The 54,845-nt window shown below is 72.4% G+C and carries 52 protein-coding genes (1 of these 52 cut by a window edge); 23 read left to right on the top strand and 29 right to left on the bottom strand.

The genetic code is table 11. The features are described from left to right. The 3 genes from ACIBCJ_RS15770 to ACIBCJ_RS15760 form a co-directional block, all read right to left on the bottom strand. A protein-coding gene (locus ACIBCJ_RS15770) for a sugar ABC transporter permease (protein ID WP_133888304.1) crosses the window boundary here: on the bottom strand, positions 1–498 show its 5' portion. The gene continues 414 nt to the left of window position 1, outside the view; only the first 498 of its 912 coding nucleotides appear in the window; it begins with the start codon at positions 496–498; its stop codon lies beyond the left edge, outside the window. Between the two features lie 13 nt (positions 499–511). Then, complete coding sequence (locus ACIBCJ_RS15765; RefSeq protein ID WP_362103064.1) at positions 512–1,516, bottom strand: sugar ABC transporter permease; 1,005 nt, start codon at positions 1,514–1,516, stop codon at positions 512–514. Between the two features lie 97 nt (positions 1,517–1,613). Beyond that, a complete protein-coding gene (locus ACIBCJ_RS15760; RefSeq protein ID WP_362103066.1) occupies positions 1,614–2,885 on the bottom strand; it encodes an extracellular solute-binding protein in 1,272 nt (423 codons plus the stop codon). A gap of 391 nt (positions 2,886–3,276) precedes the next feature. On the opposite strand from ACIBCJ_RS15760, the gene ACIBCJ_RS15755 reads away from it, so the two are divergent. Together ACIBCJ_RS15755 and ACIBCJ_RS15750 are read left to right on the top strand one after the other, a co-directional pair. After that, positions 3,277–4,311 (top strand): LacI family DNA-binding transcriptional regulator, encoded by a 1,035-nt coding sequence (locus ACIBCJ_RS15755; RefSeq protein ID WP_365980111.1) that lies wholly within the window; start codon positions 3,277–3,279, stop codon positions 4,309–4,311. Positions 4,312–4,405: 94 nt separating this feature from the next. Further along, on the top strand, positions 4,406–5,266 hold the full coding sequence (locus tag ACIBCJ_RS15750) for a phosphatase PAP2 family protein (protein ID WP_362103070.1): 861 nt from the start codon (positions 4,406–4,408) through the stop codon (positions 5,264–5,266). Positions 5,267–5,297: 31 nt separating this feature from the next. Here ACIBCJ_RS15750 and ACIBCJ_RS15745 read toward each other — a convergent pair whose 3' ends face one another. Further along, the gene (locus ACIBCJ_RS15745) at positions 5,298–8,300 is read right to left on the bottom strand and encodes a bifunctional [glutamine synthetase] adenylyltransferase/[glutamine synthetase]-adenylyl-L-tyrosine phosphorylase (protein WP_365980110.1); all 3,003 of its coding nucleotides are present in this window, start codon (positions 8,298–8,300) and stop codon (positions 5,298–5,300) included. Between the two features lie 214 nt (positions 8,301–8,514). On the opposite strand from ACIBCJ_RS15745, the gene ACIBCJ_RS15740 reads away from it, so the two are divergent. Further along, positions 8,515–8,961, top strand: a complete 447-nt coding sequence (locus tag ACIBCJ_RS15740; protein WP_133888298.1) for a VOC family protein — start codon at positions 8,515–8,517, stop codon at positions 8,959–8,961. 25 nt (positions 8,962–8,986) lie between these two features. Here ACIBCJ_RS15740 and ACIBCJ_RS15735 read toward each other — a convergent pair whose 3' ends face one another. The 3 genes from ACIBCJ_RS15735 to ACIBCJ_RS15725 form a co-directional block, all read right to left on the bottom strand. After that, complete coding sequence (locus tag ACIBCJ_RS15735; RefSeq protein ID WP_365980109.1) at positions 8,987–10,756, bottom strand: NAD+ synthase; 1,770 nt, start codon at positions 10,754–10,756, stop codon at positions 8,987–8,989. Between the two features lie 110 nt (positions 10,757–10,866). Then, a complete protein-coding gene (locus ACIBCJ_RS15730) occupies positions 10,867–11,493 on the bottom strand; it encodes a DUF305 domain-containing protein (RefSeq protein ID WP_362103077.1) in 627 nt (208 codons plus the stop codon). Beyond that, positions 11,490–12,158 carry a DUF3105 domain-containing protein gene (locus ACIBCJ_RS15725; protein WP_362103079.1) on the bottom strand — a complete coding sequence of 223 codons (669 nt, stop codon included), beginning with the start codon at positions 12,156–12,158 and terminating at the stop codon, positions 11,490–11,492. Before ACIBCJ_RS15725 ends, ACIBCJ_RS15730 begins: the two co-directional genes overlap by 4 nt. Positions 12,159–12,449: 291 nt before the next feature. Between ACIBCJ_RS15725 and glnA the strand changes: the two genes are divergently transcribed. Next, on the top strand, positions 12,450–13,811 hold the full coding sequence (gene glnA / locus ACIBCJ_RS15720) for a type I glutamate--ammonia ligase (protein ID WP_362103081.1): 1,362 nt from the start codon (positions 12,450–12,452) through the stop codon (positions 13,809–13,811). Positions 13,812–13,966: 155 nt separating this feature from the next. Here the strand turns inward: glnA and ACIBCJ_RS15715 are convergent, their stop codons facing one another. Beyond that, complete coding sequence (locus ACIBCJ_RS15715; protein ID WP_362103083.1) at positions 13,967–14,227, bottom strand: hypothetical protein; 261 nt, start codon at positions 14,225–14,227, stop codon at positions 13,967–13,969. A gap of 1,116 nt (positions 14,228–15,343) precedes the next feature. On the opposite strand from ACIBCJ_RS15715, the gene ACIBCJ_RS15710 reads away from it, so the two are divergent. Beyond that, the gene (locus tag ACIBCJ_RS15710) at positions 15,344–15,568 is read left to right on the top strand and encodes a hypothetical protein (RefSeq protein ID WP_362103085.1); all 225 of its coding nucleotides are present in this window, start codon (positions 15,344–15,346) and stop codon (positions 15,566–15,568) included. A gap of 6 nt (positions 15,569–15,574) precedes the next feature. Here ACIBCJ_RS15710 and ACIBCJ_RS15705 read toward each other — a convergent pair whose 3' ends face one another. The 4 genes from ACIBCJ_RS15705 to ACIBCJ_RS15690 all read right to left on the bottom strand — a co-directional run bounded on the left by ACIBCJ_RS15705 (position 15,575) and on the right by ACIBCJ_RS15690 (position 19,127). Continuing rightward, positions 15,575–15,790 (bottom strand): DUF397 domain-containing protein, encoded by a 216-nt coding sequence (locus ACIBCJ_RS15705; protein ID WP_365980108.1) that lies wholly within the window; start codon positions 15,788–15,790, stop codon positions 15,575–15,577. Beyond that, a complete protein-coding gene (locus tag ACIBCJ_RS15700; RefSeq protein ID WP_365980107.1) occupies positions 15,787–16,638 on the bottom strand; it encodes a helix-turn-helix transcriptional regulator in 852 nt (283 codons plus the stop codon). Before ACIBCJ_RS15700 ends, ACIBCJ_RS15705 begins: the two co-directional genes overlap by 4 nt. 79 nt (positions 16,639–16,717) lie before the next feature. Next, a complete protein-coding gene (locus tag ACIBCJ_RS15695) occupies positions 16,718–17,959 on the bottom strand; it encodes an MFS transporter (RefSeq protein WP_365980106.1) in 1,242 nt (413 codons plus the stop codon). A gap of 115 nt (positions 17,960–18,074) precedes the next feature. Continuing rightward, positions 18,075–19,127 (bottom strand): endonuclease/exonuclease/phosphatase family protein, encoded by a 1,053-nt coding sequence (locus tag ACIBCJ_RS15690; RefSeq protein ID WP_362103093.1) that lies wholly within the window; start codon positions 19,125–19,127, stop codon positions 18,075–18,077. Between the two features lie 308 nt (positions 19,128–19,435). On the opposite strand from ACIBCJ_RS15690, the gene panB reads away from it, so the two are divergent. The 3 genes from panB (at position 19,436) to ACIBCJ_RS15675 (ending at position 22,363) form a co-directional block, all read left to right on the top strand. Then, entirely contained in the window at positions 19,436–20,311 is an 876-nt protein-coding gene (panB, locus tag ACIBCJ_RS15685) for a 3-methyl-2-oxobutanoate hydroxymethyltransferase (RefSeq protein ID WP_362103095.1), read from the top strand. Between the two features lie 196 nt (positions 20,312–20,507). Beyond that, positions 20,508–21,539, top strand: coding sequence for an ATP-binding cassette domain-containing protein (locus tag ACIBCJ_RS15680; RefSeq protein WP_365980105.1), 1,032 nt, complete (start codon positions 20,508–20,510; stop codon positions 21,537–21,539). Then, on the top strand, positions 21,536–22,363 hold the full coding sequence (locus ACIBCJ_RS15675) for an ABC transporter permease (protein ID WP_365980104.1): 828 nt from the start codon (positions 21,536–21,538) through the stop codon (positions 22,361–22,363). Before ACIBCJ_RS15680 ends, ACIBCJ_RS15675 begins: the two co-directional genes overlap by 4 nt. A 22-nt stretch (positions 22,364–22,385) precedes the next feature. Here ACIBCJ_RS15675 and ACIBCJ_RS15670 read toward each other — a convergent pair whose 3' ends face one another. Next, entirely contained in the window at positions 22,386–26,063 is a 3,678-nt protein-coding gene (locus tag ACIBCJ_RS15670) for a BTAD domain-containing putative transcriptional regulator (RefSeq protein WP_365980103.1), read from the bottom strand. Positions 26,064–26,263: 200 nt separating this feature from the next. Between ACIBCJ_RS15670 and ACIBCJ_RS15665 the strand changes: the two genes are divergently transcribed. Continuing rightward, on the top strand, positions 26,264–27,061 hold the full coding sequence (locus ACIBCJ_RS15665; RefSeq protein ID WP_362103103.1) for a site-2 protease family protein: 798 nt from the start codon (positions 26,264–26,266) through the stop codon (positions 27,059–27,061). A gap of 7 nt (positions 27,062–27,068) precedes the next feature. On the opposite strand, the gene ACIBCJ_RS15660 is transcribed toward ACIBCJ_RS15665, so the two are convergent. Continuing rightward, a complete protein-coding gene (locus tag ACIBCJ_RS15660; RefSeq protein WP_362103105.1) occupies positions 27,069–27,269 on the bottom strand; it encodes a hypothetical protein in 201 nt (66 codons plus the stop codon). 53 nt (positions 27,270–27,322) lie between these two features. Next, a complete protein-coding gene (npdG, locus tag ACIBCJ_RS15655; protein ID WP_362103107.1) occupies positions 27,323–28,042 on the bottom strand; it encodes an NADPH-dependent F420 reductase in 720 nt (239 codons plus the stop codon). A gap of 131 nt (positions 28,043–28,173) precedes the next feature. Between npdG and ACIBCJ_RS15650 the strand changes: the two genes are divergently transcribed. Both ACIBCJ_RS15650 and ACIBCJ_RS15645 read left to right on the top strand, forming a co-directional pair. Further along, a complete protein-coding gene (locus ACIBCJ_RS15650) occupies positions 28,174–28,788 on the top strand; it encodes a vWA domain-containing protein (protein WP_362103110.1) in 615 nt (204 codons plus the stop codon). Between the two features lie 80 nt (positions 28,789–28,868). Continuing rightward, positions 28,869–30,206 carry an MFS transporter gene (locus ACIBCJ_RS15645; protein WP_399282567.1) on the top strand — a complete coding sequence of 446 codons (1,338 nt, stop codon included), beginning with the start codon at positions 28,869–28,871 and terminating at the stop codon, positions 30,204–30,206. Between the two features lie 15 nt (positions 30,207–30,221). Here ACIBCJ_RS15645 and ACIBCJ_RS15640 read toward each other — a convergent pair whose 3' ends face one another. Continuing rightward, positions 30,222–30,464 carry a hypothetical protein gene (locus ACIBCJ_RS15640; RefSeq protein WP_362103112.1) on the bottom strand — a complete coding sequence of 81 codons (243 nt, stop codon included), beginning with the start codon at positions 30,462–30,464 and terminating at the stop codon, positions 30,222–30,224. Between the two features lie 57 nt (positions 30,465–30,521). Here ACIBCJ_RS15640 and map point away from each other — a divergent pair, with 57 nt between their 5' ends. After that, complete coding sequence (gene map, locus ACIBCJ_RS15635) at positions 30,522–31,379, top strand: type I methionyl aminopeptidase (protein WP_133888280.1); 858 nt, start codon at positions 30,522–30,524, stop codon at positions 31,377–31,379. A 131-nt stretch (positions 31,380–31,510) separates the two neighbouring features. Continuing rightward, positions 31,511–32,158 carry a biliverdin-producing heme oxygenase gene (locus tag ACIBCJ_RS15630; protein WP_365980102.1) on the top strand — a complete coding sequence of 216 codons (648 nt, stop codon included), beginning with the start codon at positions 31,511–31,513 and terminating at the stop codon, positions 32,156–32,158. A gap of 104 nt (positions 32,159–32,262) precedes the next feature. Here the strand turns inward: ACIBCJ_RS15630 and ACIBCJ_RS15625 are convergent, their stop codons facing one another. Both ACIBCJ_RS15625 and ACIBCJ_RS15620 read right to left on the bottom strand, forming a co-directional pair. Next, positions 32,263–32,475, bottom strand: a complete 213-nt coding sequence (locus ACIBCJ_RS15625) for a hypothetical protein (RefSeq protein WP_362103118.1) — start codon at positions 32,473–32,475, stop codon at positions 32,263–32,265. A 103-nt stretch (positions 32,476–32,578) separates the two neighbouring features. Then, on the bottom strand, positions 32,579–33,223 hold the full coding sequence (locus tag ACIBCJ_RS15620; RefSeq protein WP_362103120.1) for a PhzF family phenazine biosynthesis protein: 645 nt from the start codon (positions 33,221–33,223) through the stop codon (positions 32,579–32,581). Between the two features lie 250 nt (positions 33,224–33,473). Here ACIBCJ_RS15620 and efeO point away from each other — a divergent pair, with 250 nt between their 5' ends. The 4 genes from efeO to ACIBCJ_RS15600 are packed head-to-tail and all read left to right on the top strand — an operon-like array spanning position 33,474 to position 37,719. Further along, entirely contained in the window at positions 33,474–34,628 is a 1,155-nt protein-coding gene (gene efeO, locus ACIBCJ_RS15615; RefSeq protein WP_365980101.1) for an iron uptake system protein EfeO, read from the top strand. 16 nt (positions 34,629–34,644) lie between these two features. Next, a complete protein-coding gene (gene efeB / locus ACIBCJ_RS15610; protein WP_362103127.1) occupies positions 34,645–35,895 on the top strand; it encodes an iron uptake transporter deferrochelatase/peroxidase subunit in 1,251 nt (416 codons plus the stop codon). Between the two features lie 2 nt (positions 35,896–35,897). Beyond that, entirely contained in the window at positions 35,898–36,770 is an 873-nt protein-coding gene (gene efeU / locus ACIBCJ_RS15605) for an iron uptake transporter permease EfeU (protein ID WP_365980100.1), read from the top strand. Then, entirely contained in the window at positions 36,730–37,719 is a 990-nt protein-coding gene (locus tag ACIBCJ_RS15600) for a hypothetical protein (RefSeq protein ID WP_362103131.1), read from the top strand. The genes efeU and ACIBCJ_RS15600 overlap by 41 nt, the downstream gene beginning before the upstream one ends. 4 nt (positions 37,720–37,723) lie before the next feature. Here ACIBCJ_RS15600 and ACIBCJ_RS15595 read toward each other — a convergent pair whose 3' ends face one another. After that, positions 37,724–38,455 (bottom strand): bifunctional DNA primase/polymerase, encoded by a 732-nt coding sequence (locus tag ACIBCJ_RS15595; RefSeq protein ID WP_362103133.1) that lies wholly within the window; start codon positions 38,453–38,455, stop codon positions 37,724–37,726. Positions 38,456–38,561: 106 nt separating this feature from the next. Continuing rightward, positions 38,562–39,209, bottom strand: a complete 648-nt coding sequence (locus ACIBCJ_RS15590; RefSeq protein WP_362103135.1) for a TetR/AcrR family transcriptional regulator — start codon at positions 39,207–39,209, stop codon at positions 38,562–38,564. Between the two features lie 121 nt (positions 39,210–39,330). Between ACIBCJ_RS15590 and ACIBCJ_RS15585 the strand changes: the two genes are divergently transcribed. Continuing rightward, positions 39,331–39,510 carry a DUF6243 family protein gene (locus ACIBCJ_RS15585; protein ID WP_362103137.1) on the top strand — a complete coding sequence of 60 codons (180 nt, stop codon included), beginning with the start codon at positions 39,331–39,333 and terminating at the stop codon, positions 39,508–39,510. Between the two features lie 19 nt (positions 39,511–39,529). Here the strand turns inward: ACIBCJ_RS15585 and ACIBCJ_RS15580 are convergent, their stop codons facing one another. From ACIBCJ_RS15580 to ACIBCJ_RS15565, 4 genes are all read right to left on the bottom strand, one after another. After that, on the bottom strand, positions 39,530–40,192 hold the full coding sequence (locus ACIBCJ_RS15580) for a response regulator transcription factor (protein ID WP_362103183.1): 663 nt from the start codon (positions 40,190–40,192) through the stop codon (positions 39,530–39,532). An 89-nt stretch (positions 40,193–40,281) separates the two neighbouring features. Continuing rightward, positions 40,282–41,262, bottom strand: coding sequence for a small ribosomal subunit Rsm22 family protein (locus ACIBCJ_RS15575; protein WP_365980099.1), 981 nt, complete (start codon positions 41,260–41,262; stop codon positions 40,282–40,284). Positions 41,263–41,858: 596 nt separating this feature from the next. Continuing rightward, complete coding sequence (locus ACIBCJ_RS15570) at positions 41,859–42,905, bottom strand: serine hydrolase domain-containing protein (RefSeq protein ID WP_362103141.1); 1,047 nt, start codon at positions 42,903–42,905, stop codon at positions 41,859–41,861. A gap of 77 nt (positions 42,906–42,982) precedes the next feature. Then, positions 42,983–44,281 (bottom strand): multidrug effflux MFS transporter, encoded by a 1,299-nt coding sequence (locus ACIBCJ_RS15565; RefSeq protein ID WP_365981511.1) that lies wholly within the window; start codon positions 44,279–44,281, stop codon positions 42,983–42,985. Positions 44,282–44,549: 268 nt separating this feature from the next. Between ACIBCJ_RS15565 and ACIBCJ_RS15560 the strand changes: the two genes are divergently transcribed. Continuing rightward, positions 44,550–45,581, top strand: coding sequence for a Gfo/Idh/MocA family oxidoreductase (locus ACIBCJ_RS15560; RefSeq protein WP_362514058.1), 1,032 nt, complete (start codon positions 44,550–44,552; stop codon positions 45,579–45,581). Here ACIBCJ_RS15560 and ACIBCJ_RS15555 read toward each other — a convergent pair. Then, positions 45,568–47,226, bottom strand: coding sequence for an alkaline phosphatase D family protein (locus ACIBCJ_RS15555; RefSeq protein ID WP_362103147.1), 1,659 nt, complete (start codon positions 47,224–47,226; stop codon positions 45,568–45,570). The genes ACIBCJ_RS15560 and ACIBCJ_RS15555 overlap by 14 nt on opposite strands. Positions 47,227–47,358: 132 nt before the next feature. Here ACIBCJ_RS15555 and ACIBCJ_RS15550 point away from each other — a divergent pair, with 132 nt between their 5' ends. Then, positions 47,359–48,150 carry an SDR family oxidoreductase gene (locus ACIBCJ_RS15550; protein WP_362103149.1) on the top strand — a complete coding sequence of 264 codons (792 nt, stop codon included), beginning with the start codon at positions 47,359–47,361 and terminating at the stop codon, positions 48,148–48,150. 302 nt (positions 48,151–48,452) lie between these two features. Here the strand turns inward: ACIBCJ_RS15550 and ACIBCJ_RS15545 are convergent, their stop codons facing one another. Next, a complete protein-coding gene (locus ACIBCJ_RS15545) occupies positions 48,453–48,779 on the bottom strand; it encodes a nuclear transport factor 2 family protein (protein WP_362103151.1) in 327 nt (108 codons plus the stop codon). 167 nt (positions 48,780–48,946) lie between these two features. On the opposite strand from ACIBCJ_RS15545, the gene ACIBCJ_RS15540 reads away from it, so the two are divergent. Then, on the top strand, positions 48,947–49,489 hold the full coding sequence (locus tag ACIBCJ_RS15540) for a DoxX family protein (protein WP_133888262.1): 543 nt from the start codon (positions 48,947–48,949) through the stop codon (positions 49,487–49,489). A 37-nt stretch (positions 49,490–49,526) separates the two neighbouring features. After that, positions 49,527–49,865, top strand: coding sequence for a MazG-like family protein (locus tag ACIBCJ_RS15535; protein ID WP_362103153.1), 339 nt, complete (start codon positions 49,527–49,529; stop codon positions 49,863–49,865). A 58-nt stretch (positions 49,866–49,923) separates the two neighbouring features. Here ACIBCJ_RS15535 and ACIBCJ_RS15530 read toward each other — a convergent pair whose 3' ends face one another. From ACIBCJ_RS15530 to ACIBCJ_RS15520, 3 genes are all read right to left on the bottom strand, one after another. Continuing rightward, complete coding sequence (locus ACIBCJ_RS15530) at positions 49,924–50,931, bottom strand: polysaccharide deacetylase family protein (RefSeq protein ID WP_362514064.1); 1,008 nt, start codon at positions 50,929–50,931, stop codon at positions 49,924–49,926. Between the two features lie 31 nt (positions 50,932–50,962). Beyond that, a complete protein-coding gene (locus ACIBCJ_RS15525; protein ID WP_365981513.1) occupies positions 50,963–51,970 on the bottom strand; it encodes a glycoside hydrolase family 11 protein in 1,008 nt (335 codons plus the stop codon). Between the two features lie 238 nt (positions 51,971–52,208). Further along, positions 52,209–53,669 (bottom strand): PHB depolymerase family esterase, encoded by a 1,461-nt coding sequence (locus ACIBCJ_RS15520; RefSeq protein WP_365981514.1) that lies wholly within the window; start codon positions 53,667–53,669, stop codon positions 52,209–52,211. A gap of 291 nt (positions 53,670–53,960) precedes the next feature. Between ACIBCJ_RS15520 and ACIBCJ_RS15515 the strand changes: the two genes are divergently transcribed. Further along, positions 53,961–54,734 carry a 3-hydroxybutyrate dehydrogenase gene (locus ACIBCJ_RS15515; RefSeq protein WP_362103157.1) on the top strand — a complete coding sequence of 258 codons (774 nt, stop codon included), beginning with the start codon at positions 53,961–53,963 and terminating at the stop codon, positions 54,732–54,734. Positions 54,735–54,845: the final 111 nt, after the last annotated feature.

Here is a 54,845-nt window from a genome sequence, read left to right as displayed (position 1 = left end):
GAAGTAGTTGTCGATGAGCTGGAGCTTCGACAGGATCTGGTACATCGGCACGATCAGGACCGCGATCGGGAACATCTGGGTGACCAGCAGGACCCACATGAGCTTCCGGTAGCCCGGGAAGCGCATCCGGGAGACCGCGTAGCCGGTCGTCGCGGCGACCAGCACACCGATGACGGTGGTGCCCAGCGACACGATCAGCGAGCTCTTCAGCCAGTCGAAGAAGTTGGTGTCCTGGAGGACGAACGAGTAGTTGTCGAACGTCATCTTCGACCAGATGCGCCCCGGGTGCAGGTAGTCGTTCTTGTCCGGGCCGAGGGAGAGGAAGACCAGCCAGGCGACCGGGAAGAGCGCGACGAGGCTCGCGAGGGTCAGCACGCCGTGCGAGGCGAGGGACGCGGCGCGGCTGCGTTCGCCGCGGCCGCGGACCTTGCGCGGCGGCGCGGTGGACGCGGTGACCTGCTCGGCGGGGGCCTTGGTGGGCGCGGTGCTTGTACTCATGGCGGCTCCTGCCTCAGTTCGCGAGCTGCTGCTCATTGCGGTTCAGCCAGCGGCGGTAGAAGGAGGTGAAGACGATCAGGATGGCCAGCAGCAGGATGCCGTAGGCCGCGGACTGCGCGAAGTCGCGCGGCTGCTGCCCGAAGCCGAGCTGGTACGCCCAGGTGACGAGGATCTGCGCGTCGGGGGCGGTGTTGCCGAACAGCAGGAAGATCACGGCGAACTGGTTGAAGGTCCAGATGATGCCGAGCAGCACGACGGTGGAGCTGACCGACCGCAGGCCGGGGAGCGTGACGTAGCGGAAGCGCTGCCAGGCGTTGGCGCCGTCCATCTCGGAGGCCTCGTAGAGGCTGTTGTCGATCGACTGGAGGCCGCCGAGGAGCGAGACCATCATGAACGGCACGCCGCACCAGGTGTTGACCATGATGGCGGAGAACCGCTGCCAGAAGGTGTCCTCCAGCCAGGCGGGGGTCGGCAGGTGCAGCCAGTCGAGGACGGCGTTGATGATGCCCTCGTCGGCGAGCATGAAGCGCCAGCCGAAGACGGTGACGAAGGTGGGCACGGCCCAGGGCAGCACCAGGATCAGCCGGTAGAGGGTGCGGCCGCGCAGCTTCTGGTTGAGCAGCAGGGCGAGCCCGAGGCCGATGAAGAAGTGCAGGCCGACGCAGACGGCCGTCCACACGATGGTCCAGATGAAGTGCGACCAGAAGCGGTCGTAGGCCGTGGGGCCCCACAGGATGTCGGCGTAGTTGTCCAGGCCGACGAACTTGTAGGTGGCCTCGATCTCGTTGACGCCGATGGTGCGCGCGCTGTTGAGGCTGTTGGCGTCGGTGAGGGTCAGGTAGAGGCCGTAGCCCAGCGGGTACAGCACGAGGACGCCGATCACGACGGCCACCGGCGCGATCATGGCGTAGGCGTACCAGTGCTTCTGGTAGCCGTCTTTCAGACGCCGGCCGAGGCCGGGCCGCGGGGTGCGGTCACCGCGGCGCTTGCCGGTCGCGCGGTCGATGGTGACTGTCATGGTTCGACACCTTCGGGAGCATCAGGAAGATCGGGGGTGCGGCGCACGGCCGGTGACCGCCGGGTCCCTCCCTCGGGGGCCCGGCGGTCGGGTGGATCTACTTGCTGAAGTCCGGCACCAGCTTGGCGATGGCGGTCTCGACGTCGCTCAGGCCCTCGTCCAGGGACTTCTTGCCGCCGGCGATCTGGGGCAGCTCGTCGTCCAGCGGCGTCCACAGGGAGCTGTACTCCGGCAGCGCCGGGCGCGGCTGGGCGGCGGGCAGGACCGTCTGGAAGCCGGCGATGCCCGGGTCGGCCTTGACCTTGTCGGTGTAGGCGTCGTCGCGGGTGGGCAGCGTGGAGTTCTTCAGGGCGACGGTCTCCTGGGACTTCGCCGAGGTCATGAAGTTCACGAACTTCAGCGCGGCCTCCTGGTGCGCCTTGTCCGAACCGGCGTAGACCGACAGGTTGTGGCCGCCGGTCGGGGCGCCCGCCTTGCCGGTGGTGCCGGCCGGGACGGTGGCGATGCCGAGGTTGTTCTTGTCCTTGAACGCCGTGCCCTTGTAGAAGTTGGTGATCTCCCACGGGCCCTGGACGATCGAGGCGACCTTGCCGCTGACGAACGCCTCCTGGATGTGGGCGTAGGCGTCGGCGGTGGTGTCGGCCTTGTGCAGGCCCTTGCCGTCGAACAGGCTCAGCCAGGTGCCGTAGCCCTTCTTGGCCGCGGCCGAGTTGACGGTGACCTTCTTGGCGTCGGCGTCGACCGTGTCGGTGCCCTCGCCGTACAGGAACGGCTGCGCGTAGTAGCCGGCCGTGGAGGCCCAGTAGCCGTCGGCGCCGGTCTTGTCCTTGATGGTGGCGGCGGCCTTCTTGAGGTCGTCCCAGGTCTTGGGGGCCTCGACGCCGGCCTTCTCGAACAGTTCCTTGTTGTAGACGAAGGCGAGGGTGTCGGTGACCAGCGGCACGCCGTAGGTCTTGCCCTCGTACTTGGCCTGCTCGATCAGGTTGGGCTGGAACTTGTCCTGCTCGGCGAGGGCCTCGGTGCCGTCCAGCGGCAGGAAGAAGCCCTTCTTGGCGAAGGCGGGCGTCCAGCCGACCTCGGAGCGCAGCACGTCGGGGGCGCCCTTGGAGCCTGCGGCGGTGTCGAACTTGTTCTGCGCCTGGTCGAAGGGGACGTTGACGAAGTTGACCTTGACGCCCTTGTTGGCGGCCTCGAACTCCTTGACCAGGGCCTTGTAGGTCGGCGCCTCGTTGGTCGCGTTGGAGGTGTCCCAGTAAGTGATGGTGACCGGTCCGCCCGACTCGCTGTCGCTGTCGCCGTCCCCGCCGCACGCCGTCGCCGCCAGGGCGAGGGACGCCACCAGCGCGGTGGCCGCTATGCCACGCCGCATGAGTTCTCCTTGAGGGTGAAAAGCCCGTGTCGTGCAGGGTGCGGGCCCGTCCGCCGCTCCTGCCGATGTCGGCCGCGTCGTTGCCGCCGCCGAGCGACGTGAACGTAACAGCGTTGAAAGCCCGGCGAAAGGTCTTGCAGCAAAAATGTGCAAGAGATCTCCGAAGTTATCCGGGCGTGACCTCCCGGCGACCGCCATGAGACGCTTGTTTACGGGGCCCGAGCGGTATCGGGCGGGTTGTGCAAGACTCTGCAAGCTCTTGCCGCCACTTTCTCGAGGGAGCGCGATGACGCAGCAGCCCGCGCCGGGCCGTCCGACGGGCCGCCCAACAGGCCGTCCACGGCGCCCGATCGGTGTGCAAGGAGGCGGGCGACAGGTACAGTCCACCCCTGTGACCCCACGGCTTGCCGACATCGCCGCCCAGGCGGGAGTGAGCGAAGCGACGGTCAGCCGCGTCCTCAACGGGAAGCCGGGCGTCGCCGCCACCACCCGCCAGTCCGTGCTCGCCGCCCTCGACGTGCTGGGCTACGAGCGTCCGGTGCGGCTGCGGCAGCGCAGCGAGGGCCTGGTCGGCCTGATCACCCCGGAGCTGGAGAACCCGATATTCCCGGCGCTCGCCCAGGTCATCGGCCAGGCGCTGACCCGCCAGGGCTACACGCCGGTCCTCGCCACCCAGACGCCGGGCGGCTCCACGGAGGACGAGCTGACCGAGATGCTGGTCGACCGCGGGGTCGCCGGCATCATCTACGTCTCGGGGCTGCACGCCGACACCACCGCCGACATGCAGCGCTACGAGCGGCTGCGCGCGCAGGGCGTGCCGTTCGTCCTCGTCGACGGTTTCTCCTCGCAGGTGCAGGCGCCGTTCATCTCCCCCGACGACCGGGCCGCGATGAGCCTCGCGGTCACCCACCTCGTCTCGCTCGGCCACACCCGGATCGGACTGGCCCTCGGGCCGAAGCGGTTCGTGCCGGTGCAGCGCAAGATCGAGGGGTTCGTGCGCACCGTGCAGGAGCAGTTGGGCCTGAGCGCCGAGACGGTGGAGAAGGAGCTGGTCCAGCACTCGCTCTACACCCTGGAGGGCGGCCAGGCCGCGGCCACCGCGCTCATCGGCCGGGACTGCACCGCGGTGGTCTGCGCCAGCGACATGATGGCGCTGGGCGCGATACGCGCGGCCCGGCAGCTGGGCCTGGACGTGCCCAAGGACGTCTCGGTCGTCGGGTTCGACGACTCGCCGCTGATCGCCTTCACCGACCCGCCGCTGACCACGGTCCGCAAACCGGTCCCGGCGATGGGACAGGCGGCGGTGCGGACCCTGCTGGAGGAGACCGGCGGGACCCCGGCACCGCACAGCGAGTTCGTGTTCATGCCGGAGCTGGTGGTACGCGGCTCGACGGCGTCGGCACCGGGCGAGCGCGTGCGCCCCTGACGTTCGTCGGGGTGCCGGGCCGGGGGCGGATGCGGGTCGGACCGGCCTGGGGGATGATCGGTGGAAGAAGGCTTTTCTGGCAGACTTCGTGCCTATGGGTGACGCGATCGTGAGGACTCGGGAACGCCAGGAGGACGGCGTCCCGCACCCCGTCCCCGGGACGACGGGGAGGGGCTTGCTGCGCCGTCCGCGCGCCCCGCGCCGTCCCCGTCTCTGGTTCGAGATCCTGCTGATCGCACTGAGTTACTGGACGTACTCCCTCGTCCGCAACGCGGTACCGGAACAGCGGACGGCGGCGCTGCGCAACGCCGACTGGATCTGGCACGCCGAGCAGCAACTCGGCATCGCCGTCGAGGAGTCCGTCAATCACGCCGTGAACTCGGTGACTTGGCTGGTCGTCGGCATGAACTACTACTACGCCACGCTGCACTTCGTGGTGACCCTGGGTGTCCTGGTGTGGCTCTACCGCAGCCATCCCGGCCGTTACGCGGCGACCCGGCTGGTCCTCTTCGCGACCACGGGTGTCGCCCTGGTCGGCTACTACCTGTATCCGCTCGCCCCGCCCCGGCTGATGAACGGCGGCCACTTCGTCGACACGGTGATGGTGCACCAGACATGGGGGTCGATGGCGTCCGGCGACCTGAAGAACATGTCCAACCAGTACGCCGCGATGCCGTCGATGCACATCGGGTGGTCGGTGTGGTGCGGGCTGACCGTGTTCGCGCTGGCGTCCGTGCCGTGGGTGCGGGTGCTGGGGCTGCTGTATCCGGCGCTGACGCTCGTGGTGATCGTGGCTACCGCGAACCACTTCTGGCTGGACGCGGTGGGGGGCGTGGCGTGTCTGGCGTTCGGGTACGGCGTAGCTCTCGTCTGGTACGGGAAGCTGCCGTACGCGTTGCCCCGGGTGGTGCCGGGCGCCGCACGGCGGCGGAGGGTGCTGCCGGGGCGGGCTTAGCCGCGGGTACTCATGTCCCCCGGTGCAGCCCTCACGCGTAGAACAGTTCCTCCACCACCGTCCGCGCCCGGCGGGCCGTGCGGCGGTACTCGTCCAGCATGTCGCCCGCGTGGCCCGAGCCGTGGCCCAGGTAGCGGCCGACGGCGGCCAGCTCGCGCGGGTCGGTCGGGAAGGTGTCGCCGGCCCGCCCGCGGACCAGCATCACCGCGTTGCGCACCCGCGTCGCCAGCACCCATGCCTCGTCGAGGATCTCGGCGTGTTCCGGCGACACGAACCCGGCGTCGCGTGCGGCGGCCAGCGCCGGGCGCGTCCGGGTGGTCCGCAGCCCGGCGACCTCGTGCCCGTGCCGCAGCTGGAGCAGCTGCACGGTCCACTCCACGTCGGACAGGCCGCCCGGCCCGAGTTTGGCGTGCAGCTTGGGGTCCGCCCCGCGCGGCAGCCGCTCGGACTCCATCCGGGCCTTGAGCCGCCGGATCTCCCGTACGGCGTCCTCCTCCAGGCCGCCCGCCGGGTACCGCAGCGGGTCGATCAGCTCGACGAAGCGCCGTCCCAGGTCCTCGTCCCCGGCGACGAACTCGGCCCGCAGCAGGGCGTGCGACTCCCACCCCAGTGACCAGCGCCGGTAGTAGGCCTCGTACGACTTCAGGGTGCGCACCAGCGGCCCGGACCTGCCCTCGGGCCGCAGGTCGGCGTCGATCAGCAGGGGCGGGTCGGCGCTCGGCACCTGGAGCAGGCGGCGCATCTCGGCGACGACCTTGTTGGCCGCGTCCCCCGCCTCCCGCTCGCCCACCCCGTCGCGGGGCTCGTGCACGAACAGCACGTCCGCGTCGGAGCCGTAGCCCAGCTCGTGCCCGCCGAAGCGGCCCATGCCGATGATCGCGAACCGGGTCGGCAGCACGTCGCCCCACGTGGCGCGCACGACGGCCCGCAGCGTCCCCGCCAGGGTCGCCGCCGTCAGGTCGGACACCGCGCCGCCGACCAGGTCCACCAGGGCGCCCTGGTCGGCCTCGACGGGCTGGGCCTCGGTGCCGTAGGAGCCGACGATGTCCACTGCTGCCGTGCGGAACAGCTCCCTGCGCCGTACGCCGCGCACCGCGGTGACGGCCTGGGCGGCGTCGTCGGCGCGGCGGACGGCGGCGAGCGCCTCCTGCTCCAGCTGGGCCCGGCCGCGTGGCCGCAGTCCCCCGGCGGCGCCGTCGCCGAGCAGTGCGACCGCCTCCGGGGCGCGCATCAGCAGGTCGGGGGCGAGCCGCCCGGCGGACAGGACGCGGGCGAGGTTCTCGGCGGCGGCGCCCTCGTCCCGCAGCAGCCTGAGGTACCAGGGCGTGTTGCCGAGCGCGTCGGAGACCTTGCGGAAGTTGAGCAGCCCGGTGTCCGGGTCGGCGGAGTCGGCGAACCAGCCCAGCAGCACGGGCAGCAGGGTCCGCTGGATGGCCGCCTTGCGGGTGACGCCGGACGCGAGCGCCTCCAGGTGCCGGAGCGCGGCGGCCGGGTCGGCGTACCCGAGGGCGACCATGCGTTCGCGGGCCGCCTCGGGGCTCAGCCGGGCCTCGCCGGGGGCCAGCTGGGCGACGGCGTCGAGCAGCGGCCGGTAGAACAGCTTCTCGTGCAGCCGGCGCACGACGGAGGCGTGCCGCTTCCACGCGCGCAGCAGCCCGGCCACCGGGTCGGTGCGCAGGCCGAGCGAGCGGCCGAGGCGGCGCAGGTCGGCCTCGTCCTCGGGCACCAGGTGGGTGCGGCGCAGCCGGTGCAGCTGGATGCGGTGCTCCATGGAGCGCAGGAAGCGGTACGCCTCGTCGAGCTGGGCGGCGTCGGTGCGGCCGACGTAGCCGCCCGCGGCGAGGGCCTCCAGCGCGGCCAGCGTCGTGCCGCTGTGCAGCGAGGTGTCGGCCCGCCCGTGCACCAGCTGGAGCAGCTGCACGGCGAACTCGACGTCCCGCAGGCCGCCGGGCCCGAGCTTGAGCTGCCGGTCGACCTCGGCGACGGGGATGTTCTCGACCACCCGGCGGCGCATCTTCTGCACGTCGGGCACGAAGTTCTCGCGGTCGGCGGCCTGCCACACCAGGGGCTGGAGGGCGGCGACGTACTCGGCGCCGAGGCCGGGGTCGCCGGCCACCGGGCGGGCCTTGAGCAGCGCCTGGAACTCCCAGGTCTTGGCCCAGCGCTGGTAGTAGGCGACGTGGCTGCTGAGGGTGCGCACCAGCGGGCCGTTGCGGCCCTCGGGGCGGAGGTTGGCGTCGACGGGCCAGATGGAGCCCTCGACGGTGGTCTCGGAGCAGATCCGCATCATGTGCGAGGCGAGCGAGGTCGCGGCCCGCAGCGCCTTGCTCTCGTCGGCTTCGCCGACGCCCTCGGCGGGCTCCCCCACGAAGATCACGTCGACGTCGGAGACGTAGTTCAGCTCGTGGCCGCCGCACTTGCCCATCGCGATCACCGCGAGCCGGCAGCGCGCGGCGTCCTCGGGCGCGGCCGCCTCGGCGAGGGCCAGGGCGGCCCGCAGGGTGGCGGTGGCGAGGTCGGCCAGCTCGGCGGCCGTCTCGGCGACGTCGATGGTGCCGCAGACGTCGCGGGCGGCGATGGACAGCAGACAGCGCCGGTAGGCGACGCGCAGGGACACCGGGTCGGTGGCCTCGGCGAGCCCCCGTTCGAACTCCTCGACCCCGCGGTGCAGGTCCCGCGGCTCGTACGTCACCAGGGCCTGCCAGTCCCCGGCGTGCCGGGCGAGGTGGTCGCCGAGCGCCTCGGAGGCGCCGAGCACCCCGAGGAGACGGTCGCGCAGCGGCTTGGCCGCTATCAGGGTGTCCAGCAGTTCCTGGCGTGCGGTGGGGTCGGGCTGCGCCTCCAGGAGCCGCACCAGTCCGTGCAGCGCGAGGTCCGGGTCGGCGGTGGCGCCCAGCGCCTCGAGCAGCACGGGGTCGGCGCGCAGCTCGGCCAGCTCGGCGCCCTCCAGCAGCCGTTCGGCGGCCGAGGGATCGGTGAAGCCGTGCCGCAGCAGCCGCGTGAAGGTACTGCTCCTGCGCCCCGGCGCCGTCATCTCGGCCTCCTGTCGGACTGTGCGGGCGGTGGACCCCGCGGGATCAAGGTCGTACGGGCTGAGCGTAACCGGGGATCGGCGCGCGGGCGCCGGGGCGTACCGCTTCCGGATCCCGCTGGACCGGCCCGGGCCCGTGCGCCATCTTGGACACGAACGGTTCGACGAAGCAGACAGAAGCGCCGCACAGTCCGGAAAATGCCGAAGGAGTCACGTCATGGACTTCACGCTCGAAGTCATTCCGCTGCCCGTGTCCGACATCGACCGTGCCCGTGACTTCTACCGGGACAAGGTCGGCTTCCACGTCGACATCGACCAGGAGGTCATGCCGGGCATGCGGATCGTCCAGCTGACGCCGCCGGGCTCCGGCTGTTCGGTGGCCCTCGGTGACGCCATCTGGGACATGGCGCAGGGGCAGACCCGGCCGGAACCGGGCTCCTACCAGGGTCTCCAGCTCTGCGTCGCCGACATCAAGGCGGCCCACGCGGAGCTGACCGCGCGGGGCCTCGACGTCTCGGAGCCGGTGCAGTACGCCCCGGACGACGGCGCCACCTTCATGTACTTCAAGGACCCGGACGGCAACGGCTGGGCGATCCAGGAGTACCGGCGCCGGGTGGCGGAGCCGCTGCACAAGGTGCTGGCGGACCTCAAGAGCGAGGGCTGACCGGCCGCGCCGCCCGGCCGGTCGCTCAGCCGCTCTCCCGCCAGCGGTTGGTGACCGGCAGGCGGCGGTCCTTGCCGAAGCCCTTGGACGAGATCTTGGTTCCCGGCGGGTACTGCCGCCGCTTGTACTCCGCGGTGTCCACCATGCGCAGCGTCCGCGTCACCAGCTCGCGGTCGTACCCGGCGGCCACGATCTCGTCCGCGCTCCGGTCCCGGTCGACGTAGAGGTCGAGGATCGCGTCGAGCACCGGGTAGTCGGGCAGCGAGTCCGTGTCGACCTGGCCGGGGCGCAGCTCCGCGCTCGGCGGCTTGGTGATCGAGTTCTCCGGGATCGGCGGCGTCCGGCCGCGGTCCCGGGCCGCGCGGTTGCGCCACTCGGCGAGGCGGAAGACCGAGGTCTTGTACACGTCCTTGATGGGTCCGTACGCGCCCACCGAGTCGCCGTACAGCGTCGAGTAGCCGACCGCCAGCTCCGACTTGTTGCCCGGCGCCAGGACCAGGTGGCCCTCCTGGTTGGAGAGCGCCATCAGCAGCGTCCCGCGCAACCGGGACTGGAGGTTCTCCTCCGCCAGGCCGGTCAGCTCCAGTGCGCCCGTGTACGCGTCGAACATCGGCTCGATGGACACGGTGCGGTGGTGGAGGCCGGTGCGCCGGGCCAGCTCGGCCGCGTCGTCCCTGGAGTGCCCGGACGAGTACGCGGACGGCATCGAGACGCCGTACACGTGCGGCGCGCCGAGCGCGTCGCAGGCGATCGACGCGACCAGCGCGGAGTCGATCCCGCCGGACAGCCCGATCAGCACCGAGCGGAAGCCGTTCTTCGTGACGTACGCGCGCAGGCCGGTGACGAGCGCCGAGTAGACCTCCTCGTCGTCGTCCAGCGGCTCGGCGCGCCCGCCGGACAGCCACTGCGCGCCGGCGGGGAGCGGCGCCTGCCGCCCGGCTTCCCCGGCGAGGAGCACCCGGTCGATGCGCAGCCCGTCGTCCACGACGCCCGTGGGCGGCTCCGGCTCGGCGGCCGGCAGGTCGAGGTCCAGGACCAGGCAGCCCTCGGTGAACTGCGGCGCCCGCGCCAGCACCTCGCCGTCCCGGTCGACGACGATCGAGTCGCCGTCGAAGACCAGCTCGTCCTGCCCGCCGGTCATGGCGAGGTAGGCGGTGGTGCAGCCGGCCTCCTGGGCGCGCTTGGTCACCAGCTCCAGCCGGGTGTCGTCCTTGTCGCGCTCGTACGGGGAGGCGTTGACGGAGAGCAGCAGCCCGGCGCGCGCCGAGCGGGCGGCCGGCACCCGGCCGCCGTCCTGCCACAGGTCCTCGCAGATGGCCAGCGCCACGTCCACACCGCGCACCCGCACCACGGGCAGGGTGTCGCCGGGCACGAAGTAGCGGAACTCGTCGAAGACGCCGTAGTTCGGCAGGTGGTGCTTGGCGAAGGCCAGCGCCACCTCACCGCCGTGCAGCACGGCCGCCGCGTTCTGCGGGGCGCCGGCGGGCTGGCCGTACTTCGGCCGGGCCGCCGCCGAGCGGTCGAGGTAGCCGACGACCACGGGCACCTCACCGAGCCCCTCCGCCACCAGCCGGGCCGCGAGGGAGCGCAGGGCGGCGCGGGAGGCCTCGACGAAGGAGGACCTGAGCGCCAGGTCCTCCACCGGGTACCCGGTCAGCGTCATCTCCGGGAACGCCACCAGGTGCGCTCCCTGCCCGGCCGCGTGCCGGGTCCAGCGCAGGACCGACTCGGCGTTGCCGTCGAGGTCGCCGACGGTGGAGTCGATCTGGTTCAGGGCAAGTCGTAGGCGGGGCACGCGCCCACCTTAATCGTCAGAACGACGCAATGGGGTGACGCACGGATTTCCGCCGGATGTCCGGGACCTCACGGACCGCTGGGACCTGACGTGATCCCGCGGATCGCGGCTCACGTCCGGGGCTTCGCGCCGCGCTCGGCCAGCAGGTCCGCCATCAGCCGGATCTCCGACTCCTGCGACTCCACCATCCCCTGGGCCAGCCGCTTCTCCACGCCGACCGCGCACTTCTCGACGCAGCCCTTCGCCATGTGGACGCCGCCCTTGTGGTGCTCGGTCATCAGCTGGAGGTAGAAGACCTCGGCCTGCTTCCCGTCCAGCGTCCCGAGCTTCTCCATCTCGGCGTCGGTGGCCATGCCCGGCATCAGCGAGCCCTCACCGGCGGAGGGGGCGTCGCCCATGCCCATCCAGGTCATGGGCGGGTCGGACGACACCTTGGGCAGCGCCCACAGGTCGAGCCAGCCGATCAGCATGCCGCGCTGGTTGGCCTGGGTCTGCGCGATGTCGTAGGCCAGCCGCCGCACCTCCTCGTCGTCGGTGCGGTCCCGCACGATGTACGACATCTCCACGGCCTGCTGGTGGTGGACCGACATGTCCCGCGCGAACCCGGCGTCGGCGGAGTCGGCGGCCGGGACCCGGCTGCCCCCGTCGTCACCGGCGACCGCGAAGGTGATCCCGCCGGCCGCCACGAGCGCCGCGGCCGCGCTCCCCGCGATCCAGCCGGCCCGTTTCCGGGTCACTGGGACAGGCCCTGGGTGCACGCGGCCCCGGGCTCGGGGGTCTGCTCGCCCTGGACGTACTTCTCGAAGAACTTGTCCACGTTCGGGTCGTCGGCGCCGGTCACGGTGCGCTGGTGGCCCCAGGCGGACAGCACGATCGGGTCCTTCTGCTTGTCGTCGGGGCTCATCAGCGAGTACGGCGTCTTCTTGACCTTGTCGGCCAGCTTCTCGACGTCGGCCTTCGGGGCCTTGTCGGTGTACGTCACCCAGACGGCGCCGTGCTCCAGCGAGTGCACGGCGTTCTCGTTGTTCAGCGGCTTCGTGTACACGTCGCCGTTGCAGTTCATCCAGACCTGGTTGTGGTCGCCGCCGACGGGGGGCTCCACCGGGTAGCTCACCTTCTTGGTGACGTGGTTGCGGCCGAGGTCGCCCTTCCAGGTCCGCACCCCGTCCGCGCCGGTGACGAACGTGCCGGAGGTCTTGCCGTCGGAGGCCGTGTCGCCGGAGGAGTCGTCGGACTGGGACCGGACGAGGAAGACACCGCCGACGACGAGACCGGCGACCACCACGGTGCTGACCGTGATCGCGAGGATCCGGTTGCGGCGGTCGCGGGCCTCCTCGGCACGCCGCATCTCGGCTATGCGGGCCTGGCGCGCCGTGTTGCTGTTCTTCTTGGCGGAACCCATGGGGTGTTGCCCTTCTGGGAAGAATTCTCGGGACACAGGAGCGATGAGGTCCGCTGATCGTAATCGCGCGGGGCCGGTCATTCGTAGGGAGATCACAGGATCCGTGCCGGCCGGATCCCCGGAATGGCCCGATCGAACAGATGGCCTCTACGCTGCGGTCACGGGGCGGACCCGGCTGCCGAGGTCCGCAACGCGTACGTAACGGCGCTGTGGTGTGATGCTCAGGTGCCCGACCGCCTCCCGCCCTACCGGAGCCAGGCGGCCTGACCAGCAAGGATGGGGAAGCGGAAGATGGACAAGCAGCAGGAGTTCGTGATCCGGACGCTGGAGGAGCGCGACATCCGGTTCGTACGCCTGTGGTTCACGGACGTGCTGGGCTTCCTCAAGTCCGTCGCCGTGGCCCCGGCCGAGCTGGAGCAGGCCTTCGACGAGGGCATCGGCTTCGACGGCTCCGCCATCGAGGGCTTCGCCCGGGTCTACGAGTCCGACATGATCGCCAAGCCGGACCCGTCGACCTTCCAGGTCCTGCCGTGGCGCGCGGAGGCCCCCGGCACGGCCCGCATGTTCTGCGACATCCTCATGCCGGACGGTTCGCCGTCCTTCGCGGACCCGCGCTACGTCCTCAAGCGGGCCCTGGCCCGCACCTCCGACCTGGGCTTCACGTTCTACACCCACCCGGAGATCGAGTTCTTCCTGCTCAAGGACAAGCCGGTCGACGGCTCGGTGCCGACCCCGGCCGACAACTCGGGCTACTTCGACCACACCCCGCAGAACATCGGCATGGACTTCCGCCGCCAGGCGATCACCATGCTGGAGTCGATGGGCATCTCGGTGGAGTTCTCCCACCACGAGGGCGCCCCCGGCCAGCAGGAGATCGACCTGCGCTACGCCGACGCGCTCTCCACGGCCGACAACGTCATGACGTTCCGCCTGGTCATGAAGCAGGTCGCGCTGGAGCAGGGCCTCCAGGCGACCTTCATGCCGAAGCCGTTCTCGGAGTACCCGGGCTCGGGCATGCACACCCACCTCTCCCTCTTCGAGGGCGACCGCAACGCGTTCTACGAGTCCGGCGCGGAGTACCAGCTCTCCAAGGTCGGCCGCTCCTTCATCGCGGGCCTGCTCCGCCACGCCGCCGAGATCTCCGCGGTCACCAACCAGTGGGTGAACTCCTACAAGCGCATCTGGGGCGGCACCGAGCGCACCGCCGGCGCCGGGGGCGAGGCCCCGTCCTACATCTGCTGGGGTCACAACAACCGCTCGGCCCTGGTCCGCGTCCCCATGTACAAGCCCGGCAAGACCGGCTCGGCCCGCGTCGAGGTCCGCTCCATCGACTCCGGCGCCAACCCGTACCTCACCTACGCCGTCCTGCTCGCCGCCGGCCTCAAGGGCATCGAGGAGGGCTACGAGCTCCCGCCGGGCGCCGAGGACGACGTCTGGGCCCTCTCCGACGCGGAGCGCCGCGCCCTGGGCATCGAGCCCCTCCCCCAGAACCTGGGCGAGGCCCTCGCCCTGATGGAACGCAGCGACCTGGTCGCCGAGACGCTCGGCGAGCACGTCTTCGACTTCTTCCTCCGCAACAAGCGGCAGGAGTGGGAGGAGTACCGCTCCCAGGTGACGGCGTTCGAGCTGAAGAAGTCGCTGCCGGTGCTGTAAGTGCAGCTCAAGCCGGACGTCATACTCACCTGGAACTGGGATCTAAGCGAGATCGAACCCCTCACATAACGAAGAACTGCCCCTCCCGGCAGCAGCCGGGAGGAGCATTTCTTTATCTCTCACTCGAGGTGGACCCCTCTACCTCAGAGATGTACTCACTCGCACATGACCTTGGCGGCGTCACGAATCGTCATGTCCAACGTGAATTCGTCCCCAACAAGGGTGCTAACGGCGGCTTCTGTCCCGTTGAGCTCATAGGCCATTGCCGACAGGAAGGGTTCGTCCAGGTTGCCGTGGTCGAGAACGTTGAACTTCAGGGTCTCGTTGAGCGGAGCGCTGGAGTCGACGATTTGCTCCTTCTTCAAGAAGTCCCAGATCGCATTCATAGCCTTCTGCATCTGCTCGTCCTCGGCCATTTTGGGGTTCCACCTTTCACGCTGTGCGGTTGAGTCGTACCCGCGTGTAACGACGTTCTCGTCTTGCGCGTTACGGTAGGGATTCGCTTCAGCCAGTCGGAGGCAAAGGCTTCCCATGGACGCCCGGCCACCGAGCGACCAGGAGCGGGGACCAAGGGCCGCGACGAGCGCGGCCGGCGTGACGGTCGGCCTCGGTCCAAGGAGGACCAGGGCCAAGGGTGTAGAAGCGCCCGTAGCCCTTCCTGACGTGCTGAGCGCGAGATTGGGGCGCTAGTCCATGCCGGAGCATTCCTGACCGAGAACCCTCGACGACTGCAATTGCTCCGCATGAAGCTGCTAGCGGCGTCTGCGCTCGGATGCTTCTCGGCGGCCCGGACAGCCCGGAGACCACCCGGCGCGGCAAGGAAGAGGAAATCGGTCAAGGGGTTACCTACACATCACGCGAAGCCATGAAGTCCTATCGCGGCTTGTACGGCATGGAAGGTGCATCCGGGCCCCGTGCGCGTGACCGGGTTGCCCGCTGCCCTCCGGGAGGGCGTTGCGGTCTATGACGCCGCCTTCCAGCTCGACGGCGGCCTGGCATACGCGCGGGAGGACACCCCCGAACCACTCAAGGACACCTTCGCCGCGCTGCTGGAGAGCCTCGGCGAGGTCGCCGGGGACGGCATTCAACCCGGCCTGTTCACCTGCTCGTCGACCGACTCACCGTGGTCTGATCCGAACCGCTGGGCCCCGATGCGTCACACCCCTCGGATCGCAACGCGACCCTGGATCGGTCCCGGAAAACCCGGGAATCTCCACGGTGTTCACCTCGCGGGCGCACGGGCAGGGCGTGGGGCAGCCCTTTGCGCCGGGCTGTCGGACCAGTGGCGTCGAACCGCCGCCCGGGCCGGGGGATGACGTGAAGATGCGGTCGCTTTCCCCGACCGCATCCACACACCGGTGAACCCGGCGGCTCCGGGCGACCGCGGTCAACGGCTCGGCGATGGTGGGCCGTTCGCCCCCGTGCTTTGATCGGTGCGCGGCGCGCCGGTGGCCCGCTCCGGACTTCCCACTCCAGACGCCGGGCGTGTGTGCCGCACCGCTCCCCCGCCCCACGAAAGGAACAGACCTGCCATGAACACGGTCCCCCAGGTCGACACGGCCGAGATCTCCGACGCGGCCCTGGACCAGGTGTCCGGCGGCCTCGCCCTCAGCACGGTCCTCATAGGCGGCGACGGCGCGCTCGGCGCCGGCCTGCACGCGGAGGCCGGCGCGCTCTCCCTCACCACCGGCCTCGGCGTCTCGACGCCCTTCGGCGGCGCGGCGGCCGAGGGTCAGGCGCACACGATGAAGGCCTGAGCCGGGTCAGGGCCTCAGCGCCACCGCCGCCCCCACGAACCCCGCCCACGCCGTCCTGGTGACGACGAGGCGGGCGCCGTGGGGGCGCTTCGAGTCGCGGATGTGGATGGTGGCGGGGGTTATCGCCACCTCTACGCAGTCGCTCGGATTACTGGTGTCGCTGTAGCTGCTCTTGAACCAGGCCAGGTCGGTGAGGTGTCCGGATGTGTCCTTACGGCTCATGTCTCCCCCAGCAGTTGTTGGATGAAGGCCACCGACTCTCTGGCGGGCAGCGCCTCGGCCCGGATACTGCCATAACGCAGTTCGAGGATGCGTAGTTGCCGGGGGTCCGTGACAGGCCGACCGCCGAACTCGTCGTCGGCCCGGCCGACCGCCGTGCCGTCGTCGAACTTGAGCACCTGCATCCGCCCGCCTCCCGGGTGATCACCACGAGACGTCGGCATCACCTGGATCTGCACGTGCCGCAGTCGCCCCACTTCCAGCACGTGTTCGAGCTGTCGCCGGAGCACCTCCGCACCTCCGACGGGACGCCTGAGGGTCGCCTCTTCCTGGACGAAGCTGAGTTGCGGGGCCGGTACCCGTTCGAGCATCGCCTTGCGGCCCATCCGTGCGGCGACGGCACTCTCCAGCTCTTCCTCGGTGAGGGCCGGCCGTCGCCTGCCGAGGAGTTCGCGCGCGTACTCCTCGGTCTGAAGGAGCCCGTGCAGGCTGTAGCTGCCGTACGAAAGCGACTCGACGGCACGCGCCTCCAGCTTCGCCAGGTCCCGTACCTGCTTGGGATACCGGACCCTCTTCACGTCCTCCCAGGCCGCCGCGAGGAGGCCGCCCGCGTCGAGGACCTGGTCCGCCCGCTCCAGGTACTCCCGGCGAGGGATCCGCTTCCCGCCCTCCACCTTGTAGACGAGGTCCTCGCCGTACCCGACCGCCAGCCCGAAGTCACCCGCCCGCATGCCCACCGCCTCGCGGCGCAGCCTCAGCTGCCTGCCCACGGTGGTGAGGACGGCCACGCCCCACTCGTCGTCCGGGTCGACCTCCCAACCCGGCTCGTCCGCCTCGCCGTTCACCGGCATCCGCACCCCTCCCTCGTACGCGTCGTATCGCGACGCGCGACACGATAGAGGCAGAGCTACGGTGCGTGACGGGAAACGGTCAGTCCGTCACTCCGGCGTGGGACGCGGCCCGGTCGGACTCCGGCACGTGCCCCGCGACCACGCGCTTGCGGCCGGGAGCCGGGGCCGCGGCCGCGCGGCGCCGGTCCACCGCCCACGCCGTGCCCGCGACCGCGAGGCCGAGGACCGCGAGGGCCGAGCCCGCCGTGGCCGGGGAGGTGACTCCGAATCCGGCGGCCAGGGCGAGGCCGCCGATCCAGGCGCCGCCGGCGTTGGCGAGGTTGAAGGCTGCCTGGTTGGCGGAGGAGGCGAGGGAGGGGGCCGCGGCGGCCTTCTCCATGACCATCAGCTGGAGCGGCGAGCCGGTGACGAAGGCGGCCATGCCGAGCAGGGCCACCGACACCGCCGCGGTGACCGGCGTGCGCATCAGGAGGGGGAACAGGGCCAGGACGACGACGAGGGAGGCGAGGCCGCCGAAGAGGGTGCCGCGCAGGGAGTGGTCGGCCAGGCGGCCGCCCAGCAGGTTGCCCGCGGTGGCGCCGACGCCGAACAGGGCGAGCAGCAGCGTCACGCTGGTCTCGGCGAATCCGGCGGCGTCGGTGAGCATCGGCGTGATGTAGCTGTACGCGGCGAAGAGCGCGCCGAACCCGGCGACCGTCGTGCCGAGGGCCAGCCAGACGGGCAGGGAGCGCAGGGCGGCCAGTTCACCGCGCAGGCCGGTGGTGGGGGCGGGGGCGCTGTCGCGCGGGATCAGGAGGGCCAGCGCCGCTATCGCCGCCACGCCGATCGCGCTCACGCCGAGGAAGGTGGCCCGCCAGCCGAGCTGCTGGCCCATGGCGGTGGCGGCGGGGACGCCGACGATGTTGGCGACGGTGAGGCCCAGGAACATCAGGGAGACGGAGCGGGCCTTGCGTTCCGGGGCGACCATGCCGGTGGCGACGACCGCGCCGACGCCGAAGAAGGCGCCGTGCGGCAGGCCGCTGACGAAGCGGGCGGCCAGCAGGGAGATCTCGCCGGGCGCGACGGCGGACAGGGCGTTGCCGACCACGAAGAGCGCCATCAGGGCGATCAGGACGGCACGGCGGGACATCCGGGTCGTGGCCGCGGCGAGCAGCGGGGCGCCGATGACGACGCCGAGCGCGTAGGCGGAGACGAGGTGACCGGCGGTGGGGATGGAGATGCCGAGGTCGTCCGCGACGTCGGGCAGCAGCCCCATCATCACGAACTCGGTGGTACCGATGCCGAAGGCGCCCACGGCAAGGGCGAGCAGGGCCAGGGGCATGAAGGGTCTCGCCTTTCGAGAGCGGGGTCCGTACGGGAGGGACGGGCACAGGGGGACGACTGTATGTTCCCGTACGGAACAAAGACTCTCAGGGCGGGTATTCCGCAGACGAATTCTAGGAAGCCGTTGTGTCGACCTTCACACGCGCGGCGATCGGCAGGTGGTCACTGCCGGTCTCCGGAAGCGTCCAGCTGGTCGTCGGTTCGACCCCGGTGACCAGGATCTGGTCGATGCGGGCCATCGGGAAGGACGCCGGCCAGCTGAAGCCGAAGCCGTCGCCCACGGCGCCCTGCGGGGAGCGCAGCTGAGAGGTGATCGCGGTGAGCGAGCGGTCGTTCATCGTGCCGTTGAGGTCGCCCAGCAGGATCTTGCGGGGCAGCTTCTCGTCGGCGATGGCCTCACCGAGGGCGTCGGCGCTCTTGTCCCGCTGCCGGGCGGTGAAACCGGCCTCCAGCTTCACCCGTACGGAGGGAAGGTGGGCGACGAACACGGCGATCGGCCCGGACGGGGTGGCGACGGTGGCGCGCATCGCGCGCTTCCAGCCCAGCTCGATGTCGACCGGCTTCACGTCGCTGACCGGGTACTTGCTCCACAGTCCGACGGTGCCGACCACGGCGTGGTGCGGGTACTTCGCGGCCAGCGCCTTCTCGTACGTCGGTACGGCGGACGCCTTCAGCTCCTCCAGCGCCATCACGTCCGCTCCGGCGGCGGCGACGGCGCGGGCGGTGCCCGCCGGGTCGGCGTTGTCGGCGTTGACGTTGTGCGTGGCCACGGTGAGGTCGCCGCCGGAGCCGGTCTTGGCGAAGAGCAGGCCGCCGAAGAGGTTGAACCACACGCTCACCGGCAGCACCAGGGCGATCAGCGCCGTCGCCGACTTGCGCACCAGGGCGATCACCAGCAGGACCGGGATCAGCAGGCCGAACCACGGCAGGAAGGTCTCGGTGAGGCTGCCGAGGTTGCCGATGGTGTTCGGGATGTGCGAGTGGGCCGCCATGACCGCGGCGAGCAGCAGGGCGACCGCGGCCGTGACCAGGCCCCGGCGCCAGATCCGCCGGTCGCCGCGCCAGCCGCCGACCGCCCGGCCGAGCAGGCGCCGAATCCGGGTTCCCCGGCGCTCGGGATCCGAGCCGCCGCCGTCCGTCTCCGTCATGTACGCCTGCTGCGCCATACCGTCGCCTCACTGCCTGCTGTGCATACCGTCGCCCCCTGTGACTCAGCACCATAGGGGATGATCGGTTCCGATCCCGCCGTCCCTGGACGGCCGTACTGGCACGAGGACGTACGGGCCGCCCCGCGGAGTTCCGCGCCGCCCCGGGGCGGGCGGCTCTGTGACAGAACGGGCACATTTGACCCCATGAGCCCTCACACGACACGGAACGAGGGTCCCCTAGCCGTCGGCCCGCCCCAGGTGCCACCATGGAAGGGATCCGGGGACGCCGTCAGGGCGCCTCGAGATGACATGAAGGAGCCGTTGCCATGACGCAGCTCTCGGCTGCCCAGACGCCGCAGCGCACCCCCTCCGACGGGAGCAGGGCGCTGTACGGGGGCAAGATCAACCGCCGTATCACCGTCCGGGACATCACCGCCGCCAAGGAGCGCGGCGAGAAGTGGCCCATGCTCACCGCGTACGACGCGATGACCGCGTCCGTCTTCGACGAGTCCGGCATCCCCGTGATGCTCGTGGGCGACTCCGCGGGCAACTGCCACCTCGGCTACGAGACCACCGTGCCCGTCACGCTGGACGAGATGACGATGCTCTCGGCCGCCGTCGTACGGGGCACCAGCCGCGCCCTGATCGTGGGCGACCTGCCCTTCGGCTCCTACCAGGAGGGCCCGGTGCAGGCACTGCGCTCGGCGACCCGGCTGGTCAAGGAGGCCGGGGTCGGGGCGGTCAAGCTGGAGGGCGGTGAGCGGTCGCACGAGCAGATCCGGCTGCTGGTCGAGTCCGGCATCCCCGTGATGGCCCACATCGGCCTCACCCCGCAGTCCGTCAACGCCATGGGCTACCGGGTGCAGGGCCGCGGCGAGGAGGCGGCCCAGCAGCTGCTGCGCGACGCCAAGGCGGTGCAGGACGCGGGCGCCTTCGCGGTCGTCCTGGAGCTGGTGCCGGCCGAGCTGGCCGCCGAGGTGACCCGGACGCTGCACATCCCGACGGTCGGGATCGGCGCGGGTCCGGACACGGACGCCCAGGTGCTGGTGTGGACCGACATGCTCGGGCTGACCGGCGGCCGGATGCCGAAGTTCGTCAAGCAGTACGCCGACCTGCGCAAGGTCATGGGCGACGCGGCCAAGGCGTACGCCGAGGACGTCGTCGGCGGCACGTTCCCCGAGGACGCGCACTCCGTGCACTAGCGTCCGCCGGACAGCCATCGCGGTACGACCCGGCCCCGCCGATCTTCCCCCGTCGGCGGGGCCGGTGGCTTTCCCGCCCGGGAGGCCCGGTCCGGTGGCGCCCCCGGCAGGGGCTGTCGGCGGGATGTCGGCGGTCCCGGAGGGCTGTCGGCGGGATGTCGGTGCTTTGTCGGTGGCCCCTGCCATCGTCTGGGCCATGAAGCGAATCGACGACACTCCCCGGGCCGCGGACAGCGCGGTCACCGTGCGGGGGCTGGTCAAGCACTACGGCGAGACCAAGGCGCTGGACGGCGTCGACCTGGACGTGCGCGAGGGCACCGTGATGGGCGTGCTCGGTCCGAACGGCGCGGGCAAGACCACCCTCGTACGCATCCTGTCCACCCTCATCACCCCCGACTCCGGCCGGGCGCACGTCGCCGGGTACGACGTCGTGCGGCAGCCGCGGCAGCTGCGCCGGGTCATCGGACTGACCGGGCAGTACGCCTCCGTGGACGAGAAGCTCCCGGGCTGGGAGAACCTCTACATGATCGGCCGGCTGCTCGACCTGTCCCGCCGGGACGCGCGCGCCCGCGCCGACGAGCTGCTGGAGCGGTTCTCGCTCACCGAGGCCGGCAAGCGGCCCGCCTCCACCTACTCCGGTGGCATGCGGCGCCGCCTCGACCTGGCCGCCTCCATGATCGGGCACCCGGCGGTGCTGTACCTGGACGAGCCCACCACCGGTCTGGACCCGCGCACCCGCAACGAGGTGTGGGAGGAGGTCAAGCGCATGGTCGGCGACGGCGTCACCGTGCTGCTCACCACCCAGTACATGGAGGAGGCCGAGCAGCTCGCCTCCGAGCTGACCGTCGTGGACCGCGGCAAGGTCATCGCGAACGGCGGCATCGAGGAGCTGAAGGCCAAGGTCGGCGGCCGCACGCTGCGGGTCCGCCCGGCCGACCCGCTCCAGCTGCGCCCGCTCGCCGCCTACCTGGACGAGCTGGGCATCACCGGGCTCGCCGACACCACGGTGGACACCGAGCGCGGGTCCGTCCTGGTACCGATCCTCAGCGACGAGCAGCTGACGGCCGTGGTCGGCGCGGTCACCGCGCGCGGCATCACCGTCTCCGCCGTCACCACCGAACTGCCCAGTCTGGACGAGGTCTTCCTGTCCCTCACCGGCCACCGCGCCAGTGCCCCGCAGGATCCCGCGCCCGCCACCGACGACGCCCGCGAGGAGGTCGCCGTATGAGCGCCGCCACCACCACCGCACCCGCTCCCGCCCTCACCCCCGACGCGCGGATCACGCTGCGCGCGCACGTCCGGCACACCGGCGCCCTGGTCCGGCGCAACCTGCTGTGGATCCGGCAGGACCCGGAGTCGATGTTCGACGCGCTGCTGATGCCGATCGTCTTCACCCTGCTGTTCGTCTACGTCTTCGGCGGGTCGATCGGCCAGGCCCTGGGCGGCGGGCAGGACGACTACGTGCAGTACGTGATCCCGGGCATGATCGCGATGATGAGCATGACGCTGTCCCAGGGCGTCGGCACCGGCTTCAGCCAGGACTTCAACTCCGGTGTCATGGACCGCTTCCGGTCGCTGCCGATCGGGCGCGGCTCGGTCCTCTTCGCGAAGATCGCGGTCGAGATGGGGCGGATGCTGTTCGCCACCACGGTCCTGATGGTCGTCGCCGTCCTGGTCGGCTTCGACATCGACCACTGGGCCGGGCTGTTCGCGACCGTGGGCCTGTCCGCGGTGTTCGCCTCGTCGATCATGTGGGTGTTCCTCACCCTGGGCGTGGTCCTGAAGAACGCGCAGTCCGTGCAGGCGATGGGCTTCATGGTGCTGTTCCCGCTGCAGTTCGGCTCGTCGATCTTCACGCCGACGCAGTCGATGCCGGGCTGGCTTCAGTCCTTCACCGACTACAACCCGCTGTCCACGCTCGCCGACGCGGCGCGCGGGCTGATGGTGGGCGGCCCGGTCGCGCACGACCTGTGGATCACGCTGGGCTGGTCGGTGGCGATCACGGCGGTGATGGCGCCGGTCGCCATCCACAAGTTCCGTACCAAGTCCTGAGCACCCGCGCGCGCGGGTCGCGTCAGACGAGGGCGACGGCCTCCTCCACGGAGAGCCGGCCGCCCTCGGCGTACGCGCTCTCGTAGGCCGCGGTGCCGAGCGCCTCGCGGACCCGGTCGGCGGCCCGCTCGCGTGCGTCCCGCTCCATGCCCGACGACACGTGGCCGGCCGGCAGCATGGCGTCGGCGGCGCCGAGGCACCGCGCGCCGTCCGCGGCCCTCCGGCCGCCGTCCAGACGGGCCATCCCCATCGCGGCGATGGTCAGGTAGGCGGAGCGCATGTGCGGGGCGATGGCCGTGGAGAGCGGGTCCTCGGCGCGTTCCAGGGCTTCACGGATCTTGGTCAGGCACTCCTCGTGCCGGTCCTCCAGGGTGGCGAGCCAGGCCTCCGCGGCGAGGATGAAGGCGTCGAAGACCACGAAGTGGGCGATGGAGAAATCCTCGCGCAGCCGCCGCAACTGCTCGCGGGCCTCGGCGGTCCGCCCGGTCATGCCGAGCCGCCCGGCGAGGTACAGCCGGGCCGCGGGCATCGCGCCGTGGTGACCCGAGCCGCGGGTGCGTTCGATGACGTCGCGCAGGATGCGCTCGCCCTCGTCGGCCTCGCCCGCCTCCACGAGCACGCTGCCGAGGCGGGCGTCGAGGATGTCCACCTGGGCGTGGGCGCCGAGCCGCCGGGCGTGCTGGGCGGCGGACCGGTAGTCGGCGGCGGCGAGAACGTAGTCGCCGACGCGCTCCCGGGCCTCGGCGCGACCGGAGAGGGCCTCGGCCATCCCCCACGCGTCGCCGAGGCGGCGGTAGATCTCCAGCGACTCGTCGGCGTCGCGGAGTGCGTCACCCGCCCAGTCGCTGCGGTTGGCGAGCATGTTGGCCCGCATCTGAAGCGCGCCGGCCAACTCCCACTCGTATCCCGGGGTCTCCCGGCAGGTGCGCACGGTGGCGTTGATGATCTCGTGCAGCCGTTCCATGTCACCGGTGAGCATCACGGCGAAGAACCAGAGCAGGCCGGGGCTGGAACAGGTCTGCGGCATGCCCGGCTCGTACGTCTGCGCGATGACCCGCAGCTTGCGCTGGGCCGCCGGGTTCTGCCACGCGTCCAGCTCCGTGTCCATGCAGGCCAGGTGGGCCAGGTGCACGCCGCGCCGGGCCTCGGCGAGGACCTCGCCGGTCATCGGGGGCGGGGCGGACGTGCACCGCTCCCACACCGGCTCGGCGGGGCGGGCAGGCTCGGCGAACGGGTCCGGACCGAGCGCCATCACCTCGACGAACCAGTTCCGGGCCTCCACCCGCAGGTCGCGCATCTGGCAGTACCAGACCAGCGACAGCGCCAGGCACAGCGCCTCCTGCTCGTCGCGTTCGGCGACGGCGTGCCGCAGGGCGGTGCGCAGGTTCTCGTACTCGCGCTCCAGCCGCTCGATGGCGGCGAGTTGCTCCGGCCCGCGCAGCAAGGGATCGGTGGTGCGGGCGAGTTCGCGGTAGTACGTCAGGTGGGCTCGGGCGGCGGCTGCCCGGCCGCCGGTCTCGTCGAGGCGCTCGCCGGCGTATTCGGCGACGGTCTCCAGGAGCCGGTAGCGCATGCCCTCGCCGTTGCTCCGGTCGGTCACGGGTGTGGCCACGACGAGGGACTTGTCGACGAGGGAGCCGAGGGCGTCCAGCGCGGCGGGCCCGCACACGGCCTCGGCGGCGGTGAGGTCGCAGCCGCCCGCGAACACCGACAGCCGTCCCAGTACCTCGCGCTCGTCCGGGTCGAGCAGGTCCCAGGACCAGTCGACGACCGCGCGCAGTGTCTGCTGGCGGGGCAGCACGGTGCGGCTGCCGGAGGTGAGCAGGCGGAAGCGGTCGTCGAGCCGGTCGGCGATCTGGCGCGGGGTGAGCATGCGCAGCCGGGCCGCGGCCAGTTCGATGGCCAGCGGCAGGCCGTCGAGGCGGCGGCAGATCTCGGCGCAGGCGGCGGCGGTCGCCTCGTCGGCGTCGACGCGGAAGCCGGGGCGGGCGGCGGCGCCCCGGTCCGCGAGCAGCCGCAGTGCGGCGGGCTCGGGCAGCGGCTCCACGGGGCGCAGCGACTCCCCGGGGATGCCGAGGGGTTCGCGGCTGGTGGCGAGGACGGTCAGGTGGGGGCAGCGGGCGAGGAGTTCCTCGGTGAGGCGGGCGGCGGCGTCGACGACGTGCTCGCAGTTGTCGAGGACGATCAGCATGCGGCGCCTGCCGCAGTGCTCGACGAGGCGCTCGACGGCGGTGTCCTGCCCCTCGACGGCGGTGACGGCCCGCATCTCCTCGGCGCCGGCGCGGTAGAGCACGGTCTCGCGGGCGCCGACGGCGGTCAGCACGGCCTCCGGTACGGCGGCGGGGTCGTCGACGGGCGCCAGCTCGGCCAGCCACACCCCGTCGGGCGCCGTGTCCCCGGCCCGCTCGGCGGCCTCCTGCGACAGCCGCGTCTTTCCGGCGCCGCCGGGCCCCAGGAGCGTGACCAGCCGCGCGGTCGCCAGGTCGGCGCGCAGCGCGTCCACGTCGTGGTCCCGGCCGACGAAGGAGGTGAGCCGGGCCCGGAGATTGCCCCGGGGGCGAGGCGCCTCCGCCCCGGTCCCGGCGACGGACCGCGGAGGCGCCGCGGGCCCCGCGCCGGGGGCGGGTGTGGCTCCGGGGACGGTGCCGGAGGGGGCTGCGGATCCGGTGGCGGGGCCCGGGGCGGGGGCGTGTTCGGACCCCGTGCCGCGGGGAGGCACCGGACCGGATGCCGACGGGACGGCGGGCGGGACGGCGGGCGCCGCACCCGCACCGGACCCGGGCGCCTCACCGGGGCCGTAGGCGGATCCGTCCACCGGGCCCCCGCCGGACACCGGAGCCGCCCCGGCGCCCGGCCGCGCGCCGGACGCCGGGGACGGACCGGCGCCGGCGTCGTACCCGGAGCCGGACCCGTACCCGGAGCCGGACCGGGGTGCCGCCGCCGTGCCGGGGCCCGGAGCCGGAGCGGGGATCGGGGGCGAGGCCGGACGGAGCAGTTCCGTGTGCAGGGCCCGCAGGTCGGGCCCCGGGTCGGTGCCGAGCCGGTCGGCGAGGAGGCGGCGCACGCCGTCGTAGGCGGCCAGCGCCTCGGCGGTGCGGCCGGTGTCGCGCAGGGCGCGCAGCCGCAGCGCCTGGAGGGGCTCGTCCAGAGGGTGGGCGTCGCACAGGGCGGTCAGCTCGGGCAGGGAGTGCTCGGCCTGCCTCAGGTCGAGAGCGGCGGTGTGGCGGGCGCGCAGGGCGTCCAGGCGCCGGGTCGTCCAGCGGGCCGCCTCGGCGGTGCGGTCGGGCAGGTCGGGGAGGACGGGGTCGCGCCACAGGGCGAGGGCGTCGTCGAGCACGACGGCGGCCTTGGCCGGGTCGCCGTCGGCGAGGGCGCGGGTGCCCTCACCCGCGAGCCGGTCGAAGCGGTGCAGGTCGACGTCGTCGGGGGCGACGGCGAGCCGGTAACCGCCGTCGGCGGAAGCGACCGAGTCCGCGCCCAGCGTCCGGCGCAGCCGCCCCACCAGTGCTTGCAGGGCACCCGGCGCGTCGGCGGGCCGGTCCCCGTCCCAGACCTCCTCCACCAGCAGTCCCACGGGGACCGCGCGGCCGGTCCTGAGGGCGAGCACGGTCAGCAGGGCACGCAGCCGCGCCCCGCCGAGCGGGACGGCCGTGCCGTCGGGACGGAGTGCCTGGGTGGTGCCGAGGATGCGATAGCGCACCGGACCATTGTCCCCGTTGCCGTCGGAGCCGGTCACGGGGTTTTGGCCGTACGGCGTGGCCGGTCTCCGCGGCCCTCTCCGCCCGTACGGCGCGGAACCCTCCGCCCCGCCCGGGACGTTCCCCCCGTACGCCCGGTACGGTCGGGCAGTCCCGCAGCCCGCAGGTGCCAGCCACACGTGTCCGACAGCCAGGGAGTGCCATGTCCACCGCCACCGCCCGTCCCAGCGACCGGCGGATCAGTCCCGTCTTCCTCGGGATCGTCGCCGTCGCCGCGGTCACGGGCTGGGCCGCCTGGACCGGGTTCGCCGAGCAGCCGGGTCTCGCCGTGTTCCTGTTCGTGACGGCCGCGTGGGTCGTGTCGCTGTGCCTGCACGAGTACGCGCACGCCCGCACCGCGCTGCACAGCGGCGACATCTCGGTCGGCTCGAAGGGCTACCTCACGCTGAACCCGCTGAAGTACACCCACGCGCTGCTGAGCGTCGTGCTCCCCGTCCTGTTCGTGATCATGGGCGGGATCGGTCTGCCCGGCGGTGCCGTCTTCATCGAGCGCGGGCGGATCCGGGGACGCTGGCGGCACAGTCTGATCTCGGCGGCGGGTCCCCTGACGAACGTGCTGTTCGCCGTGGTGTGCACGGCGCCGTTCTGGCTGGACGCGCTGGACGGCGTGCCGCGCGACTTCCGGCTCGCGCTGGCCTTCCTCGCGCTGCTCCAGGTCACGGCCGCGATCCTGAACTTCCTGCCGGTGCCGGGCCTGGACGGCTACGGCGTGATCGAGCCCTGGCTGTCGTACAACGTGCGGCGGCAGGTGGAGCCGCTCGCGCCGGTCGGGCTGCTGATCGTGTTCGCGCTGCTGTGGATCCCGGCGCTCAACGGCGTCTTCTTCGACGCGGTCGACGCGCTCCTGCGGGGCCTCGGGATCGACGAGGCCGACACGTACTGCGGTTTCGAGCTGTACCGCTTCTGGCAGACCGACCCGCTGTGCACACCGGGCGGGTGAGCCCCGCTCAGCCGAGGGGGGAGGTGGGCGTCGCGGTGCGCCGGGCGTCCCGGCCGCGCTTGAGGTAGTACCAGCACATGTTGGACGACAGGCCCGAAAGCAGCACCCACACGACGCCGATCACGACACTGCCCTGCACGAAGGAGACGACGGCGGCGGCCACGGCGAGCACGCAGACGACCAGGGCGTAGAGGGCGAGGCGGGGCATGGGAACGGCTCCTGTCGGGGGGACACTGGTACCGACCAGTGTCCCCCATCGCCTCATACGTCCGTGACCCGGAGCCCGGCGTGTGCCTTGTAGCGGCGGTTGACGGAGATCAGGTTGGCCACCAGCGACTCGACCTGGTGGGCGTTGCGCAGCCGTCCGGCGAAGACGCCGCGCATGCCGGGGATGCGCCCGGCGAGGGCCTGCACGATCTCCACGTCGGCGCGCTCCTCGCCGAGCACCATCACGTCGGTGTCGATCTCGTCGATCTCCGGGTCCTGGAGGAGGACCGCCGAGAGGTGGTGGAAGGCGGCGGCGACCCGGCTGTCCGGCAGCAGGGCGGCGGCCTGCTCGGCGGCGCTGCCCTCCTCGGGCTTGAGCGCGTAGGCGCCCTTCTTGTCGAAGCCGAGCGGGTTGACGCAGTCGACGACGAGCTTGCCGGACAGTTCCTCGCGCAGGGATTCGAGGGTCTTGCCGTGGCCGTCCCACGGCACGGCGACGATCACGACGTCGCTGCGGCGGGCGGTCTCGGCGTTGTCGGCACCTTCGACGCCGTGCCCGATCTCCTCGGCGGCGGCCTCGGCGCGCTCGGCGGCGCGGGAGCCGACGATCACCTTCTGGCCGGCCTTGGCGAGGCGGTACGCGAGGCCCTTGCCCTGGGGCCCGGTGCCGCCGAGCACGCCGACGACCAGCCCGGAGACGTCGGGCAGGTCCCAGGGGTCCTTGGCCGGGGCCTTGGCGGCGGCCTTCTGTGCAGCACTGTCGGTAGAGGTCATGGGGCGACCCTACGTCCGCGGCGCCCGGCCCACGGGTACGGGTCCCGGCCGGCGGGAGGCGGTCGCCGGGGCGGGTGAATCGGGTGCGAACCCCGGACCGCGGGGACGCGGTTGCGGCAGGATGCGGCCGCATGGACGCCGTACGGGTCGCGCTGCTGCGGGAAGTGCTCGCCGGGACCGAGTGGCTGGGGGCCACCCGGAGGTTCGCGGGGGCGCTGCGCGGGTCGGTGGTGCCGCACGGGGGCGGCCTGCTGCTGGTGGGCACCCCCGGGTACGAGCCCTGGCACCTGGCGGCGCACCTGGTGGACGAGGCCGCCTGGTCGGGGACGCCGGAGCTGGCGCCGACGCTGGTCCGGCACGAGGCGCTCCCGTCGGACCCCGCGCATCTCGCGGTCGGTCTGGGGCGGCTGGCGGCGGCCAGGCGCGGCGAGACGCTGCTGGTGGTGACGCCCGACGATCCCGGCGCGGGGCTCCTGGAGCGGGTGCACGACGCCCGCCGGGCCGGTGCGACGGTGCTGGCGCTGGGCACCGGCCGGGACCCGGGCGAGCGGGAGCTGACGGCGATGGCGCACGAGACGCTGACCGTCCCGGACGGCGCCGAGCTGGACCTGGACACGGTGCAGCACCTGGTCAGCGCGTCGGCCGGGGAGAACGCGGTGCCGCCGCCCCGGGGCCGGCGCCGCTTGAGGGACCGCCTGTCGCGCCTGGCCGACCACCTGACGGCGCCGCCGCCGTCGGGGTGGTGACGGCCGCGCGGCCGTCTCGGGGACCACCGCCGGGAAAACCGGTTGCCCGCGCGCGTCCGGCCGCCGGACGATGACCCCTCGTGACCGACACCTCCCCCACCGACACGGCTCCCGCAGACACCTCCCCCACCGACGCGCCCACCGGCCTGCGCGCCCTGCTGCCCGACCTCTCCCCCTGGCGGGCCTCCCGCGACTTCCGGCGGCTCTGGGTCTCCGGTCTGATCACGAACTTCGGGAGCTTCCTGACCTTCGTCGCGCTGCCCGTGCAGATCAAGGAGCTGACGGGCTCGGCGACCGCGGTGGGCGCCATCGGCGCCGTGGAACTGGTGCCGCTGGTGGTGTTCGGGCTGTACGGCGGTGCCCTGGCCGACGCCTGGGACAAGCGGAAGCTGATCCTGTGGACGGAGGCAGGTCAGGGCGTGCTGTGCGCGGCGCTGCTGGTCAACGCGCTGCTGCCGAGCCCCGCCGTGTGGCCGCTGTACGTGATCGCCGCGTTCACCTCGGCGTTCGGCGCGGTCCAGCGCCCGGCCCTGGACTCGCTGACCCCGCGGATCGTGGCCCACGAGCACCTGCCGGCCGCCGCCTCGCTGAACGCGCTGCGCTGGCAGGTCGGCGCGATCGCCGGGCCGGCGCTGGCGGGCGTGGTGGTGGCGTACGCGGGGCTCGGCTGGGCCTACGCGGTGGACCTGGTCACCTTCGCCGTCTCGGTGGCGCTGGTGGTGGGCCTCGCCTCCTCGCCCGCCTCGCACGAGGCGGTGCGGCCGTCGTGGGCGGCGATCGCCGAGGGTGCCCGGTACGCGTGGAACCGCAAGGAGCTGCTGGGCACCTACGCCGTGGACATCGCGGCGATGCTGCTGGCCATGCCGCTGGCGGTGCTGCCGTTCCTGGCCGACGAACTGGACGCCGAGTGGTCGCTCGGTCTGATGTACGCGGCGATCCCGGCGGGGGCGCTGCTGGTGAGCGTCAGCAGCGGGTGGACGTCGCGGGTGCACCGGCACGGGCGGATGGTGGTGCTGGCGGCGGCCGGCTGGGGCCTGGCCATCGCCGCCGCGGGCTTCGCCGGGAACGTGTGGCTGGTACTGCTGTGCTTCGCCCTCGCCGGGGCGTGCGACATGGTCAGCGGTGTCTTCCGCGGCGCCATGTGGAACCAGACCATCCCGGACGAGCTGCGCGGCCGGCTCGCGGGGATCGAGCTGCTGTCGTACTCGGTGGGTCCGCAGCTCGGCCAGGTCCGGGCGGGCGGCACGGCCGCGCTGGCGGGGGTACGGGCGTCGGTGTGGTCGGGCGGGCTGCTGTGCGCGGGCGCGGTGGGACTGCTGGCGCTGTGCCTGCCGACGATGATGACGTACGACGTGCGGACGAACGAGCACGCGGTGCGGCTGCGCGAGAAGCGCGCGGCCGGCACCGCGAGCGCCTGACCGGTCCGTCCCCGCTCAGTCGTTCCTGTCGCCTTCGGCGCTCCCCGCCGAGGGGGCGTCGTGCCACCTGGGGTCGTTCTCCCACTCCAGGTTGCGTTCGCGGGCGGTCCGCATCGCCTGCTCGGCCTCGGTGCGGGAGGCGTACGGCCCGAAACGGTCCTTGCCCGGGCAGTCCGGGCCCTCCTCGACCTTCTGGTGCTCCAGGCAGTAGTACCACTCGCCCGGTTTGCCGACCGTGCGCTTCTTGAACAGGGCCATGGGCAGCTCCTCTCGCCACCGACATGTTCCCCCATGCGTGCTGGTTAGACTCGCTGCATGTCTGGCCAGTCGCTGCTCGTACCAGGGGAGCTGTCTCCCACCCGTTCCGTGCCCGGAAACATCCGCAGGCCCGAGTACGTCGGCAAACCCGCGCCGACCCCGTACACCGGTCCGGAGGTGCAGACGCCCGAGACGATCGAGGCGATGCGCGTGGCCGGGCGGATCGCGGCGCGGGCGATGGAGGAGGCCGCGAAGCACATCGCGCCCGGCGTGACGACGGACGAACTGGACCGGGTGGCGCACGCGTACATGTGCGACCACGGCGCCTACCCCTCGACGCTCGGTTACCGGGGCTACCCCAAGTCCCTGTGCAGCTCGGTCAACGAGGTGATCTGCCACGGCATCCCCGACTCCACGGTGCTGCGTGACGGCGACATCGTGAACCTCGACGTGACGGCGTACATCGGCGGGGTGCACGGCGACAACAACGCGACGTACCTGGTCGGTGACGTGGACGAGGAGAGCCGGCTGCTGGTCGAGCGGACCCGGGAGTCGCTGGCCCGCGCGATCAAGGCGGTCAAGCCGGGCCGGCAGATCAACATCATCGGCCGGGTCATCGAGTCGTACGCGAAGCGGTTCGGGTACGGGGTGGTGCGGGACTTCACCGGTCACGGCATCAACTCGTCGTTCCACTCGGGGCTCATCGTCCCGCACTACGACAGCCCGCACGCGACGACGGTCATCCAGCCCGGGATGACCTTCACGATCGAGCCGATGCTGACGCTCGGGACACACGAGTACGACATGTGGGACGACGGCTGGACGGTCGTGACGAAGGACCGCAAGCGGACGGCCCAGTTCGAGCACACGCTGGTGGTGACCGACTCGGGCGCGGAGATCCTAACCCTGCCCTGACCGCGCACGCCCCCGGACGGCCCGCTCTCCTCGGAGGGCGGGTCGTTTCGCGTTCCGGTGGGTACGCTTTTGCCGACAGCCCGTCGGCAACCTATTGACTTAGGTAAGCCTAACCACAGAAAATCGCGCCCATGGACTCCTTCTCGACCCTCATCCGCACGGCGTCCCACGAGCAGCACGTGGAGGCGGAGACCTCCACCTTCATGAGCGACCTGCTCGGGGGCCGGCTCGGCGTGGACGCCTACGCGCGCTACACCGAGCAGCTGTGGTTCGTCTACGAGGCCCTGGAGGCCGCCGCCGGACGGCTGGCGGCGGACCCGGTGGCCGGACCGTTCCTCCGGCCGGAGCTGCTGAGACTGGCCTCCCTGGAGCGGGACCTGGCGCACCTGCGCGGCGCCGGCTGGCGCGCGGGCCTGACCGCCCTGCCCGCGACCGAGGCGTACGCGGCCCGGGTGCGCGAGTGCGCCGAGGACTGGCCGGCGGGGTACGTCGCCCACCACTACACGCGCTACCTCGGCGACCTGTCGGGCGGTCAGATCATCCGCGACAAGGCCGAGCGGACGTGGGGCTTCGCCAGGAAGGGCGACGGGGTCCGGTTCTACGTCTTCGAGGAGATCACCAACCCGGCGGCCTTCAAGCGGGAGTACCGCGACCTGCTGGACGGCATCCGCGCGGACGACCTGGAGAAGCAGCGGATCGTCGCGGAGTGCAAGCGCGCCTTCGCCCTGAACACGGCGGTCTTCCGGGCGCTGGGCGAGGAGTTCCCGCTCTCCGCGTGAGCGACGCCCGCGCCGCCGACGCGGACGCGGGCGCCCCGGAGACGCGCCGGTCCCCCTCGGCCGACGGGGCCGAGGGGGACCGGGGAGCGAACGGCGGGACCGGCTCAGTTGTCGATGTCGTAGTCGTCGCTGCGGCAGTTGATGCCGCCGAAGTACAGGTCGCCGGTGCTGTCCGTGGTGATGGCGCCGAAGTACGGGCTGCACGTGGCGTCCGAGTCACCGTGCAGGGGGCCGTCGAAGGCGGTGGCCGCCGCGGCGCCGCCGGCGGTCATGGCGACGGTCAGCAGGACGGTGGCGAGAGCGGAGCGGATGCGCATGGAGTTCCTCTCGGGTCGGTGAGCGGTCAGGCCCAGAGGTCCCCCCTCGCCGTCGCGCGCACACGCTGTTCCACCCGTACGGAGGCGTGCCACGGGGTGACCTTCACCGCTCCAGGCGCACCCGGCCCCCGATCTCCACCCAGCCCCCGGGCTGAGGCGCCGTCAGAATCTGCGAACCGGCGCCCTGGGTGATGTTCAGCGCCCGGCCCAGCCGCCCGGTCAGCAGCAGCGCCGCCGCGCCGGTCGCCTCGTCCTCGTCGATGCCGTCGTCGCGCCCGGGAAAGGCACGGGCGCGCACCCGCCCCGCCGCCTCGTCCTCCCACGCCCAGGCGTACACCCACTCCCCCTTCGCGGGCACCGCGAGGGCGTCGACCTCGGCGACGGTGGCGTGCTGACGCAGTGTCCGCGGCGGGGCCCACTCGGGGCGGGCCTCGATCCAGCTGAACTCCCCGTCGAGGCGGGCGCCCACCACCCCGGCCGGGGTGACGAGTTCGGGCACGTCGAGCAGCCAGGCGGTGCCGACGCAGGGGTGTCCGGCGAAGGGCAGGCGCAGGGTGGGCGTGTAGATGTCGACGACGCCGCGCTCCGGGTCGTCGACGAACACGGTCTCGCTGAAGCCGAGTTTCGCGGCCAGCTCCTGCCGCCGCTCGGGCCGCGGCAGTACGGATCCGTCCCGGACGACGCCCAGTTCGTTGCCGTATCCGCCGTTCGGCGCGCAGAAGACGCGGAGTACGTCGTAGTCGGTCACCGGGGCATTCAAGCATCGCCGGCGGCGGTCCAGGCGGGGTGGGGGACAAGGTCACCTTTGACGCGCCCTTGACCGTCCCATGAGCACCTCATTGAGCCACCGTGACCGGCCCGTGCTCATACACCGTCCATGAGATTCGGATCACCGTACGGACAGGTTTTCCTTAGGAAATCCTTAGGTATGTTAGGCCAGCCTCACCTTCCTCTGAGGCCCGTCACGCGCAGTTTTCGGTCACCTCTTGGAGCCCCGCATGCGAGCCGCCAGACTTTCCGTCGTCACCGCCGTCGCGACCGCCGCGGCCCTGGCCGCCGTCACCGGGTGCACGGAGAAGAGCGACGCCGAGGACGGCGACCACGTCATCGCGGTGACGGCGACGGACGACGCGTGCGAGGTGTCGAAGACGGAGTTCCCGGCCGGGCACGTCGAACTCGCCGTCGAGAACAAGGGCTCCAAGGTCACCGAGGTCTACCTCCTCTTCCCCGACGACCGGGTGGTCACCGAGCGGGAGAACATCGGCCCCGGCACCAAGCAGCGGGTCACCGCCGAGGTGAAGGCCGGCGACTACCGGATCGCCTGCAAGCCCGGCATGAAGGGCAAGGGCATCCGCCAGGACGTCAAGGCCACCGGCGGCAAGGCCGCGGCGCGCGACCCGCGGCTCGACGAGGCCGTGGCCGCCTACCGGCAGTATGTGCAGCAGCAGGCCGACGAGACCCTCCCGAAGGCCGAGGCGTTCGCGAAGGCCGTCCGGGCCGGTGACCTGGAGGCGGCGAAGAAGGCGTACGCACCCTCCCGCATCGGCTGGGAGCGCACCGAGCCGGTCGCGGAGTCCTTCGGTGACATCGACCCGCAGGTCGACGTCCGCGAGGACGGCCTGGAGGAGGGCCAGGACCCGGCGACCGACTGGACCGGCTGGCACCGCCTGGAGAAGGCGCTCTGGCAGGACGGGAAGATCGGCGACCGGGAGAAGGAGCTGGCCGCCACCCTGGTCACCGACCTGAAGGACTGGCAGAACCGGGTCGGCAAGGCCGAGATCACCCCCACCTCCATGGCCAACGGCGCCAAGGAGCTTCTCGACGAGGTCGCCACCGGCAAGGTCACCGGCGAGGAGGAGCGCTACTCGCACACCGACCTGGTCGACTTCAAGGCCAACGTCGAGGGCGCGCAGAAGTCGTACGCGCTGCTGAAGCCGGTCGCCGAGGAGAACGACGCGGCGCTGACGAAGGAGCTGGACGGCCAGTTCGCGGCGCTGGACAAGCTGCTCGACCAGTACCGGCCGAGCCCTTCCTCCTACGAGTTCACCTCCTACGACAAGGTCGGCAAGGCGGACCGCAAGGAGCTGTCCGACGCGGTCAACGCCCTGGCGGAGCCGCTGTCCAAGCTCGCCGCCGCCGTGGTCGCCCAGTAGGCGCGGAAGGACGACGATGACGGACACCGAGTCCTCCTCCCCCGCCCCCTCCCGGCGGGCGCTGATCGGCTGGGGCGGCGCGGGTCTCGTGCTCGGCGCGGCCGCGGCGGCCGGCGGTGCGGTGGCGATGGAGCGCACCGGCGACGACGCGCTTGCGGCCGGCGCGGGCTCCGCCGTCCCCTTCCACGGGCCGCACCAGGCGGGTATCGCCACCCCGGTGCAGGACCGGCTGCACTTCGCGGCGTTCGACGTGACGACCGAGGACCGTGCCGCGTTCGTCGCGCTGCTCAAGGAGTGGACGGCGGCCGCCCGCGCGATGACCGCCGGCCGGGCGGTGGGCGAGGGCGCCTACGGCGGACTGGCCGAGGCTCCGCCGGACGACACCGGCGAGGCGCTGGGCCTGAGCCCGTCGCGGCTCACCCTCACCCTCGGCTTCGGCCCGTCCCTCTTCGCGAAGTTCGGCCTCGCCGGCCGGCGTCCCGAGGCCCTGGCCGACCTGCCGAAGTTCCCCGGCGACAACCTCGACACGTCCCGCAGCGGCGGCGACCTGTGCGTCCAGGCCTGTGCCGACGACCCCCAGGTCGCGGTGCACGCGATCCGCAACCTCGCCCGCATCGGCTTCGGCAAGGTGGTGGTGCGCTGGTCGCAGCTCGGTTTCGGCAAGACGTCGTCCACGACGCCCGACGAGCAGACCCCGCGCAACCTGCTCGGCTTCAAGGACGGCACCCGCAACATCGCGGGCACGGAGCGGGACCGGCTGGACCGGCACGTCTGGGCCGACGCGAAGGACGGGTCCGCGTGGATGGCGGGCGGCTCCTACCTCGTCGCCCGGCGCATCCGCATGCACATCGAGACCTGGGACCGTACGTCCCTCCAGGAGCAGGAGGACGTGTTCGGCCGCGACAAGGGCGAGGGCGCCCCGGTCGGCAAGGCGAAGGAACGCGACGAGCCGTTCCTGAAGGCGATGAAGCCCGACGCGCACGTGCGGCTCGCGCATCCCGACTCCAACGCCGGGGCGACGCTGCTGCGCCGCGGCTACTCCTTCACCGACGGCACGGACGGCCTGGGCCGCCTGGACGCCGGTCTGTTCTTCCTCGCCTACCAGCGCGACGTGCGCACCGGTTTCATCCCCGTCCAGCGCAACCTGGCGACGGACGCGCTCAACGAGTACATCCAGCACGTGGGTTCGGCGGTCTTCGCCGTGCCGCCCGGGGTCCGCGACGCGGACGACTGGTGGGGCAGCACGCTGTTCGGCAAGGAGGCGTAACCGTGTTCTCCAACTACCTGATCGGACTGCGCGAGGGCCTGGAGGCCTCGCTCGTCGTCTGCATCCTGATCGCCTACCTGGTCAAGACGGGCCGCCGGGACGCCCTGAAGCCCATCTGGGCGGGCATCGGCGTGGCGATCGCCCTCGCGTTCGGCTTCGGCTGCGCGCTGGAGTTCGGCTCGCAGGAGCTGACGTTCAAGGCGCAGGAGGCGCTGGGCGGTTCGCTGTCGATCGTCGCCGTGGTCCTGGTGACGTGGATGGTCTTCTGGATGCGGCGCACCGCCCGGCACCTGAAGGCGGAGCTGCACGGCAGGCTGGACGCGGCCCTCGCGATGGGCACCGGCGCCCTGGTGGCCACGGCGTTCCTCGCGGTGGGCCGGGAGGGCCTGGAGACGGCGCTGTTCGTGTGGGCGTCGGTGCACGCGGCGAGCGACGGCACCCCGCGCCCGCTGATCGGCGTGGCCCTGGGCCTGGCGACCGCGGTGCTGCTCGGCTGGCTGTTCTACAAGGGCGCGGTGCGCATCAACCTGGCCAAGTTCTTCACCTGGACCGGCGGCATGCTGGTCGTCGTGGCGGCGGGCGTCCTGGCGTACGGCGTGCACGATCTCCAGGAGGCCGACCTGGTACCGGGCCTGACGCACCTGGCCTTCGACATCAGCGGCACGGTCGACCCCTCCAGCTGGTACGGCACCCTGCTCAAGGGCGTGTTCAACTTCCAGCCCGATCCGACCGTCCTCCAGGTCACGGTGTGGCTGCTGTACCTGGTCCCGGCGCTCGCGCTCTTCCTCGCCCCGGTAGGGTTCGCCTCCGGGAAGGGGAAGGTGAAGGAACCTGATGAGCCAGGATCGCGGCCCTCGAAGGCCCCGCAGGCTTGAGAAGTGCGCGCTCATATCCGCCTCGGCGACCGCTTTGTCGCTGGCGGCGAGCGGATGCGTGGTGGTGCACGGTGAGCGCGAGGTGCTTCCCTCGGCCACCCGTGCGGAGGCCGCGAAGGCACTGGAGCAGTTCACCGCCGCGTACAACAAGGCCGACAAGGCGTACGACGCCTCCCTGGACGCCGACCGCACGACGGGCGCCCTCGCCGCGATCGACTCGGCGCGGCTGAAGGCGGGCGCCGCCAACCACCCCGACGGCAATCCGGCGCACACCCCGCTGGAGCTGACCGACACCAGGTTCACCGTCCCGAAGAAGGCGGGCTGGCCGCGCTGGTTCGTCGCGGACGCCAAGGCCAACAAGGGCGGAAACGCGCGTTGGTTGCTGGTCTTCACCCGGAACGCCATGAAGGAGCCCTGGGAGGCGGCGTACCTGACGCTGGTCGCCCCCGGGAAGGTGCCCGAGTTCAAGACGGACCGGGACGGCTGGGCCCAGGCCGTGCCCGCGAACTCGGCCGACGTGAGCGTCCCGCCGGCCTCCCTGAGCAAGGACTACACGGCCTACCTCCAGGACGGCGGGAAGGTCTTCGCCGACGGCACGCACACCAGTGCCTGGCGCGCCGCGCGCGCGAAGCGGTCGGCCCGCCCCGGCCTGGCCACGCAGTACATCGACGAACCGCTGACGAACGGCGACTACGCGCCGCTGGCACTGCGCACGAAGGACGGCGGGGCGCTGGTGTTCTTCACCACCCGGCACTTCGAGAAGCAGACCGCCGCGCGGGGCGCGTCCGTGCCGACGCCGAACAAGGACGTGCTGGCGCTGACGGAGGGCGAGATCAAGCAGTCGCTGACGATGGAGTTCGTCTCCAACGAGGTGGCGCTCGATCCGGCGGACGGCCCGGTGTCGGTGCTGGGCCGGGTCCAGGGCCTGACGTCGGCGAAGGGCGAGTAGTCCGTCAGCGGCGCAGGGGCCAGGCGGCGCCCGCGTGGTCGCTGTCCTCACCGGCGTGCCGGGAACAGGCGTCGGTGAGGGTCTCCAGCAGGGTCAGCGGGTCCGGCAGCGGGTGCTCCGGGCCCCGCACCCAGTGCACGGTCCGGTCCTCGCCCGGCAGCCGGGCCGGCGGCACCAGTACGTAGGAACCGCGGCAGTGCCAGCGCAGCCCGGGATGCTCGTCCATGGTCTCGGGGTGGCAGTCCAGCTCGCAGGGCCACCACTCGTCCTCGTCCTCGGGGGTGCCCCGGGTGAGGGTGAACAGCAGCATGCGCCCGTCGTCGCTCTCGGCGACCGGACCGACCTCGACTCCGGCGTCGAGCAGCCGCCGCAGCGCCTCGCGGCCGGCCTCCAGCGGCACGTCGAGCACGTCGTGCACCATGCCGGTCGCGGTGATGAAGTTGGCCTCGGGCTGGTGCCGGGCCCAGCGCTCGATCTGGCCGCGGTCGGTGGTGGACTGCGTCTGCCAGGCGAACGACACCGGGTGCCGGGCCGGGGTGGGACAGCCCACGCGGTCGCAGGAGCAACGGTAACCGGCGGGGTGCGCGGCGGGCGCCAGGGGCAGTCCCGCACCGGCGGCGGCGAGCAGCAGATCCTCCCGGCCACCGTCCGGGGCGGCCTCCTTGGGGCGGCGTCCGCGCAGCCACGAGGAGAGTTTGCCCTGCAGACCGCTCCGACCGCCGAACTCCGCGCTCATCTATCCCCTTGCCCTCGCCGTCGTGCGCACCAGCATGCCCTATCGTCGCACCATTTGACGCTTCGGGGTCGCGAAGGGACAAACTTCCCTGGTCAGGCCTCTTCGGTCACCGTGGAGCGAGGCCGTGGAGCGCGTAGTCGACGAGGGTGTCGGTGTACTCGTAGGAGACCGGGCCGGTGTGCTGCAGCCAGCGCTGGGCCAAGGGCGAGACGAAGAGTTCGAGCGCGATGCGCGGGTCGACCTCCGGCCGCACCTGGCCGGCCTCCTGGGCGGCCCGCAGTCGGTCGGCGTGGAGCTGGAGCGAAGGCTCCAGGAGCTTGGCGACGAACTCCCGGCCGAGCTGCTCGTCGACGAGCCCCTCTGCCGCCAGGGCCCGGGAGGGCGCCTCGAACTTCGGGTCGTACAGCTGGTCCACGGTGGCGCGCAGCACCGCCTTGAGGTCGGCGGCGACGTCACCGGTGTCCGGGATGGCGTAGGGCGCTTCCCCTCCCTGCGCCCGTACGGCCTGTTCACCGAGGTCGAGGAAGGCCTCCAGCAGGACCTGGGCCTTCGACGGCCACCAGCGGTAGATCGTCTGCTTGCCGACTCCGGCGCGGGCGGCGATGCCCTCGATGGTGGTCTTGGGGTAGCCGATCTCCCCGACCAGGGAGAGGGCGGCGTCGTAGATGGCCTGGCGGGACCGCTGGCTGCGCCGGGTGGCGTCGGGGTGCGGCCGCTGGGCGGCGGGGGTGCGGGTGGACTTCTGTGTGGCCATGCTCCGAAGTTACCAGGTTGACAAGACGGTCCGTCTCGCTGACAGTGGAGGCGCATCGAGACGAACCGTCTCGTATCGCAACCCTCGCGATCCGACGCACACGAACACCAAGGAGCACCCCATGACCCGAGGCGGAACCGGAAACATGCTGGGCGTCGGCGGCACGCGCCGGAATCTCGGACGTGACGCCCTGCGCGGCGGCGGCCGGGCGGACCGCGCCGGCGGCGGCCCGTCCCCGCAGGCGCAGAAGCGCGAACTGCTGCGCGCACTGCGGCAGCGCAGGCAGGACCGCAGCACCTGACCGAGCTGTCCCCGGCCGCTCAGTGGCGGGGCGCCCGTGCGCTCTCCAGGTAGTGCAGGACGGCCGCCACCCGCCGGTCGACCTGGTCGGCCGGGGACAGATCGAGCTTGGCGAAGATGCTGCGGATGTGCTTGTGGACGGCGCCGTCGGTGACCACGAGCCGTCCGGCGATGGCACTGTTGCCCAGGCCCTCGGCCATCAGGGCGAGCACCTCCCGCTCGCGCGGACTCAGCCGCTCCAGCCGGGTGTCCTGGCGGCCGCGGGTGAAGAGCTGGGCGACGACCTCCGGGTCGATGGCGGTACCGCCGCCCGCGACCCGGCCGAGCGCGTCCATGAACTCCTCGACCCGGCCGACGCGCTCCTTGAGCAGGTAGCCGAGGCCGCCCACGCCGCCGGTCAGCAGGTCGGTGGCGAAGGACTGCTCCACATAGGCGGAGAGCACGAGGACGGCCAGCCCGGGACGCCGCCGCCGTGCCTCGACGGCGGCGCGGACGCCTTCGTCGGTGTGGGTGGGCGGCATGCGCACGTCCAGGATGGCCACGTCGGGTTCGTGGGCGTCGATGGCCGCAAGCACCGACTCGGCGGTCTCCGCGGTGGCCACCACGTCCAGACCCTCGGCCCGCAGCAGCAGGGCGAGCCCTTCGCGCAGCAGCGGATCGTCCTCGGCGATCACGATCCGCAGGGCGCGGTGCACGTCACGTTCCACGGGGAGTCCAATCCAGCTAGACGGGCGCCGACGACCCTACTCCGTAAGGAGGTTGACCCGGCGGGTCACTCGTCCCCCACCGGCCACGGGTCTCCCCAGGCCACGTCGCGCGCCGCCTTGTACAGGTCGCCGTGGCGCTTGGTGACCGTCCGGCGGCGGAGCTGCTCGTCGGGCTCGCACAGGTCGAGCAGGACCTGCCCCTTGCGGATCTGCGGACGCCGGACCACGCGGGAGGGCGCCGGGGAGACCGGGAGGCGGGTGGCGGCGACGTAGCTGAACTTCTCGTCCTCGTAGGCGAGGGAGCCGCTCTTGACCTGCCGGTGCAGGGAGGAGCGGCTGACGCGCGCCGCGAAGTGGCACCAGTCCGTGCCGGGCACGATGGGACAGGCGGCGCTGTGCGGGCAGGGCGCGGCGACCCGGAACCCGGCGGCGATCAGCCGGTCACGGGCCTCGATGATCCGGGCATAGCCGGCGGGGGTCCCGGCCTCGACGATCACGACGGCCTGCGCGGCGCCGGCGGCGGCGTCGACGAGGGCGGCGCGGTCGGACTCGGTCAGCTCGTTGAGCACGTAGGACACCGTGACGAGATCGGTGCGCTCGACGGTGAGCGCGGCTCCGATGCGGGAGCACTGCCAGCGGGCGTCGCGCAGGGCGGGGAGCGAGGCGGCGATCTCGCGGCCGAGGGCGAGCGCGGGTTCGGCCCAGTCGAGCACGGTCACCGGGCGCGTGCCGTCCCAGGTGTCGCTGACGGCCCAGGTCGCGGCGCCGGTCCCACCGCCCACGTCCACGTGGCTGCCGGGCGCCCAGTCCGGCACGGCCGCGGCGAACTCGGCGAGCGCGGAGCGTACTGCGGCGAAGGTGGCGGGCATGCGGTACGCGGCGTAGGCCACGACGTCGGCGCGGTCGCGGAGGATGGGAGCGTCGGTCGGGGTGTCCCCGCGGTAGTTGGCGATCAGCCGCTCCACGGCCTGCGCGGCCTGGCGGGGCGGGAGCCCGTCGACGAGGTCGGTGAGGGTGGCGCGGAGGGTGTCGGCGGGGTGGTTCACTCGGCGATTGTACGAGGCACTCCGTGGGTGGCGTTTGTCGGTGGGCCGGGGTTGGCCTGTGGCCCGGGGCGGGCCGCGACCGGCGTTATCGGTGGCCCGGGGTCGCCCTGTGGCCCAGGGGGCCCGCGACCCGGCGTGGGCCGGTGGCCCGGGGACGGGGCGGGGCGAGGAGACGTGTGGCCCGGCGCTGCCGGGGTGCCGCTGCGCCCACCCGTGCCGCCCCAGCGGCACGACTGCCCGCAGCTGGGGCGGGGAAGCCGCGTACGGCGGGGAGGGGGCGGGGGGGGGGGTGTTCGCCCGCAGCGGTTGGCGCGTCAACGCGGCCCGCTTCTGTGGCCGACCGATTCCGCGCCGTTCCGAGGACGGACACCCCCCCCCCCCCCCCCCCCCCCCCCCCCCCCCCCCCCCCCCCGCAACCCCCCCCCCCCCCACACCCCCCCCCCCCCCCCCCCCCACCGAACCCAAGGCGCTACACGCACCCCCACCGAACCCGCACAGGCGCCGCAGGCACCACACCCACCCACCCCCACAGGCCGCCGCAGGCCTCCGCCACCCCCGCCACAACCGAACCCCCACAGGCGCCGCAGGCGGCCGGGTCAGGGGCGTACTGCTCGGGCCAGCTCTGTGCACAGGGTCGCGCGGGGGGTGTTGGCCGGGGGGCGGCGGCGGGGGTGGACGGTGTTGGCGAGGAGGACCGCGAAGGTGTCCGTGGCCCGGTCGAGGACCAGCATCGTGCCGGTGAAGCCGGTGTGCCCGGCCGCCCCCCGCCCCGCCAGCTCCCCCATGAACGACGGCTGGTCGAGGACGAAGCCCAGCCCCGGTTCGGTCAGCAGCAGTTCCACGAAGTCGGGCCCGAGGATGCGCGCCGGCCCGTGCGAGCCGCCCGCGAGCAGCGTCCGGCAGAAGACCGCGAGGTCCCGCCCCGTCGAGAAGAGCCCCGCGTGACCGGCCACGCCACCCAGCGCCCACGCGTTCTCGTCGTGGACGACCCCGCGCAGCATCCCCCGGTCCACCTTGGCCCAGGGCCGCCGCTGGTCCTCGGTGGCCGCCGCGCCGGGACACGGCCCGAAGTGCGTCGCCGTCATGCCCAGCGGCCGGGTGATCCCGTCGCGGACGAGGACGTCGAGCGTGCGGCCGGTGATGCGTTCCAGGACCTCCTGGAGGAGCAGCATGTTCAGGTCGGAGTAGCAGTACGTCCCCGGCACCCCCACGGGCGGCTCCGCCCGCAGCCGCCGCATCCGTTCCTCGTCGTCGGCGCAGTCGTACAGCGGGAGTTCGGCCCGCAGCCCGGAGGTGTGGGTGAGCAGCTGCCGCACGGTGACGCGGTGCTCGGCCGCGCCCCGGAAGTCCGGCAGGTAGGCGCCCACCTCCGCGTCGATGCCGAGCGTGCCCCGCTCGATCTGCTGCACGGCGGCGACCGCGGTGAACAGCTTCGTCAGCGAGGCGAGGTCGAAGGGCGTGTCGACGGTCGCCGGCACCCGGGAGCCCGCGGGCAGCTCCACACCCGTGTCGCTGTGCGGGTCGTAGGCGGCGTAGCGCACGGCCCAGCCCGCCGCCTCCTCGACGGCGAGCACGGGCCCCCGCCCGACGGCCACGACGGCGCCCGCCGCCCAGGGACGTTCGCCCACCGTGAGGTCGTGCACCAGGGCGACGACACGGCGGAGCCGCTCGGGGTCGAGCCCGGCCCGCGCCGGGGTGTCGCCACGCAGTCTCGGAGCGCTCAGTTGTCCGCTCCCTTGCCCGTTCCCGTGCCCGTTTCCCCGCGTGCCCCCCGCCCGCGGCACATGGTCACGAGGAAGCCCAGCGCCACGACCGCCGCCACCAGCTGGACCACGGCCATCGGTACGGCGGTGTCCTCCCCGGCGATCCCGACCAGCGGGGAGGCGACGGCACCGATGAGGAAGGAGGACGTGCCGAGCAGCGCGGAGGCGGAGCCGGCGGACTGCTTGACCCGCATCAGGGCGAGCGCCTGGGTGTTGGGCAGGCTGATGCCCATCGCCGACATCAGCACGAACAGCGCGACGGCGACCGGGGCGAGCCCGACCTCTCCGAAGACGCCCAGGGACATGAGCAGCAGCGCGGTCGCGGCGGCGATCACGACGACGAGGCCGAGGGCGAGCACCCGGTCCAGCCTGACCCGTCCGACCAGGACCTTGCCGTTGATCTGCCCGACCACGACGAGCCCGATCGAGTTGAGGCCGAACAGCAGGCTGAACGTCTGCGGGGAGGCCCCGTAGATCTCCTGCACGACGAACGGCGAGGCCGCGACGTAGGCGAACAGCGAGGCGAAGGCGAAGCCGCCGGCGAACATGTACCCGGTGAAGGGCCGGTCGGCGAGCAGCCCGCGCATCGCGCGGAGGGTGTCGCCGACGCCGCCGGCGTGCCGCTCTTCGACGGGCAGCGTCTCCGGCAGCCTGGCCCACACGAGCGCGCCGAGGGCCACGCCGACCACGACGAGGACGACGAACACGCCCCGCCAGTCCGTGAAGCGCAGGATCTGCCCGCCGATGAGGGGCGCGACGACCGGCGCGACGCCGGAGATCAGCATCAGGGTGGAGAAGAAGCGGGCCATGGCCACGCCGTCGTACAGGTCGCGTACGACGGCGCGGGAGATGACGATGCCGGCGGCGCCCGCGAGCCCCTGCACCAGCCGGAAGGCGACGAGGACTTCGACGGTGGGCGCGAAGGCGCACAGGGCGGTGGCGACGACGTAGACGGCGAGCCCGGCCAGCAGCGGCCGCCGGCGCCCCCACTTGTCGCTCATCGGACCGACCACGATCTGCCCGAGGGCCATGCCGGCCAGGCACGCGGTGAGCGTGAGCTGGACGGTGGCGGCGGGTGCGCCCAGGGACCGGGTGACCTCGGGGAGCGCGGGGAGGTACATGTCCATCGCGAGCGGCGGCGTGGCGGTGAGGCTGCCGAGGATGAGGGTGACGAGCAGACCGGTGCGGCGCGCGGCACGCAGCGAGCGGAGGGCCGGTCCCGTCCCCGCCTGCGACCTCGGCGCCGTCGACGACATCGGCGCCGCCGAGGTCGAAGGCGTTGACGGCGTGGACGACATCGGCGCCGTCGAAGACGCTGACGGCGTCGGTTTCGGCTTCGGCGGCGTGGTCGTGTCCGGTGACCGGTGCGGTACGGACGGCCCGCGCTCGGGCATGTGCCCCTCCCTCTCCTACGGATCCGCCACCTATGCTCTCAGCTCGTACGCCGTTGAACGAACAGACTCGAACAACGGGCGGCGAACGACGGAAAACGAACCTGAGCGAGGGTGGGGCAGGGTGTCAGCGGTGACCGGGCAGAAGGTGCGCTGGGGGATTCTCGCGACCGGCGGGATGGCGGCGCGTTTCACGGCGGATCTGGTCGATCTGCCGGACGCGGAGGTGGTGGCGGTCGCGTCGCGGACCGAGGCGTCGGCGAAAGCGTTCGCCGAGCGGTTCGGGATACCGCGGGCGTACGGCGCCTGGGAGACGCTGGCGCGGGACGAGGACGTCGACGTGGTGTACGTCGCGACCCCGCACTCGGCGCACCGGACCGCGGCCGGCCTGTGCCTTGAGGCCGGGCGGAACGTGCTGTGCGAGAAGCCGTTCACGCTGAACGCGCGCGAGGCGGCGGAGCTGGTCGCGCTCGCCCGCGAGCGGGGTGTCTTCCTGATGGAAGCGATGTGGATGTTCTGCAATCCGCTGGTGCGGCGCCTGAAGGCACTGGTGGACGACGGAGCGGTCGGCGAGGTCCGCAGCCTCCAGGCGGACTTCGGCCTCGCGGGCCCGTTCCCGCCGGCGCACCGGCTGCGCGATCCCGCGCAGGGCGGCGGCGCGCTGCTCGACCTGGGCGTGTACCCGGTGTCGTTCGCGCAGCTGCTGCTCGGTGAGCCCGCGGACGTCACGGCGCGGGCGGTGCTCTCGGAGGAGGGCGTCGACCTCCAGACGGGCGCGCTGCTCTCCTACGGGAGCGGCGCGCTCGCCTCGGTGCACTGCTCCATCACCGGCGGTACGCCCAACTCGGCGTCGGTCACCGGCTCCGAGGGCCGAATCGACGTCCCGAACGGCTTCTTCTTCCCGGACCACTTCGTCCTGCACCGGGACGGCCGCGAGCCGCAGGTCTTCCGCGCCGACCCGGCCGACGGGCCCCGCGAGAGCCTGCGGCACGAGGCCGAGGAGGTCATGCGGGCCCTGCGCGCCGGGGAGCGCGAGTCGCCGCTGGTCCCGCTGGAGGGCACGCTGGCCGTGATGCGGACGCTCGACGCGATCCGGGACCGCGTCGGCGTCCGCTACCCCGGCGAGGAGACCGCGCCCGCGGACCGTGAGGTCACGCCGGCTTGAGCCCCGGCTCCCCGGCCTCGGTGACGAAGGACCCGGCGGTGGTGAGCGGCGCGCCCTCGGTGGAGACGTGGGACACCGTCTTGAAGTCGGCGCGCGCCGACTCGCGGCCGAGGGACACCGTCGCGTAGCCGCGCCGCCCGTTGAAGAACTTCAGGTGCGGGTTGGCGGTCATGAGGGTGTCCCAGTTGGAGGGCTTCTCCGAGCCGTCGCGGCCGCTGGTGACGGAGGTCGTGACGATCTCCGTACCCAGGGTGCGGGAGTCCGGGTCGTCGAAGTCGCGCTTGATGTCGAAGCCGTAGGAGACGTGCACGTCGCCGGTGAGGACCATGAGGTTCTCGATCCCGGCGGCCTGTGCGCCGGCCAGGATGCGTTCGCGGGAGGCCGGGTAGCCGTCCCACGAGTCCATGGAGACCTGGGACGGTGTGGTGGTCGAGTTGTACCGCTGGGAGAAGGTGACCTGCTGGGGCACCACGTTCCACAGGGCGTTCGACCGGTGCCAGCCGTTGATCAGCCAGCGCTCCTGGGCGTCCCCGGTGAGCGTGCGGGACGGGTCCGTGGACTCGGGCCCGGGGTACTGCCAGCCGTCGCCGTACGCCTGGTCGGAGCGGTACTGGCGGGTGTCGAGGACGTCGAACTGGGCGAGGCGGCCCCAGTACAGGCGGCGGTAGAGCTTGAGGTCGGGGCCGTCGGGCAGCTGGGGCGTGCGCAGCGGCATGTTCTCCCAGTAGGCCCGGTAGGCGGCGGCCCGGCGGATGAGGAACTCCTCCGGCGGGACGCTGTTCTCCGGGGTCTCGTCGGCGTAGTTGTTCTCGGTCTCGTGGTCGTCCCAGGTGACGATGAACGGGTGCGCGGCGTGCGCGGCCCGCAGGTCGGGGTCGGACTTGTAGAGGGCGTACCGCAGGCGGTAGTCCTCCAGCGTCACCGTCTCGTGGTTGAAGAGGGCGGGCAGGGTGCCCGCGGGGTAGGCGCGGGAGCCGCCGGTGGCGTTCACGGCGTACTCGTAGAGGTAGTCGCCGAGGTGGAAGACGACGTCCACGTCCTCCTGGGCCAGGTGCTTGTACGCGGTGTAGTACCCCTCGTCGTACTTCTGGCAGGAGACGAGGCCGAACGTCAGGTCGGAGACCCTGCTGTGCTGCGCGGGCGCGGTGCGGGTGCGGCCGGCCGGGCTGACGTACCGGCCGGCGCGGAAGCGGTAGTGGTAGACGTGGCCGGGCTCGAGGTGGTCGACCTCGACGTGCACGGTGTGGTGGAACTCGGGGTGGGCGGTGGCCCGGCCCCTTCTGACGACGCGGCGGAACCGTTCGTCCAGGGCCAGCTCCCAGCTCACCTCGACGCGTTTGGCGGGCAGTCCGCTGTCGGCCTGGTACGGGGCCGGGGCCAGGCGCGTCCACAGCAGCACGGAGCCGGGCTGCGGGTCGCCCGAGGCGACGCCGAGCGTGAAGGGGTTGGCGGTCAGCTGCGCACCGTCCAGCTCGGCGGCGCTCGCGGTGCCGGCGGCCGGCAGGTTCACCGAGAAGGCGAGCGCGGCGGCGGCGCCGGTGACGGTCAGGAACCGGCGGCGGCCCAGGCTGCGGGCGGCGGCGCGGAGTTCGGGCGCGTGCGAGGTCTTCGTCCGGGCCGGGCCCTGGTGGTTCGCGGGTGTCATCCGTTCCTCCCCAAGCGGTGGTTGCAAGGGGAATTCGAAGCGCCGGGAACGACCCCGGCTTGGCGCGGACATGGCGATCGTATGTCGGACGGATGAGTTCCGGATGTTCCGCGACCCGTACCCTGCCGACTCATGAACGCTGTGAGAACCACCGACGAGGAAAGCGCCGGCCGGCCGAAGGTCGCCGTCGTCACGGGCGCCGGCTCCGGCATCGGCCGGGCGGTCGCCGTCGAACTGCTCCGGGCCGGCTGGTCGGTGGCGCTGGCCGGCCGCCGCCCCGAACCCCTGGCGCAGACGGCCGCGGCGGCACCCCCGGGCGGCGGCACGGCACTCACCGTCCGCGCCGACGTGTCCCGCCCCGAGGAGGTGGCGGCCCTGTTCGGCGCGGTGCGCGACCGGTTCGGGCGGCTGGACCTGCTGTTCAACAACGCGGGGACGTTCGGTCCCGGCGGCGTGCCGGTCGAGGAGCTGCCCTACGACGCCTGGCGGCACGTGGTGGACACCAACCTCAACGGCGCGTTCCTGTGCGCGCAGGCGGCGTACCGGCAGATGAAGGAGCAGGACCCGCGGGGCGGCCGGATCATCAACAACGGTTCGATCTCGGCGCACACGCCGCGCCCGCACTCGGTGGCGTACACGGCGACGAAGCACGCGCTGACGGGCCTGACCAAGTCGCTGTCGCTGGACGGCCGCCCCTACGGCATCGCGGTCGGCCAGATCGACATCGGCAACGCGGCGACCGAGATGACGGCCGGCATGCAGACCGGCGCGCTCCAGGCCAACGGGGAGACGGCACCCGAGCCCGTGATGGACGTGGCCGACGTGGCGCGCACGGTGCGGCACATGGCCGAGCTGCCGCTGGAGGCCAACGTGCAGTTCGCGACGGTCCTGGCGACGGCGATGCCGTACGTGGGGCGCGGCTGAGCCGGTCCGCCGGGCGAACTCACCGAGCCGGTTCCCCGAGCCCTTCGCCGCACCGGATCACGTCAGCTGTTCACATCATCGGAATTTCAAAGTCCGCGGTATTGCAGCCGGTGAAGGACATATGCTCAAATCTCCTTCACCGGAGCTTCACACATGAGGCGTTGGTCTTCCACAACGCTCCACGGACCATGCCGAGGGGGGAGACGGCAGCCGTTCCGCCACCGGCTGGGGGTGGGTCCCGCGCGGGATGCGCGGGGTGCACACCGGTGGACGGAACGGCTGCCGCACCAAGTCCCGGCGCGTTACGCCTGTCCGGTCTCGAACCGGGCGATCCGGCCGTCCTCGTCCACGGTGAAGTCCCACCGGGTGCGCATCTCGCCCCAGGTGTCGTTGCGGTAGCGGGCGATGAGGGCGCGACCGCCGTTCGACTCGTTGTCGACCTCCAGGTGACCGTTGGAGGAGAAGATCTCCTGGTCGATCCACTGGTCGAGGTTCCGGTCGTCCCCGTCGTCGGCCATGGTGGCTCCCGGCGCGAGCAGCGCGAGGAAGGCCTCGCGGTCGTGGGCGTTGACGGCGGCGACGAAGGCGCGGACCGCCGGGTCGCTGAGTCGCGTGGTCTGAATCGTCATGGCGGCAGCGTCACACCGGCTCCGCACCCCCGCCACCGGGCCCGCCGGCCGGCCCACCGCCCGCCACCACCCGAACGGCGCCCGCGACGGGCCCCGCCGCCACGGACGGGTGACGGTGGGGAGGTGATCCGCCGCCGCCCGCGGCGGCCGTCCGCGAGGGAGTCGAAGTGAACTGCTCTGACCGGCGTGATCTCGGGCTGCTGCTGCTCCGCCTGGGCACCGGCGGCGTCCTGGCCGCGCACGGCGCGCAGAAACTGCTCGGCTGGTTCGGCGGCGGCGGGATCGAGGGCACCGGCCAGGCCATGGAGGCCATGGGCTACGCGCCGGGGCGGGCCAGCGCCACCGCGGCGGGCCTCGCGGAGGCGGGCGGCGGGGCGCTGCTGGCGCTGGGCCTGGCCACCCCGGCCGCGGGCGCGGCCGCGGCCGGAGCGATGGCGGGCGCCGCGGCGGTGCACGCCCCGAACGGCTTCTTCGCCCAGGCGGGCGGCTACGAGTACGCGGCCTCCCTCGGCCTGACGGCCGCCGGTCTGGCGGTCGCGGGACCCGGCCGCCTCTCCCTCGACCACGCGCTCGGCCACGCGGTCAACCGGAACTGGATGGTCCCCGCCGCCCTCGCGGTGACGGCCGCGGCCACGACCGTCGTCGTGGGCGCCCGGAACAGGCGGTTGCGCCGGGCGGCGGAGGGACAGCAGGAACCGCTGTTCGACTGACGCCCGCGGGGAGCGGGACCGTGGCACGCTGCTCCGCATGAGCGACAACCCGCACGGCCTGGCAGCCGACCCCTGGAGCACCGTCGACGACCTGTGGGCGTGGCTGGAGGCGGACCAGCCCGTCGGCGGCAGGGAGGGCCTGCTGCTGCGCGTGCTGAAACTGTCGGAGGAGGTCGGTGAGGTCGCCGAGGCGGTGATCGGCGCGACCGGCCAGAACCCGCGCAAGGGTGTCACCCACACCTGGGAGGACGTGGAGGCGGAGCTGTGCGACGTCGTGATCACGGCGATGGTGGCGCTGCGTACGCTGACTCCCGAGGCCCGGGTGGTGTTCGGCCGGCACCTGGCACGGGTGGCGGACCGCTCGCTGGGTGCGTGAGCGGCGCGCGGAGGTCCGCACCCGTGCCGACGGGCCACGGGTGCGGACCGGCGCCGGGTCAGCCCGCGGTGCAGGAGACCGAGGGCCAGGTCCAGTTGCCGTTGGCCTGGATGGTGGCGCCCCAGGTGCTCCCGCTGCCGTTGGACTTGGCGGTCAGCGTCTGCGCGCTCGGATAACTCGCGCTGACGTTCCACGTCGACAGGACCTTCGCCGGAGACGGCACGTTCATCGTCACCGTCCAGCTACTGGCCCCGCTGACCGACACGTTCAGGTTGTACCGGTCCCCCCACTTCTGCCCGGCGGACAACGTCGCGGTGCACCCGCCGCCGCCACCGCCGCCTCCCCCACCGCCGCCGCTGCCGCCGCCGTCGGGGGCGACCGCACGGCCGGTCTGCGGCGAGATCATGCCGGAGCACAGTCCCTTGCCCGCCAGGGTCTGCGCGATGCGGGGGATGGCCGCCAGGGTGTTGGCGGGCCAGTCGTGCATGAGGATGACCTGGCCGTTGCCGAGGCGGGAGACGGCCTGCACGATCGCGTCGGTACTGGCGTTGTTCCAGTCCTGCGAGTCCACGTCCCAGATGACCTCGGTCAGCCCGTACTTGGCCTCGACCGACCTGAGCGTCGCGTTGGTCTCGCCGTACGGCGGCCGGAACAGCTTGGGCGTCCCGCCGCCCGCGCCCGCGATCGCCTGCTGGGTGCGGGAGATCTCCGAGTCCATCTGGGCCTGGCTGAGCTGGGTCATGTGCGGGTGGGTGTAGCTGTGGTTGGCGACCCACATGCCGGCGTCCACCTGGGCCCGGACCAGGGACGGGTTCTGGGCGGCGTACTGCCCCTGGTTGAACATGGTGGCCCGCAGCCCGTTCTGCTTGAGCGCGTTGAGCAGGGACTGGGTGCTGCCGGAGGGGCCGTCGTCGAAGGTGAGGCCGACGTAACCGGTGCAGGCGGCGGCCCGGGACGGGGCGGCGCCCGCCGCCACGGTGCCCGCGGCCGCGAGCGCGGTCACGGCCACACCGGTGGCCAGGGTGCGCAGGCCGCGCGACGGACGGGGGCTGGTGCGCGTACGCATGGATCCTCCTCGCTGGTGTCGTGCGGTGGGGTCAGCCCGCGGCGCAGGAGACCGAGGGCCAGGTCCAGTTGCCGTTGGCCTGGATGGTGGCGCCCCAGGTGTTCCCGCTGCCGTTGGACTTGGCGGTCAGCGTCTGCGCGCTCGGATAACTCGCGTTGACGTTCCACGTCGACAGGACCTTCGCCGGAGACGGCACGTTCATCGTCACCGTCCAGCTACTGGCCCCGCTGACCGAGACGTTCAGGTTGTACCGGTCCCCCCACTTCTGCCCGGCGGACAACGTCGCGGTGCACCCGCCGCCGCCACCGCCGCCTCCCCCGCCACCACCGCCGCCGGAGCCCGTACCGCCGACGTTGATGCTGGAGTTGCCGCTGCTCTGGTAGCCCTCGGTGGCCATGATCATGTAGTAGCTGAAGTTGCCCAGCGGCATCCCGGCCCGCGCCCACGCGTCGAAGTGGTTGCCGGTGGTGATGGTGCCGCCGGTCCGCTTCGCCTGCCGCACGCTCCAGTACTGGTCGAAGGTGCGGGTGCCTTCGACGGAGGGCTTGTTGACGCGGGTCGTCCGGTAGATGTCGTAGGTGCCGCCGTCGCTGGTGACGGTGCCCTTGTACTCGCCCGTGGGGCGGTAGGTGCCCCAGTTGTCGACGATGTAGTACTCGACCAGCGGGTTCGACGTCCACCCGTAGAGGGCCAGGTACGCGTTGCCGGACGGGTTGAAGGTGCCCGAGTACTGCACGGTCCGGCGTCCGCCGTTGCTCCAGCCCTTGCCGGCGACGAAGTTGCCGGTGTTGCTCCAGGAGGTGCTGTACTGACCGCCGGAACCCATGTTCATGGAGACGGTGCCCTGGCTGTCGGTCCAGAACGAGTAGTAGTAGCCGTTGTCGGTGCCCTCCTGGTTGGTCGTGACGACCGTGTCGGCCTGGGCGGTGCCCGGCAGCATCAGCGCGGCGAGCGCGGCCAGGGCGACGGCCCACGCGCCTCTGAGGAGCAGGGCGGCGGAGCCCCGTCTGCGGCGCCGCGGTGGAACGAGCAGGTTCATGGAAGGCGTTCCTCTCCTGCGGGGGTTCGGACAACGGCGCCAGTGTTGGCCTGCACTTGTCGAGCGTCAACACTTTCGGTCGACATTTCGAAACCTGCGACGTCGTCGTGAACACCTCGCGGAGGAGTCACGCGCAGCTCAGCCCACTTGTGACCCCCGGCGGCATGCTGCGAGCAGAAGAAGCTCGCAGATGCCGCCGGAAAGGCACTTGGCCTTCTCCGAAAGTTTCGAAGAGGGTTCAGCAGCCCCCGTCCGCCAGCACGAAGTACCCGGGGGACGTCTCCTTCAGGGTGTGGGTGACGGCGACGTTGTACAGGCCCATGTTCTGGTTCGAGCCGTTCGCGTAGGTGTAGCCGCCGCTCTGGTGGGCGCGGCCCGCGGCGACCTGGTGGTAGTTGGAGGCCGTGTAGCACCGGGGCGCGGCGCCGGTGGTCGTGGCCGTGACCGCCCCGGACCGCGTCCCCTCGGCACCGGAGGGGTCGATCGCGGCGACGGTGTAGCGGTAGGCGGTGCCCGCGCTCAGGCCGGTGTCTGTGAAGGACGTGCCCGTCGGGGAGCCGACCTTGCCGCCGTCGCGGTAGACGGCGTACGAGGCGGCGCCGCTCACGGCGGTCCAGGACAGCCCGGCGCTCGTGCCGGTGGTGCCGGTGACCGTCAGCCCGGACGGCGCCGGCAGGGTGCCCTCGCCGTCGCCCGGGGACGCGTCCAGGCCCCAGAACTTCCCGGTGTAGTAGCTGGAGCAGACGCGGTTCAGGTAGTACGTGCCGGTGCTTCCGCAGCTGTCGGCGCCCGATCCGGGGCTCACCGCGAGCCCGTGGGCCATGCCGGAGACCGAGTACAGGGCCACGGCGGGCCGGCCGGCCGGGTCGTCGTAGGTGCTCTCGGTGGTGCTCCCGGGCAGGCTCCGCGTGCCGGAGGCGGTCTGGCCGATCCCCCAGACGTCGGTCCACTGGTCGCGCAGTTCGGTGCCGTTGACCGGGGCGACGGTCCCGTCCGCGGTGCCCTGCCAGATCGCGACGCGGGGCCACGGACCGGTGTAACCGGGGTAGGAGCCACGGACCTTGTCGCCCCACTGCTTCGGGGTGAGGCGCTGGTCGCCGTACTGGCAGCCCGACGCGGCGGCCAGGCTGGTCGCGCACTGCGCGGGCAGTCCGGAGGCGACCGCGCCGCCCGCGAAGACGTCCGGGTAGGCCGCGAGCAGGTCGGCGGTCATGCCGCCGCCCGCGGACAGGCCGGTGACGAAGACGCGGTGGCGGTCGGAGCCGTACCGCGCCGCCGCGTGGTCGACCATCTGCACGACCGAGGCGGCCTCGCCCCGGCCGCGGGTGTCCTCGGCGGGGTCGAACCAGCTGAAGCAGGACATGCTGTTGTTGGCCGGGCCGGTCTGCGGGTACACCACCGCGAAGCCCCAGGCGTCGGCGAACTTCTGCCAGCCGGAGTGGGCGTGGTAGTCGCTCGCCGACTGGGTGCAGCCGTGCATCGCCACGACCAGCGGCGCGTTCGCGGGGAGGTCGGCCGGCGCGTACACGTACATCCCCAGGTTGCCGGGGTTGGAGCCGAAGCCGGTGACCTGCTGGAGGCCGTCGGCCGCGACGGCGGGCCGGACGAGCGGGGAGAGGGTGGTCAGGCCGGCGGCGAGGCCGAGTGCCACGGCCAGGACGCGGCGTCCGAAGGCGCCGCGCGGGGTGAGGGAACGCATGGGGTGACTCCCGTGGGTGTGAGGTGGGAGAGCTGCTGCGGACGCTGCGGCGGACACCGCCCGCCCGCCGACGTACCGGCGTGCTGGGAGCGGACCGTACGACCGCGCCGGTGACCGCGACATGTGAGCGGCGCCCAGCGGGGCGCCCGGCGCAGTGGTGGCCCGGACCATGGCGCCGCCGATGCCGCTGTGGCAGGGCCAGGGGATGGTGGCGGCCACCATGCCGGGGAGCGGAATTGTGTGACGGGCCCCTGTGTCTGCGCTCTCGCTTCCTTCCTACGGTGTTCCGCCATGGAGAGCACCGAGAATCCCCTCACCCCCCGGTTCCTGGCCGGACGCAAGGCCCTGGTCACCGGGGCGGCCGGCGGAATCGGCCGGGCCTGCGCCGAGGCCTTCGCCGCGGCGGGCGCCGAGGTGTACGTCGTGGACCTGGCCGCCGAGGGCGCCAAGGACGTGGCCGCGGCGACCGGCGGCACGGCCGTCGTGGCCGACCTCTCCGACCCGGACGCGGTGGAGGCGCTGCCCGGCGACGCCGACATCGTGGTCAACAACGCCGGCCTCCAGCACGTCGCCCCCGTGCACGAGTTCCCGATGGACCGCTTCGCCCTCATCCAGCGGGTGATGGTGGAGGCCCCCTTCCGGATCGTGCGCCGCACCCTGCCGCACATGTACGCGCGGGGCTGGGGCCGGGTCGTCAACGTCTCCTCGGTGCACGGCCTGCGCGCCAGCGCCTACAAGTCGGCGTACGTCATGGCCAAGCACGCCCTCGAAGGGTTCAGCAAGGTGGTCGCGCTGGAGGGTGCCGCGCACGGGGTCACCAGCAACTGCCTCAACCCCGGCTACGTCCGCACCCCGCTGGTCGAGGACCAGATAGCGGACCAGGCGCTCGCCCACGACATCCCGGCGGGCGAGGTGGTCGAGCGGGTCTTCCTGGAACGCACCGCGATCAAGCGGCTGATCGAGCCGGCGGAGGTCGCCGAGGCCGCCCTGTGGCTGTGCGCCCGCAACACCGGCTACATCACCGGCTCCTCACTGCCGCTGGACGGCGGCTGGACCGCCCACTGAGAACCGGCCGTGGGGGGGGGGGGGGGGGGGGGGGGGGGGGGGGGGGGGGGGGGGGGGGGGGGGGGGGGCGCGGGGGGGGGGGGCGGGGGGCGGGGGGGGGCGGGGGGCGGC

The sequence above is a fragment of the Streptomyces sp. NPDC051136 genome (assembly GCF_044455745.1).
Lineage (GTDB): Bacteria > Actinomycetota > Actinomycetes > Streptomycetales > Streptomycetaceae > Streptomyces.
The sequence above is the reverse complement of the archived record's forward strand: the minus strand, read 5'-3'. Positions and strand labels throughout refer to the sequence as shown.

What these genes read in the sequence shown, in the direction of transcription:
- ACIBCJ_RS15765 (WP_362103064.1), bottom strand. Translation starts at nt 1,516, where the DNA reads ATGACAGTCACCATCGACCGCGCGACCGGCAAGCGCCGCGGTGACCGC.
- ACIBCJ_RS15760 (WP_362103066.1), bottom strand. Translation starts at nt 2,885, where the DNA reads ATGCGGCGTGGCATAGCGGCCACCGCGCTGGTGGCGTCCCTCGCCCTG.
- ACIBCJ_RS15750 (WP_362103070.1), top strand. Translation starts at nt 4,406, where the DNA reads ATGGGTGACGCGATCGTGAGGACTCGGGAACGCCAGGAGGACGGCGTC.
- ACIBCJ_RS15745 (WP_365980110.1), bottom strand. Translation starts at nt 8,300, where the DNA reads ATGACGGCGCCGGGGCGCAGGAGCAGTACCTTCACGCGGCTGCTGCGG.
- ACIBCJ_RS15740 (WP_133888298.1), top strand. Translation starts at nt 8,515, where the DNA reads ATGGACTTCACGCTCGAAGTCATTCCGCTGCCCGTGTCCGACATCGAC.
- ACIBCJ_RS15725 (WP_362103079.1), bottom strand. Translation starts at nt 12,158, where the DNA reads ATGGGTTCCGCCAAGAAGAACAGCAACACGGCGCGCCAGGCCCGCATA.
- glnA (WP_362103081.1), top strand. Translation starts at nt 12,450, where the DNA reads ATGGACAAGCAGCAGGAGTTCGTGATCCGGACGCTGGAGGAGCGCGAC.
- ACIBCJ_RS15715 (WP_362103083.1), bottom strand. Translation starts at nt 14,227, where the DNA reads ATGGCCGAGGACGAGCAGATGCAGAAGGCTATGAATGCGATCTGGGAC.
- ACIBCJ_RS15710 (WP_362103085.1), top strand. Translation starts at nt 15,344, where the DNA reads ATGAACACGGTCCCCCAGGTCGACACGGCCGAGATCTCCGACGCGGCC.
- ACIBCJ_RS15705 (WP_365980108.1), bottom strand. Translation starts at nt 15,790, where the DNA reads ATGAGCCGTAAGGACACATCCGGACACCTCACCGACCTGGCCTGGTTC.
- ACIBCJ_RS15700 (WP_365980107.1), bottom strand. Translation starts at nt 16,638, where the DNA reads ATGCCGGTGAACGGCGAGGCGGACGAGCCGGGTTGGGAGGTCGACCCG.
- ACIBCJ_RS15695 (WP_365980106.1), bottom strand. Translation starts at nt 17,959, where the DNA reads ATGCCCCTGGCCCTGCTCGCCCTTGCCGTGGGCGCCTTCGGCATCGGT.
- ACIBCJ_RS15690 (WP_362103093.1), bottom strand. Translation starts at nt 19,127, where the DNA reads ATGGCGCAGCAGGCGTACATGACGGAGACGGACGGCGGCGGCTCGGAT.
- panB (WP_362103095.1), top strand. Translation starts at nt 19,436, where the DNA reads ATGACGCAGCTCTCGGCTGCCCAGACGCCGCAGCGCACCCCCTCCGAC.
- ACIBCJ_RS15680 (WP_365980105.1), top strand. Translation starts at nt 20,508, where the DNA reads ATGAAGCGAATCGACGACACTCCCCGGGCCGCGGACAGCGCGGTCACC.
- ACIBCJ_RS15675 (WP_365980104.1), top strand. Translation starts at nt 21,536, where the DNA reads ATGAGCGCCGCCACCACCACCGCACCCGCTCCCGCCCTCACCCCCGAC.
- ACIBCJ_RS15665 (WP_362103103.1), top strand. Translation starts at nt 26,264, where the DNA reads ATGTCCACCGCCACCGCCCGTCCCAGCGACCGGCGGATCAGTCCCGTC.
- ACIBCJ_RS15660 (WP_362103105.1), bottom strand. Translation starts at nt 27,269, where the DNA reads ATGCCCCGCCTCGCCCTCTACGCCCTGGTCGTCTGCGTGCTCGCCGTG.
- npdG (WP_362103107.1), bottom strand. Translation starts at nt 28,042, where the DNA reads ATGACCTCTACCGACAGTGCTGCACAGAAGGCCGCCGCCAAGGCCCCG.
- ACIBCJ_RS15650 (WP_362103110.1), top strand. Translation starts at nt 28,174, where the DNA reads ATGGACGCCGTACGGGTCGCGCTGCTGCGGGAAGTGCTCGCCGGGACC.
- ACIBCJ_RS15640 (WP_362103112.1), bottom strand. Translation starts at nt 30,464, where the DNA reads ATGGCCCTGTTCAAGAAGCGCACGGTCGGCAAACCGGGCGAGTGGTAC.
- map (WP_133888280.1), top strand. Translation starts at nt 30,522, where the DNA reads ATGTCTGGCCAGTCGCTGCTCGTACCAGGGGAGCTGTCTCCCACCCGT.
- ACIBCJ_RS15630 (WP_365980102.1), top strand. Translation starts at nt 31,511, where the DNA reads ATGGACTCCTTCTCGACCCTCATCCGCACGGCGTCCCACGAGCAGCAC.
- ACIBCJ_RS15625 (WP_362103118.1), bottom strand. Translation starts at nt 32,475, where the DNA reads ATGCGCATCCGCTCCGCTCTCGCCACCGTCCTGCTGACCGTCGCCATG.
- efeO (WP_365980101.1), top strand. Translation starts at nt 33,474, where the DNA reads ATGCGAGCCGCCAGACTTTCCGTCGTCACCGCCGTCGCGACCGCCGCG.
- efeB (WP_362103127.1), top strand. Translation starts at nt 34,645, where the DNA reads ATGACGGACACCGAGTCCTCCTCCCCCGCCCCCTCCCGGCGGGCGCTG.
- ACIBCJ_RS15600 (WP_362103131.1), top strand. Translation starts at nt 36,730, where the DNA reads ATGAGCCAGGATCGCGGCCCTCGAAGGCCCCGCAGGCTTGAGAAGTGC.
- ACIBCJ_RS15595 (WP_362103133.1), bottom strand. Translation starts at nt 38,455, where the DNA reads ATGAGCGCGGAGTTCGGCGGTCGGAGCGGTCTGCAGGGCAAACTCTCC.
- ACIBCJ_RS15590 (WP_362103135.1), bottom strand. Translation starts at nt 39,209, where the DNA reads ATGGCCACACAGAAGTCCACCCGCACCCCCGCCGCCCAGCGGCCGCAC.
- ACIBCJ_RS15585 (WP_362103137.1), top strand. Translation starts at nt 39,331, where the DNA reads ATGACCCGAGGCGGAACCGGAAACATGCTGGGCGTCGGCGGCACGCGC.
- ACIBCJ_RS15565 (WP_365981511.1), bottom strand. Translation starts at nt 44,281, where the DNA reads ATGTCGTCGACGGCGCCGAGGTCGCAGGCGGGGACGGGACCGGCCCTC.
- ACIBCJ_RS15555 (WP_362103147.1), bottom strand. Translation starts at nt 47,226, where the DNA reads ATGACACCCGCGAACCACCAGGGCCCGGCCCGGACGAAGACCTCGCAC.
- ACIBCJ_RS15550 (WP_362103149.1), top strand. Translation starts at nt 47,359, where the DNA reads ATGAACGCTGTGAGAACCACCGACGAGGAAAGCGCCGGCCGGCCGAAG.
- ACIBCJ_RS15545 (WP_362103151.1), bottom strand. Translation starts at nt 48,779, where the DNA reads ATGACGATTCAGACCACGCGACTCAGCGACCCGGCGGTCCGCGCCTTC.
- ACIBCJ_RS15535 (WP_362103153.1), top strand. Translation starts at nt 49,527, where the DNA reads ATGAGCGACAACCCGCACGGCCTGGCAGCCGACCCCTGGAGCACCGTC.
- ACIBCJ_RS15530 (WP_362514064.1), bottom strand. Translation starts at nt 50,931, where the DNA reads ATGCGTACGCGCACCAGCCCCCGTCCGTCGCGCGGCCTGCGCACCCTG.
- ACIBCJ_RS15525 (WP_365981513.1), bottom strand. Translation starts at nt 51,970, where the DNA reads ATGAACCTGCTCGTTCCACCGCGGCGCCGCAGACGGGGCTCCGCCGCC.
- ACIBCJ_RS15520 (WP_365981514.1), bottom strand. Translation starts at nt 53,669, where the DNA reads ATGCGTTCCCTCACCCCGCGCGGCGCCTTCGGACGCCGCGTCCTGGCC.
- ACIBCJ_RS15515 (WP_362103157.1), top strand. Translation starts at nt 53,961, where the DNA reads ATGGAGAGCACCGAGAATCCCCTCACCCCCCGGTTCCTGGCCGGACGC.